We start from the raw sequence: 54,887 nt of genomic DNA, 5'->3' as shown, positions 1-54,887 counted from the left end.
AAAGCAAGGTCGGGCGGCAATGCCAGACGGTATTGGCGCAGTAACGTGAACACGCGCGAGAATATCTCGGACAGATCAACCTGTTTCAAGACAGCGCCACGAAATTGACCGATCAAAGACTCAAGATCCCTTTGCAACCCATCCACCTCAACGGTCCGGTCGCCTGACCAGTTTATCAGCACATCCGCGACCGCGCGCGGATTTTCTCCCGCGATGGCTAGGACCAGGGTGACCAGCTCCGAGCGACGGTTTGGAGTCAGCGTTCCGGTGGCGCCGAAGTCGATGAAGGCGATCTTTCGGCTTGGAAGAACGAATACGTTCCCGGGATGAGGATCTGCGTGAAATCGGCCGTGAAAGATGATCATGCGCAATATGGCGTCCGCGTAGGTGCCTGCAATTGCGGCCGCGTCTGTTACCTCGTTTACTGCAATAAGGACGCCGCGCACCGAGACTCCTTCAAGCCGCTCCTGGACGTTGACGCGGCGGCCGACATAATCCCAAAAGAACTTCGGTGTCCTCACGCCTAGCGTGTCAAGAAATGACCCAATCCCCTCACATGCTGCCGCTTCGGCGCTCAGATCCATTTCTTGAGACAGGCTCTCGGCGAAGAAGCGCAGCAGTTCGTCAATCTTAAGCCGCCGCAGTTCCGGCGAGCGCCGTTCGGCCAGACGCGCAAGTCGTCGTAGCAATCTCAGGTCGGCGTCGACGCGGGTCGCTATTCCCGGGCGGCGCACCTTGACGACAACTTCGGTCCCATCGAAAAGGGCTGCACCGTGCACCTGGGCAATCGACGCCGCGGCGATTGGTTTCGGATCGAAACGCGCGAAAACATCAGCAACGGGCGCCCCGAGAGACGAGACGAGTTCGGGTTCGATCTCGTGGAATGGTACCGCAGGAACTTGATCCTGTAATGTCGATAGCGCACTCACCCAGTCCGGCCCCAGAAGATCGCCACGTGTGGCGAGAAGCTGGCCCAGCTTTATTGCGACCGGACCTAGATCGCGAAGAAGTGCGACTACTCTTGTGGGTGCGTCGGGCTCGACCGGCCATGTCGGCGGACCGCTCGCCAAGCCGACGCGTGAGGCGAGGCCACCGAGTCCGTGACGTGCGAAGATTCGCGCGAGCTCTCCAAATCTTTCCCGCTCACTCAACGGAATGTCATCTGCGACCTCGGTCATTGCATACTCTCGGTTCCGAGTGCGGGAGGTAGACAGCCAATAATAAAAAGCTCGATGCCCCGTCTCACTCGGGCGCGGGCATTTTCGTCATAGGCTGGAGGGGCGAGGCCGAGCGCCGCGCGGCGCATCGGTGCGACGACCACGAGGGTCACGAACTGTTCAGCGGCGAAAACGGGATCCGGTAGATCGAGTTCACCCTTGGCGGCAGCAGCCCCGAGAATGCTCGCCACCCACTGAGCGGCGCGCTGAAAGCCGAACTCGTGAATGTTGGCGGCAAGCGCAGGAAAGCGCACGGCCTGCGCGATCACGACACGCTCCATTGAAGCGATGCGTGGCGTAAGCAGCCACTCGAGAAGCACATCGGCGATCGACTGCAGCCTGTCCACGACAGCAAGATCCGCATCGACGGCCGGCTCCAGTGCCCGAAGTTGCGTGTCAATCTCGTCGAGGATCACAGCTTCGAACATACGCGCTTTGCTGCCGAACCTGGCGTAAAGGGTCCGCTTCGAGATCTTTGCACGCTCGGCGATCATGTCAGCGCTCGCGCCGTCAAAGCCATGTTCGAAGAACATTTCACGAGCGCTTTGCAGGATATGGGAGGTCAGTCGGATCGCTGCCTCTGTCGTTGGCCTGCCAGTCCTACCGCCCCGCTTGCCGCTTCCTCGCCCCTTCATTTCAATCTCGCCTCCGCGATGCCTGATAGTCGCTGAAGCTGAAATCTGCGACCGGTTGCCAAGATGCACCACCATGTCCTGCTCATGCGCTCACGGCCACCGCCTTGTTCAATTTTGGGAGGGACCTGAATACAATCGGGGGCGGTCCCGAGGATGAGCGTCCCTCGTACCACGAAACGCTGGCGCTAGCGCGATGGTGGTGGCGACTGTTGTGCTGAATTATAATCGGGCAACTTTGGCGCCCCGAACAGCTGGAGTCCTTCGCGATCAACGCGTTCGACCTGGTCGCCGAGGCGCTGTGTAGTGGATCGCGCCGAGCGAACGGACTCTGTAACCACACGACTTCGGCCTTCGAGGGCGCGAACGGCCGGGCGCAGAGACTCCACGTCGCCACGAAACTCTTCCGCCGCGCGCCGAGCGCTGCGCAGCTTGTCATCGATTCCAAGGCTGGCATCGCGACGCGCTTCCAGCTTGGCGCGGATGCGGGCGGCGCGCTCGCCGACACCCGCGATCGAGTTGCCTACCCCGAGCATTCCGTCTCCCGCGCCGGCTATCCCGTCAGCCAGTCGAGCCGCCTTGGTAGGCCAAACCGCCGTCTTGGCGCTCAGTTCGGCCAGTCGCTCGCGGGTCCGCTGCTGCCCCTTCTCATCAAGATCGGCCGAAATGTTATGGACCGAGCGGCTGATCTTTTCGATCAGCGCGACCGGGTCACCGCCTGAACCAAGAAGCCCGCCCTTCTTTTCAGGAATGACCGGAAGGGGCTCACTATTGGTTGCCGCGATTGGCGACGCCCCCCTCTGTCCGCCGTCCAGGATGATGGTTGCGTCCCCGCCAATGAAGGACCTTGAAATCTGCGCCTTGACGCCTTCTACGATCGGTATCTCAGGGTTGAGACGGACGGTAACAAGCACGGTCGAAGGGTCTTGGCCGTCGAATCGTACGGCTGTTACCAGGCCCGCGGAAACGCCAGCATAGGTGACGGGCGACCCGTTTTTGACGCCTGTCACGCTGTTCTTGAAGCGGATCAGATACTCTCGACCATCAGGATTCCTGGCCGCGAGAAGCCAGAACGCAAACGCGAACAGAGCGACGGCAATGGCACCGATCACCGAGAACACCAGCAGGCGGTTCGAGCGAGTCTCCATAGCCTTGACCAACCACTAAGTGCGGCACATGGATATGTAAACCTAACGGTTCCGTTTTCTTTTTTACGCTCTTGACTGGACGGGGACTGGTTGGAACGCTCATTTGTGAATGCTGGAGGTGAGATCACCGTGCCGGAGGACGCCAATGCCACGGGCATCATCATTCCGTGGAGCGCAGAGCTGGGTTTCCGTCTCCTTTCGGTGGGCGATGGCCTGTGTTCTCTGCGACTGCCTTGGCGTCCCGATCTGAGCGGGTCCAACGGCGGGATTGCGAGCGGAGCGATCGCCAGCCTTATAGATCACGCATGCGGCGCCGCCGTGATGTCCCGGCTGGAGCGGGTGTCGATATCCACTCTCAACCTCAAGATCGATCATATTCGTCTACCAACGGCCCGCTCGCCAGTGACGGCGTGGGCACACTGTTATCGAGTGTCCGAGATCATGACATTCGTGCGTGCGGAGGTTTGGGACACCGATCCGGCCGAGGTGTTCGCCGCGGCTCAGGGCGTTTTCTCGATCAATCGAGGGGTTGCGGCGTGAGCGCCGATATGCGGACAGCCGTGATTGTGGCCACGTCGGGCTTCAGCTCGAAACTCGGCAAAATGATCGACGTAACCGAAGAGGGCACGCTCTGGACGCTGTCGCCTACGTCCGACCTCATCGGCAACCCGGTGGTGCGGGCACTTCACGGCGGCGCAGTCACAGCGTTTCTTGAGCTCGCCTGCGGCGTCGTTCTGGCGCGCCAGTTGGACCATGACAGTATTCCGCGCCTCATCAGCATGAATGTGCAGTTCCTGGCGTCGATGCGGCTGGCACCGGTGATCGCGCGTCCACAGGTGCGGCGGATCGGCAGGCGAGTGGCGGTGGCGCAGATCGAGGCATGGCAGGATAGCCCTGACACGGTCGTATGTGCGGCACAGTGCGAGTTTCTCTGTGAATTCGCCTGAAGCGGGCTCGTCTCGATGCCCGCGTGTACGGTCTAGAAGGTGTACGTCAGCCCGGCTGCGGCCGAGAACTGATCGGCGTCGCCGACGTCCATGACGATCGGGCTGCGCTTATACCTACCGAGCATCCGGCCGTAGAGTATGCCGGCTCCTATGCCGAGCCCACGACGGAGATCCCCGCTCAGGCTCTGAACCGCGAACGCCGTCAGATTGTAGCGCTTCCACCCTGAGTCGTTGATCGAATACGCCCGCAGCCCGCTCGCGAGCGCGCCCGCGGGCGTCACGCCGAAATAGGTGCGCCCATAGCCTTTTCCGACATAGTCAGCCGACGCTCCGATCGAGACGAGCGTTCGGGGCGAGAGCGGCGTCGTATAGTTGACCTGGGGGGTGATGACGTAGCTGTCGTGGACGTCGGAGACGTCGTGAACGTAAGCGACCCGCACCGTCAGCGTATCGTAATCGCTCGTAACGACTCCGGTACGGCTCACACCGATGTAGCCACCGGCTTCCCATGCAGTGTCGATCTTCCCGAGCGCACGGACCTGCAGGTTATCGACTTTGTTGGTGCGGTCGAGCCGCGCCGCGCCGATCAGACCGAGCTCGAAATTCGTCCGCGGTCCATCCCCGCTAGGCACGAGGTTGACGTAGAGCTGGGTCCCGCGTGTGAATACGTCGTGCCCGGCGATCTTGCCGACGATCACGGCTCCGGGAGTTACGCTGTTCTGGTCGGAACCCTCGTAGTCCGGCAAGGTTGCGGCACCGACACCGATCGTGATGCGGGAGCGATCGTCTTCGACACGCTCGTCGGCCTGTGCATGGGCATTCGATGCCGAGAGAGCGCACCCGCCTAGCGCGGCCAGGCCGATCAGCCGAATTACCGTGCCTTTTTCGCCAACCACTCGCCTACTTTCCAAACCAAGTTCGTGGTTGGAAATCAGCCCGACTACATCCTATGATACGGAACGGTTTACATATCGCAAGGGCGAAGAGTGGCAGATCGCAGGGATTTGGAAGCAGACGCACCTGAGCATGACGATGAAGGAGCCGGGCGCGGCGATCGGCCAAAGAGCGATGACGGAGATCCGGCGAGCAAACCCGGTCTTCTCAAGCGATATCCGGTCATCCGTTACGTCCTGATCGTAGCGCTCGTGGCCGGCATTGTCGCAGGCGCCGCTTGGTATCTGAATTATCGTGAACGCGGGCAGTATCATCAATCGACGAACAATGCCTATGTGCGGGCCGATTTCGTGACGGTTTCTCCCAAGCTGGGCGGGTATGTCGAGCGGGTTTTCGTGCGTGACAATCAGCCCGTGAGACGCGGGCAACTCCTGGCCGTACTGGATCCGCGGGACTATCGTGCAAGTGTTGCACAGGCGCAGGCGCAGGTCGCTTCGGCCGTCGCCGGCATTCGGACGGCACGCAGCACGCTCGACGAGCAGCGCGCGGCCATCGCGCAGTCGGCGGCGCAAGTTTCCGCCGCCGAAGTCGCCGCCGAGGCCGCAGCCGCGGAGGTCCGGCGCTACGAGCCGCTCGCTCGGTCCGGGGCGGAATCGGGCGAGCGGCTGGCGGCCCTGGTGCTCGAGCGCGATCGCGCGGTCGCCAACCTGCGCGCCCAACGGGCCACCTATCTGGCGGCAAGGCGCGGGCTGGACACGCAGAATGCCCGCATCGGTCAGGCTCTGGCTCAAAGGGAAACCGCGCAAGCGCAACTCGACCGCGCTTCAACCGACCTTGGCGCTGTCGAGCTTCGCAGCAGCATTGACGGCGTGGTTGCCGACAAGGCGGTGCGGGTGGGTCAGTTTGTCCAGCCCGCGACCCGGCTCATGTCGATTGTGCCGGCGGACCAGCTCTATATCGAGGCGAACTTCAAGGAGACCCAGGTCGCCCTCATGCGCGTCGGCCAGCCGGCGACCATCAAGGTCGATGCGCTGGACGGAGCCGAGCTGCGCGGCCGGATCGAGAGCTTCGCGCCCGGCACCGGCGCGCAATTCTCGGTGCTGCCTCCCGAGAACGCGACCGGCAACTTCACGAAAATCGTCCAGCGTGTGCCGGTGAGAATCAGCATCGAGGCAGGACCCGAGGCGCGCAAGGTGCTGCGGCCTGGTCTCTCGGTAGAGGTCGCGATCGACACCATCGGTGCGAAGGGCAGCCGCAAGCGGATTGAGGAGGAGAGCGAGCGGCTGCGGCGCGGCGAGGCGCAGGCCCAGCGGTGATGACCCGTCAACGCGCGAGCGCACGGGACTGGCTTGCGGTCGCCGCGGGCACGATCGGGTCCTTCATGGCGCTGCTCGACATCTCGATCGTCAACGCGGCGCTCCCGACGATCCAGGGTGAGATCGGCGCCAGCGGGACGGAGGGGACCTGGGTGGCGACGTCATACCTGGTCGCCGAGATCGTCATGATTCCGCTCAGCCCCTTTCTGGTGCGCCTGTTGGGGCTCCGAAATTTCCTGCTCGCCGCCGCCGTTTCGTTCACCGGCTTCTCGGTGATCTGCGGCCTCTCGACGACCCTGCCCATGATGATCGCCGGTCGCGTCGGTCAGGGTTTCACCGGCGGCGCGCTCATACCTACGGCCATGACGATCATCGCCACGCGGCTGCCGCCCTCACAGCAGCCGATCGGGACCGCGGCCTTCGGCGGGACAGCCATCCTCGGACCCGTGCTCGGCCCGATCATCGGCGGCTGGCTGACCGACAATTACAGCTGGCACTATGCGTTCTTCCTGAACGTTCCCGTGTGCGCCGGCCTGGCTGTGCTGCTGCTCGTCGGCCTCGATCATGAGCGCCTGCGCCTCGATCAACTGCGGAACGCCGATTGGCTGGGCATTGCGGGGCTTGCGATCGGGCTCGGCTCGCTCACCGTCATGCTGGAGGAGGGGCAGCGGGAGATGTGGTTCGAATCGGCGATGATCATCAAGCTCGCCATCGCCACGGTTTTCGGGTTCACCCTCATTGTCATCGGCCAAGTGAGAGCGTCGCAGCCGGTCCTGAAGCTGTCGCTGATCTTCAGTCGTGCCTTTGGCAGCGTGTTCGTGCTGAGCCTTGTAATCGGCGTCGTTCTCTACGGAGTGACCTTCCTTATCCCGCAGTTCCTGGCGGTGATGGCCGACTACAGCGCTCTGCAGTCCGGGCAGGTCGTGTTCGTGTCCGGTGTCCCCGCGCTGCTGATGATGCCGTTTCTCCCGCTCGCCTTCAAATATCTCGATGTCCGCGTGGCCGTCATCATCGGCATGGTCGCCATCGGAATCAGTTGCGCGATGGATTGGAGCATGACGGCGGACACCGCCGGCGGCGACCTCGTCGGATCGCAGCTGGTCAGGGGGTTCGGCCAGATCTTCGCGATGATGTTCCTCAACCAAGCGGCGATCAGCGCCGTCGCGCCCGAGGACGCGGGCGATGCGTCCGCCCTCTTCAATGCGGGCCGCAACCTGGGCGGGTCCATCGGTCTCGCGATGATGGCAACCCTTCAGGATCGCCAAACCTTCCTGCATTTCAATCGGCTCGCCGAATCAGCGTCCGCGAACGCGGCGGCGACGCAGGAATGGTTCGGTCGCGCGATGGCGGGGGCGGCCGGCGAAGCCGGGGCGTATCGTCAGCTGGCGGGCCAGATGCTCCAGCAGGCGACCGTGATGGCCTATAACGACCTCTATGTCGTCCTCGCGATTGCGATCGCCATCACGACGCCGCTGGCGCTGTTCCTCCGCCCCATCCCCTCCGGCACCCAGATGGCCATGCATTGATGATCCGCTTCCTGATCCCTGTCCCGTTCCTGCTTGCCGGCTGCACGGTCGGACCCGACTATGCGGGACCACGTCCCGTCGCGAGTGCCGAAAGAGCGGGTGCGGCGTTCCGCCGCGCCGACCCTGCCCAGACTGTTGCCGAGCCCCCGCTGGCGCGGTGGTGGGAGGCGATGGCTGACCCGCGCCTCAATGCGCTCGTCGAGCGTGGGCTCGCCGCCAGTCCCGATGTTGCGATCGCAGAGGCGAGAGTGCGCAAGGCCCGCGCCGCCGCGCGTGAGCAACGGGCCAACCGGTTGCCCACGGTATCCGCCACTGGGACCGCCATCATTGCGGATCTCCCCGCCGGATCTCTCGCCCTCTCCTCACAGGGAGAGCAGGACGACCGGATCAAGGCCGAGTTCTATAACGCGGGCCTCGACGCCTCCTGGGAGATCGACCTGTTCGGCGGGCGCCGCCGCGCCGCGGAAGCCGCCTCCGCGCAGGCCGACGCGGCGCGTGCCAACATGGCGGACGCGCAGGTCCGCCTCTCCGCCGAGATCGCCGACAATTACGTGACGTTGCGGGAACTCCAGCAGCGGCTGGTGCTGGCGCGCCGATCCTCCGCGCTGCTGGCGCAGTCGCTTGCTCTTCTTGAGCAGCGCGAGCGGCGCGGTGCGTCGTCGAGCGACGACGTCGTCCGCCTGCGCACCGAACTCAACCGGACGCAAGGCGGCCTGTTACCGCTGGAAGGCCAGATCGCGGTGACGCTCGACCAGCTTGCGCTGCTCACGGGCGACGAGCCCGGTGCACATGATGCCACCCTCTCCTCCCCCGGGGCCATCCCCTCCGTCCCCGCGAGCGTCGCGATCGGCGATCCTGAGGCGATGCTGCGGCGCCGGCCCGACGTCCGGGCCGCCGAACGGCGACTGGCCGCTGGCACCGCGCAGATCGGCGTCGACGTGGCGCGCCAGTTCCCCTCGGTCAGCATCATGGGAATCATCGGACTTGGCGGCCCGAATATCGGCGACGTCCTGGATACCGACAATGTGTCGAGCCTGTTGTTGCCGCGGATCAACTGGAGCTTTCTCGACTTCGGCCGCAATCGCGCCCGGGTGGAGCAGTCCCGCGCCGGACGGGACGAGGCGGAGGCCCAGTATCGCAAGTCCGTTCTTGCCGCCCTGTCCGATGCCGAGACGAGCCTGTCGCGCTTCGGCACTCTGCGCGCGACCCTCCTGTCGAGCTACCGGAGCGCCGAGGGCGCCCGGCAGTCTTCTCGCTTCGCAGCCCAGCGGTTCGAGCGCGGAGCCGCACCGCTGACGTCGTCCATAGACGCAGAACGCGCGGCGCTGACGGCGGACATCTCCGCGGTGGAAGCGCAGGGACAGTTCGTTCGGGCGTTTGTGGGCCTTCATAAGGCGCTCGGGCTCGGCTGGGAGGGGCCCGAAGACCGCTAGCCCATGCCAGCCGTCAGTGTCCGCAGAAGGAGACGACTAGCGTCGCTGCCAACGATAATGCCTTGCGCGCGATTAAATCGCCAGCAATAGGAATCGCAAATCTGGCAGGAGAACCTATGGGCCATCTCTACACTACCAAGGTCACGGCTATCGGAGGACGCAGCGGGACCGTTCGCAGCGAAGACGGTATCCTCGATCTGCAACTGGCGATGCCAAAGGAACTTGGCGGCAAAGGCGGTGCCACCAACCCCGAACAGCTCTTCGCGGCCGGCTATGCCGCGTGCTTCGAGAATGCGGTCATTCATGTGACCCGTGTGCAGGCCGACAGGGTTCGCGACGAGGACGTCGAGGTGACCGGCGAAGTGGGGCTGCTCCCCGACGACCGGGGTGGCTTCAGGCTCGCCGTAACGCTTGGCATTGCGATCACGGGCGTCGATCAGGCGGCAGCCGAGAAGATCGTTCAGGCTGCTCATGCCGTCTGTCCCTATTCGAACGCGGTGAAAGGCAATATCGACGTTCAACTCGACGTGACCACGCGGTGAGCGACGCGCGGCTGACCTTGGGGTTGGAGGAAGATCCGCTCCTGCTCGACCGCCAAATCTGCTTCCCGCTCTATGCAGCGACCAATCTGTTGGGCCGCCTCTATGGCCCGGTGTTGAGGAAGTTGAATCTCACCTATCCACAATATCTCGTCATGCTGGTGTTGTGGGAACAGCAGCCGCAGACGATAGGGGCTCTGGGTGCACGACTCTATCTCGACAGCGGCACGCTGACCCCGCTGCTTAAGCGGATGGAGGGTGCGGGTTTGCTTTCCCGCGCCCGCGACCCGAACGATGAGCGGCGCGTTTTGGTCACGCTGACGGAACGGGGCGAGACGCTTCGGAGCCAAGCCTTGCACGTTCCTGAGACTATGGCGAACGGCTACAACGCTGAGGGCGTCGATGCGCTGCGCGAGAGCGTGCGCGATCTGGTTTCCATCCTGGCGCAGCATAGCACGCGTTCCCGAGGGTCAAAGGCCGCTTGAAAAACTCCTCGTTCCTTGTTGGAGAAGTCAGATGCTACGTTCCTTCCTTATCGGTCTGGTGGCGGGTCAGCGCGGCATGACCCCGCTGGCCGTGATTGCCACGGCCACCCGCCGGCAGGAGATCGCGCCCCACCTTCCGCTCCAGGAATTGATGCTGAACCCGATCATCGCCGCCGGCACTGCTGTCATGGCGGCAGCCGAGATGGCGGGCGACAAGATGAAGACAGCGCCCGATCGTACGGTGCCCATCGGTCTGGCCGTTCGCAGTGTCACCGCAGCCTACGCGGGTGCTGCGCTGGCGCCGCGCGACAAGCGCGTGTTGGGTGCTGTTATTGCAGTTGGCGCAGCGCTGGCGTCCTCCCACGCCGGCCTTGCGGCGCGCAGGTGGTCCATGCGGCGTTTTGGCCAGACCGGCACCGGCTTTGTCGAGGATGCGATCGTCTTCGGCAGCGGCTTAGCCGTTAGCAATCCTTCCCTGGTCTCGCATCAGGCTTGATCGTTCCTACTGGGCTTAGCGTCAGATCGAGAAGACCAAGGGCCTCGCCCAATACTTCATTGCTGGGATTCATCCCCTTCTCCCTCCGCGCCGATCCCATTCTGCGCCGACGCCGGAATATGTCGGTAGAGTGTAGGTATCGACACGCCGATCGCCGGCGCGACTTCACGCGCCGCATCACCGTCTTTAGCCCAAGACTTGCTGCCGATCGAGCGCAAGAACCGGGTCTGAGGCCGGCCTCACCAGCCACGGCACCGAACTGAAAATCGCCGAGCATTACACCGACACCAGCGGGGCGACCGATCATGTCTTCGCCCTGTGCGCCATGCTGGGATTTCGTTTCTGCCCGCGCTTGCGCGACTTTCCCGACAGACGGCTCGCGCCGATCGCGCCGGTCACGGCCTATCCGTCCATCACCCCGCTGTTGGGCAAGCGTATCCGCACCGACATCATCGGCGAGCAATGGGATGACGTGCTGCGCCTCGTAGGATCGATCAAGGCCGGCCACGTCGCCCCATCGATCATGCTCCCGAAGCTCGCCGCCTATGAGCGGCAGAACCAGCTCGACGTCGCGCTACAGGAAATCGGCAAGATCGAGCGGACGCTGTTCATGCTCGACTGGCTCGAAAACCCCGATCTGCGTCGGCGATGCCATCCCGGCCTCAACAACAGCGAACAACGCCATGCCCTGACGCAGGCGATCTACACCTTCCGCCAGGGCCGTATCATCGACCGCAGCCATGAGGCGCAACAATATCGGGCATCCGGCCTCAACCTGGTCATCGCCGCGATCGTCATTGGAACACGATCTACATGGACGCCGCCGCTTCCGCTGGCCGCAAGGTCCTCAATCTGCCGCCCGATAGCCGCGTCGCCTGAACGTTCGCTGATTGTTCGCCCTAAGCGTTGTTTAGCGTACCATCCACGCTATGCCCTCTAAAATGGAGGTATCCAACTTTATCATCCCTTTATCGGCCGAGCGGTAGTCAGTTTGCAACCGCGTGCAACGGCCAGTCCGCGAAGAAAGCCGCGCCTGACAAGTCCCGCGTCCAGCGCGGCATTGTAGCGGCGTTCTGCCGGTGCCGCCCCGCTCACCTCCCGAACTAGCCCGCGAAACGGGATGAGCGCGTTCACGACCGTCTTACCGCCGGCTTCGGCGAGCTTGCCAGCGCGATTTTCCTTCGTGCCATGTCCCGGCACATAGTCTGGGCCAAGGACCTCGCCGAGTTCGGCCATGGAAGCGCTGATCTGGGAGCATGTACGCGCCCCAGTAGTCGCATATGGGTCTTGAGCAGCGCGTTCTAAAACGGGAGGTATTTCGCGTTTTTTGGCGCCCACGTCGCGCACTGGCTGGGTCGCGATGTCGCCCGCCTTGTTCAAGGTGTTAGCAACGGGCCTCTTGTCCTCCTCCGTGGATGGGGTCGTTGGACGCACTTCTTGAGCCTGAGCGGTTGCTGGAAGAACTAAAATGGCCATAAGCGCCAGTTTGGGAATACGTGATAGCATGCGCACGTAACGCAATAGGCGTTTGAACGTTGCAATCAAATTACCATGGCAGTTTGAAATCTCCGTACCAATAATCATAGCTTGGCACTTCCATTCAAGTTTTCGGGGCAAAACGCCCGAGAAAAACTCGGGCACAATTTACGTCACTACGGACTGCTTGATTGAGTACGGACCCTCGTCCATTCGACGAGCTGGACGAGATATTGATCCGTGGCCACGCTGAACGCCGAGACGATCGCACTCACCCGGTTGTCCTGCGCCGGAGCATCGGCCTCGAAGCGGCGGGTCGCCACCACCGTCCGGTCGCTCATGCGGAACAGGCGCGCCTCGCCCTCCACGCGCACGACCGGCGGGTCCTTTTTACCCGCTGCGGGTGCGTAAACGGCCTCGAACCGATCGACCGATAGCTGAAGAGCATAATCGACGCCGGCTGCCTGGCGCGGTGTCGTCAGCAGAATTTCGGATGCCTGCGCGGCGAACACGGTTCTTGCCAGTCCAGCCAGCATGTCCGGCGCCGGAGTGACCCACCGGGCATCCTTGAGGTACAAGGTTTCAGCCCCGCGGCTGACAAGAATCCGATCGCTTCGTGCCTCGGCTGCGAAGTCGATCGGCAGGAAAATGACACCCCTGCGGGTAGCGGGGGCGGATGCTTGCTGTACAGGCGGATCAAGAGCGGTTTCCAGCCGAAAAAGATTGTCGGGCTTCCCGCCGCCGAGCAGTGAGCCCACACAACCGCCGAGCAGCAAGGCGAGGCCCAAGGGAGCGATTTTCCCGATCCGGTTCACCGTGGTAACTCCAGTTCCTTGCCAGAGCCCTTTGTCAGCGTGGCGCGCGGATCGCGCCGCACGTCGCGTATCAGGCCATCCAGTGATTTCGCTGTTTCCTGGAGCTCTAGCATTGTTGCGTTGATGTTAGGCAAGGTTGTCGTCCCGATAGCGCTGCTCTGCGTGTCCAGCTTTGCGATGACTCCGCGCGCGTCGCGGATCCCGAGCTTTAGTTCAGCGGCAGCATCGGAAATGTCGGAGAAGGCCTGGCGCCCGTCGCCGTTGGCGATGGTGCGCACGGATCGCGCCGCGTCCTGGATGTCCGTCGCGGCAAGGTCTAGCTTGGCCAGTGCCGAACTTGCACGATCAAACATTGCGCGGTTCTCGACGAGCGCGTCTGAGGTTTCCCGGACGTTCTGAAATGTTTTCTCGGCATTGGCGATTGTTCGGTCGGACAGTACACGGTTGACGCGGTCAAGCGCATCCGCAGCCTTCTGGATCAGTTGTCCGCCCCCCTGCAGGAGTGACGAGAGCGCATTGCCCTTGCTACGGATGACGGGGCGCTCCTCCTTCGAGACCTTATTCAACAAAGGACGACTGGGTGTGCCGGCGCTGATCTGGACTATGCTTACGCCGGAAATGCCCTCGCTTTCGAGAGTGGCGATCGAATCATCGCGCACCGGCGTTCCAGCCTTGATCTGAATATCGGTGATGACCCGATTGGGGTCGCGTGGGTCCAGATCGATCCGTTCGATCTGGCCTACCTTGATTCCGTTGAACTGGACTTCCCCGCCCTCGCTCAGGCCTCGGACGGGTCCGCGAAAGAGGATCCGATAATCATCGACCTTCCGGTTGATTTGCAGACTGCCGAGCCAGATCACGAAGGCGGCAGCCGCAATGAAGACGATTGTCGAAATTACACCAACCAAGGCGTAGTGGGCGTGACGCTCCATCAGTTATAAGTCCTTTGCGCGGCGCGCCCGCGCGGCCCCTGGAAAAAGTCTCTTACCCATGGATGTTCCGACCGTTCGAGATCTTCCACAGGCGCGACGGCAATGACCTTCCTTTCGGCGAGGACGGCGACCCGGTCGCAGATTGCATGGAGCGTATCGAGATCATGGGTGATCAGGAAAACGGTGAGGCCAAGTGCGTCACGCAGGGTCCGGATCAACTCGTCGAACTCATTTGCGGCAATCGGATCGAGACCGGAAGTCGGCTCATCCAGAAAGAGCAGCGCTGGATCGAGCGCGATCGCTCGCGCGATTCCGGCCCGTTTTCTCATTCCGCCCGACAGCTCCGCCGGCTTCTTCGCACCGGCGTCTTCGGGTAGTCCTGCCAATTTGATCTTGAGCGCAGCCAGCTTTCCAACAAGTTCCATCGGCAGGTCTGAGTGCTCGAGGAACGGCGCCTCGACATTCTCCTGCACGGTCAGAGCCGAGAACAGCGCTCCGTTCTGGAAAAGGACCCCGATCCGCCGCTCGACTTCGTCGCGCTCGCCCCCCTCCTGAATGTCATGGCCGAACAGTTCGACTTTACCAGCATCGGGCGTCTTTAGTCCGAGTATCGTATTTAGCAGAACCGACTTGCCTGATCCCGATCCGCCGACGAGCCCGAGGATTTCCCCCGCCTTCACGTCGAGATTCAAATCGTCGTGAATAAGCGTGTCGCCGAACTCCGTTCGCAGACCGGTGACGCGGATCGGCGGCGCTGCGCTTCCACGATCGGGCGCATCGCCGGTCACAGATCAAGCTCCATGAAGATCACGGCGAAGATCGCGTCAAACATGATGATCAGGAAAATCGACTGGACGACGGCGGAGGTGACACCCCTGCCGAGACTTTCCGTATCGCCGCTGACCGCAAGTCCCTTGCCGCATCCCGCGGCGGCGATCACCAAGGCGAAAAAGGGCGCCTTGACGAGCCCGATCCAGAAATGCGTCAAGCTCACGGTGTCGACTGTGCGTTCGAGAAAGAAGACCGGGCTGATGTCCATCGTAGCCCAGCTGACCAGCAGTCCGCCCAGGATGCCGCCGATGTCGCCACAGAAGGTCAGGATCGGAACCATCAGAAGCGCGGCAAGGACCCTCGGCACAACGAGGGCGTCGAATTCGTCAACGCCCATAACCTTCATCGCATCGACTTCCTGGTTCATGCGCATTGCGCCGATCTCCGCCGCGAAAGCAGAAGCGGACCGGCCGGCAAACAGGATTGCGGCGATGACCGCCCCGAACTCTCGCAAGATGGCTACGCCGACCAGCTCCACGGTGAAGGCGGAAACGCCAAACGTCGAAAGCAGGTTGGCGCCGACAAGCGCCACGATCGCACCGATGAAGAAGCACATCATCATCACGATCGGAATTGCATTGATGCCCGCCTGCTCCATCACGCTGAAAAGCGGTGTCAGGCGCAAGCGCTTCGGGTTCCTGAGGTGCCGGCCTAGCGCGACAACCAGGCGCCCTTGGAAATCCATCACCGCCCAGATTTGGCCTATGAATCTTTCAACCTGCCTGCCGATACGAGCAAAGAACGTGTTAATGGCGGAGGCTGCGGGCTCGGTAACCTGGCGGGCTTCGGACGGTGCGCCCACCAGATCCGCGAGCCGGCGAAGATCCTGACGATCACTGGCCTCCAGCGGCGCTGTTGAGCCGAGCGCTTCGACGAGTGCCAAGGCACCCGCACTGTCCACGTGACCGAGGCTCTGAACGTCCAGCGCTTTGGGCCGGGAACCTTCGGTGAGCGACCGCATGATTTCCGTTGGCAGGTTGCCCAGTCCGAATGCGGTCCAGTCGCCGCCAATCGCAAGGCAGAGCCCTTCGCCAGACTGGCGCAGCTCGTAACGTGCGGACTCGACGCCGACTTCAAAGGGGGGGTTGTGGCCCGGCACGCTCATCAAAAACCGATATCTCCCCTAAACGCTAATCATCGAGGAACAAGCCCAGAATGAGCAACTTATGGAACTAATCATGTCGTCATGTCCTTGTCGCCTAAAATCTTTAAAGATCCCCCGCCCTCCCCCATGTCAACAAACAGAGTTATCCGATCTTTACGCCCCGCCAGTCCCGTTTCTTCTTTCTCGGTCTGGCAGACCGATCGGCCGCTGGTGCGGCCTCGTCCCGGCCGTCTCTGTCCGCCAACAGCGGCGTCGATCGCTCCTCGATGAGCGCGCGCAGCCGAGTGCGGCCCCGCGCTATGCGACTTTTGACCGTTCCTGTGGTAACGCCGAGCCGCATCGCGGCCTCTTCGATCGACGCGCCCTGGCTCGCCAGCAGCACCGCCTCGCGCTGATGGGGCGGCAGTTCGCCGAGCGCCCAATCCGCATCCCGCAGCCAGATGGCGAGGCTCTGGGTCTCGTCCACCTTCAGCATCCGGTCGCGCGCCTCCTCGGGAAGGTCCGCCTGAAAGCGGGCGCGACGACGACCGGTGAGGAAGTTGTTCTTCATCACGGTTCGAGCCCAGGCAATCAGGCTCGTCCCGGCCGCGAAGCTGGCCCGCGCGCTCCAGCAGCGTAGCAGGGTATCCTGCAAGAGGTCGTCGGCGTCCGCACCGCCCGCGGTCAGCCGCCGGGCATAAGCGCTGAGCGCGGCCGTCTGCTCGATCAGTGCCGCTCCGAAATGATCGTCGGGCATGGCGACTGGGGAAGCATGGACGGGCACCTCGGGCGGCATCTTGTTCTCCGGACAGGCTTTTCCTGCCCTCAGGTGATATAGGGTACGCAAGGCGGGAATGTTGCCGGCTAGAATGCTTCGAGCCCGGTTCGTCCCGTCCCGGGCGATCGGAGCTGTGCCCGCTATAGAGTAAGATTGATACGGCCGAAGATCGGCAAAGATCTCTTTTAGGCATCGTCGCCTTTCTTCTCCGCGCCGATTGCATCCTGCGCAGACGCCGGAAAATGCCGGTAGAGCGTAGGGACCGATACGCCGATTGCCGGCGCGACTTCGCGCACCGTCATCCCCGACGCGAACAGCCTTCGAGCTGCTTCAATACGCTTGGAGGTCATCACTGTCTTTCTCCCACCGACCCTCCCCTCGCGCCTTGCGGCTATCAGTGCGGCTGTAGTGCGCTCGCGAATGAGATCACGCTCCATTTCAGCTAATGCAGCGAGAATGCGGAACACGAACTTGCCAGCCGTTCCTGACGTGTCGATACCGTCGGTTATCGAGCGCAGACCAATGTCGCGCATCTCCAGCTCGATTGAGAGATCGATTAATCCCTTGGATGTTCGACCTAGCCGATCCAGTTTCCAGATTACCAGTATGTCGCCGGAGCGCGCATGCGAGAGGGCTTCAGCTAGGCCGGCACGATTGGCATTGGACCCACTAGCCTTGTCGGTGAATGTACGCTCGCAACCCACCGCGCGGAGCGCGTCGAGCTGAGGTGTTAGATCCTGTTCGGGCGTCGAGACGCGGGCGTAGCCAATCAGCATGGGTTATTCTCAAAACTTACCGTCCGCACCTATCACGAGCCAGCTCAATCGAGAAAGTGTTTTGATACGTGCTGCACGCCTGCTATGCTTTCTCACATGGTCCCGCTTCATAATCGATCGTTTGTGAGAAGGCCGCGGGGGCTGTCCCGTCCGTCGGTTTCCGAAAGCACGAATGGCGATGCCAACGCCGTCGTCCGGTTATCGAAAGCACGAACTTTGACCGTAAAATCGGCCATCACAGGGGAGCGCCACCGGGCAGCAGCCCTAATCTTCGTGCTTTCGACAACCGGCCGGAACCCGATGGGGCTGCGGACCACATGAGCTTGCCTATCCAACAGGGCGACCTGTTTTCGCTCGATAGCCCGCTGTTGAAGGAGGTTCGCGGCGAACGGTCGCTGATGGCGTTCCCGTTCTTTGCGTTGGGCAAGGGTAAGTGGACCAAGCCGCTCGCCTACAAGACCGACGCGGTTTCGATCGAGATCGTCGCCACCGCGAAGGGCGTTGCGACGATCTACGACAAAGAGGTGTTGCTTTACATCGCGAGCCTCATGGTGGCGAAGCTGGAGGCCGGCGTGGACGTCTCCCAGGACTTCTATTTTACCGCTCACGACCTATTCCACGTCACCGGCGTCAACGGCTCGGCCCGCTCCTATACGCGCCTGTCGGACGCGCTGGAACGGCTACAGGGCACGAAGACCGGCGCTTCCGAACGAGGTGTTGCCGGAAGACGACCGTCAGCCTCGAACTGCTTCCGCAAATCCCGTCGCCAGGCCTAGACTTGCGACGGATCCAACCCGTGACGGCGCGCGACGGCGCTGACACCTTCACCTACGTAACACTCGGCGACAATCGAGGCCTTTACCTCAGGCGGCCAGTCCCGTCGCTTGCCCGCGCCCGTGAATACCTCAAACCGCTGCGCGCCCTTGCTCACAGGATCATCACTCGTGATCATCATAGTAGCAGCGCACCCCAGTCCGTCAGGGCGCGGAGACTCGGCGCTGCTTCCTACGACCGCAAGGTGGGGTCAGGGCTCCGCTTACGGACAAGCCAAACTCGAGCGGGCCACAATTGCCACGGTGACGAGCTGGGTGCGCCACCGAGATTTACCAGCATGATCGGAAGCTTGTTGACTATGAACACCATGCGGCCGGCAAAGTTGATATAGCGCCGCCTTAAAACTACGCTGTCTAGAGTCGTTCCTACTCGGCAGGAACCGCTATCGCATCCTTCATCCGCCGGAATGCCCGGTGCGATTCGATATTTTCCGGTGCCAGCCCAAATGCAGTCTGCCGCGGAATGTCCTGCGCGTTGATCTCATCGTAGCGCAGGTAATAGGCCTTGTGCATCCGGTAGAAGGGTATCTCCGGATAAAGGTGATGGATCAGGTGATAGTTCTGATAGACCAGCAGGGGGGTCAGCAGCCATTCGAGCCCGAACCGCATGGTCGTCGCCATATAGGGCCTGCATCGCAAGTGGGCCGATGCCACCGAGTTCCGCTTCGGCAAGGAGCCTGCCGCGTTGGCGGCATAACCCTGAAAGAAGGATCTGAGGCATACGCAGAACAAATTTTTGCCCGAGAGGGCGAAATCCGGATCGTCCACGGGGACGATGGGCGAGGTGATCTCGTTGAGAGCCCCCAACCTGCAGCGCCAATCCCCGCAAGGTCGTGAAACAGATTGAGACGCCTTGCTCTCCTGACCCCATCATGCGGCGGCCACAGCGCCGACCGCGAAGAGAAGCGCGTGACCCGTGCGATGAACCGGAAAAGCCGACAGGAGTTGACTTCAACAGCCCCAATCAGAGAGGACTCTCAGAAGTGCTTCCGGAAGGCGATCGAGGCCGCGATCTGGCTATGCGTCGCTTCGATCGGCGCGGCCGTGTTGGGAGGCCCGTCATTGGACACGCTCTTGGGAAAGGCATAGGTCAAAGCGAAATCGAGGGCACTGTTCTTGCCGAGCGCCCAGGAACCGCCGCCCGTGATGTCGGTGGTCGGTGTGGACGGGATGATCGCCAACACCCCGTGGCCCGGGGTGGGCTCGTCCGCATAGTGAAAGCCGCCCCGCACCGCGAAGCGCGGGGTCAGTCGATATTGCACACCCACGCCGACCACATTGGTGTCCCGGTAGTTGGTCGGAAAGGACAGATTGATGTCGGCGCCCGAAGCGTCGTCCTTGAAACCCACCGAGACATTCTTCATCGCGCTTCCCCAGAACACGCGCCGATAGTCGACCGCCACGGAGAGCCTGTCCGAGAACTCATGGAACACGCCCGCCGTGAATTGCGCGGGGCCCTGGAAATCGCGCACCCGCACCTTCCCGCTGAGCGGGATGTTGCCGGCCACCGCACTCACCGCGGTAAGCGTCGAGTGGCCGGTGAGATCGCTGACCGAGGTCTTAAAACTATAGACGATGCCCAACCGCGTTCTGCGCGATACCTGATAGGTCGCGCCGAGCTTGCCGCCGATGCCCCAACCCTCGGCCGCTCCGCCGACGATGCTGTGGTTGGTGAAGTTCAAATAGCCACCCGAGAGCTGGGGAATGCCGAGCAGGGTCGGCACCAGCGACCCGGACAGGCGCTGTTGGGCGGCGAGCGTCCCGATCTGTGATGTGTCGAGGAGCAGCCCCACGTTCATCGAGGTCCAGACCACGTCCAGCGAGCCGCCGACCGCAAGCCTGTCCGTCACCTGGTAGGCGGCTGAAACCGGAATCCGCAGCGTCAGCATGCGAGAGAAGTTTCGCAGGCCCGTGTCGGTGGTATTGGTGACGGTGCGCGACAGAAAGCTGTCCGCGGCATATTGGGTTCCAACGCCGGCTGCCGCGAAGGAGCCGATGCCCAGCGTGTATCGCCCCTTCCGGCAGACGAAGGCGACCTCCGGCGCATAATAGGGCCCGTTATTGGTGCCCTCGCTGTTGGAATGCGCGACCTCGCCCGTTGCGGTATTCCGGATCTTGAGATTGCTGGTGATGATGTCGCCACCGATCTGGCCGTCGCATCCGTCCGGCATCAGCGCGAGCGTTGCGGGATTGATCATCATGCCGGCCGGGCCGATGTCGTAGGCCGCGCCGGTTCCGCCCATCGCGATCGACGTCGGGCCATAGCCGATGAAATTGAAGCCTTCTGTGGCATGAGCGCTGCCGGACCAGAACAGCGCCATGCAGAAACCCGATGCCAATACTAACTTGCTTTTCATTCCCCGTCTCCCTTCTTGCGCGTCGCCTATGCTGACGATCGCGGCCTATTGATCCCTGCTGTCTGTGAACTTGTCGTAGTGAATGTCGTCGACCGAAATGCCATGGTGGGTCAGCCCGGTAATGGCCGCATCGACCACCTTGTCGTAGACGCTGTCCTGGACGAACAGCCGGATGGCCGCGAAGCAGATTTGGCCCGAATTGAAGAACATCGCCAGTACGGCGCCCAGCCCCACTTGATCGAGATCGGCATCGTCAAACACGATTCTCGGCGACTTGCCGCCAAGCTCGAGCGTGACCCGCTTCATGTCGCCCAGCGAATATTCGACGATCTTCTTGCCGACAGCGGTCGATCCGGTGAAGGTGATCTTGTCGACACCCCGGGTGGCTGGCGAGCGCCTCGCCCGCTTCATGGCCATAGCCGTTGACGATGTTAAGGTCGCCCGCGGGCAGGCCCGCCTCGAGGCACAGCTCGGCCAGGCGCATCGTGCTGAGCGGGGTCAGCTCGGAAGGCTTGACGACCACGGTGCATCCGGGGCCAGCGCCGAAGCAATCTTCCAGGAACCGAGCGCCAGTGGATAGTTCCCAAGGCGTAATGGCCCACCACGCTGACCGGCCCACACCTCGTGTAGGCATTCCACCGGACAACTGCAGGTCTGGCCCCCACTGCATCCATAATCTTGACGTTCTGGTCCGCGCTCTCATCCAGCAGACGATCGGAAAACTGCGCACGATAGCTACTGCCATATTGCCCCTGAAACCACGAGGTTGCTCCCTGTACGCGTCGAGTGCTGCAGGCGCGACAAGGCGCGCATGGGCGCCGATCATCGGCACTTTGCTATCCATTGAGAATTCCAACCATGGCTGGCGCTTTCAGCAATGTTCAGCAGCCGATATCAAATCGGATATACCAGATACCGGGGCAGAACGGACGTATCGAGCTCGGCCCGTCTGGACAGCAGCTTCAACGCACCGGCTTTTTCCAAACGGATGGTATCAAGATATTGACCCGCAGCCAGGACTTGGGTGATGCCGCTATCGGTGGGCGTCATGAAGAGCGAGAAATTCGATCGCATCGAGATAGTAGAGGCATCGGCGCGTTGATACGCGACGCGCTGGACGAAGTGACGGGTGCGATAGTCCTGGAACGTACCGACCCAGATATCGTTCACGAAAGTGACGCGATCCTCGAGCCGGGATCGGCAATCGTCGTACATGAACCCCAGGGCGAGACCATTTTCCGAATTTTCGGCGGCACGGCAGATATAGGAGGCCTCGTCTTCCTCGGAATAGTTAGCGAGCCAGCCCATCATGTCCTTGCTATCGAGCGCGCTTGCATCGGCCATCAAAAGGGCGTCGAGCGCGGATTCGAGCGTGGTGTCGGTTTGCATCATGCCTCGGCCCTCTCAAAACCCATCACCGATCGGTAATATTCCCAACGGGGAAGATTGCCGCTCTCGTCGTTCTGGAGGAACTCCGACTCCAGCTTCGACTGGTCGTGCACGCCCTTCTGGAAAATCGCATTGCCGGGCGTATGGTTGCCAATATGGATGCGATGGAAGATCGATGCGTCCTCCATGCTGATCAGGCCGCAGGGTCCCAGCAGGTTGGAGCTTTGCCGCAGACGATGGAGGACCATGTCCTCATCGTCGTCCTGGTGCGCGAAATAGGCGTAGTGGACCTCGACCGTCTCTTCATCGACCGGGGTTGCGAAGCGCAAATTGATGACATCGAGATGCTTAGTCGAAACGAAGGTCGGGAAGAGCGAAACGATGCGCGAGCCGACCGCAGGGTCCTGCCCCTTGAAGGCGATCAGCGAAGCATCCTTGAGCACTGTGGGGCCGCTGACCACCGACAGCGCCGATTCGAAACAGATGTGGCCATGTTTCGTCGCGGTGAACTGACGTCCCTTGCCGCCTTGCCAATTGAGCATCTTGAATGCCTGGTGGAGCAATGGCGCATGGTAGCCGTCGTTGTCGGTATATGACTTCCAGTTGCTGTCGTAGCGCACCTTCTGATAGCCCAGCAGCTTGAGCCTGCCGTCCCCGCCGAGAAGTTCGCGCAAGGTGTTCTGCGACGCGCCGAGGAACTCCGTCAACGTTTCGGTTTCAGCCGAAAGGGTCACGAAAATCAGGCCATAGAAACTGTCGAACCGGGGCTGCGCCAGGGGATAGTCGGACTTGTCGAAGCCGGGCAGAAAATCGCGATGGTTGGGGCAACCGACCAGATCGCCCTTCGCATCGAACAGCCAGCGGTGATAGGGGCATTCGAATTCGGTCTTGTTCCCCATCACCGCGGTTTCGAGCTGGTTGCCGCGATGCGAACAGGCGTTGTAAAACACCCGCACGACGCCTTCCCTGTCGCGGGCGATCAGCAGCGGAACGCCGGCCAAGCGGAAGGTCTTGAAATCGCCTGGATTGGGCAACTCGCTTTCATGCGCGACCGGGTGCCATTCCTGCCCGAAAAAGATGCGCTTCATCTCTTCGGCGTAAATATCCTTGCGGGTGAACGCCGCCTTCGGAACCTCGTTGAAGTTCTTGGGCCAGGTCAAGCCAATTTCGCTCATCGCAATCCTCCTAGGCAGCAGCCCCCAATGCTTCGGCTTCGAGCGCTTTGCCCAGTTCGGCCCACATCTGACCGGACTTGCGCGCTCCCGCCAGATAGGGCTCCGGACAGAGATGGTAGGGCGGACGTACAGGCCCGGCCTTCATCCAGCCACCGGCGTCCATCCGCGCCTTTTCAAGCGCAATATTGTAGGTCGAGAATTCCTTGAAGCTGCCGTTCGGGAACAAGGGGGCTGCGGTCGGGCCGAGGCGGCCCATGAACGCCTTGGCCGCACTCCAGTCGCCGCTTGCGCGGGCCTGGGCGACCAGGTCGCGCAGGGTGGTCGTCACCAGCGGGTGGCAGACCGCTCCGCTCGACCAGAAAGCGTCGACCGAATCATCCATCCGCGCCGCGCCATAATAGTCGAAGTCGATCGGCAGCAGCTTGATCCGGCCCCGGATCGCGGCCAGATCGGGCAAGAGGTTGGCGACGCCGATATATTTGGCGGTCACGACCTGCGGAATTTCAGCCACTTGAGCCCAGAACGGACGCGGGAAATCGAATTTGAAGGCTTCCGGGTTCGCGTAGATCGCGATGTTCATTTCCGGCACGGCTTCGGCAACGTCCTTGTAAAACTGGACAGCGACGTCGAGGCTAGGCGCGCACCACATCGGCACGCCAAGCATCGTGCCGTCGGCACCGAGCGCGAGCGCTTCCCGCGTCAGCGCCACCGTATCGCGGGTGTTGATGCAGGTCGTGCCGACGAAAACCGGAACCCGACCGGCCGCCGCGTCGATCAGCGCACGCATGAAATCCAGCTTTTCGTCATGGGTCATGGTCGCGGCTTCGCCCAGCGTTCCCATGCTCAGGATGCCGTCGATCCCGGCATCGATCAGCCCGTTGACCACGCGAGCAGTTTCATCGAGATCGACGGTCTTGGTCGCACGCCAGTCCGACGCGTTATCCTTGGACGGGGTCGGAATGATTGCCCAAGCGCCCTTGACATCGGCGGCGCTCAACAACGGTTTGGCCATGACTCATACTCTCCCAATGGAAATTGCCCGCCTCGAGCGGGACGTTCGCTATTGTGTAATGCTTTTCCTTATGTCACTTCAAGTCCTAATATCGGGCTCTTGCCGCTAATGGCAGGAATTGCCGAAGATCGAATAGGTCTCGTTCGCTGGGGCGGACGACGGGGAGAATGTGGACGTGACTTTGCTGAATCGATTCCATGACAAGGTGGCCGTGGTCACGGGTGGAGCGCAAGGTATTGGCTTGGCGACCGCAAGGCGCCTGGCCGTGGAAGGCGCCAGCGTGGTCATCGCCGACCGCGCAGCGGAGGCGGCCGAGGCTTCGGCCGCACAGCTCCAGGCGGAAGGCAGCAATGCCCTGGCAGTCGCGGTGGACCTGGAACACTGCGAAGGCGCTGTTGAACTGTATCAGACGGTCATTGACCGATTCGGGCGAATCGACGTCGCCGTTCACAACGTCGGCGGCACGATCTGGGCCAAGCCCTACTGGGACTACACCCCGCAGGAAATCACCGCGGAAATCAACCGGTCTCTGTGGCCGACACTGTGGTGCTGCCACGCGGTTCTGCCCCACATGCGGACTGCAGGGCGGGGTGCGATCGTCAACATCGGCTCGGTTGCGACACGCGGCGTCAACCGGGTCCCCTATGCCGCCGCAAAGGGCGGGGTCGCCGCGCTGACCGCAGCCCTCTCACTTGAGCTCGAAGCCAGCGGCATCCGCGTCAACTGCGTCGCGCCGGGCGGAGTCAACGTGACCAGGGTCACCCCCCGCAATCCGGCTGCGCCCACCGAAGCGGATCGCCTGGGCTTCAGCCAGGTGTTCGAACAGACGCTGCGCGATACGCCGATGGCCCGCTTTGGCGAGCCCGATGAACTGGCCGCGGCGATCTGCTTTTTCGCCTCCGACGATGCGTCCTACGTCACAGGCCAGACACTTTTCGTCGCCGGGGGCGGCATCGGCTGACCGCGCCGCGGGCTAATCAGCCCGCCTGCTTGAGCAGATCCCGCAAGGACATACCGGCGTCGGCCAGGCTCGCAGCGCTGGCGCGGGCCCGGCGTTCAACGAGCCGTTTTCCCACCCCCATATCGGGCGCGCGGTTGACTGTCAGCACACCTTCGATCGCCTCGCCGGCCAGGAAGAAGGCGACGAAGGCGTTGCTGTCCATCTCGCCGCGGATCGCCACCTCGGCTTCCACCGGAATCTGCCCGCAGAACTGGATGTTGAGATCGAACTGGTCGCTCCAGTACCACATCGGCTTGCAGTAGGAGACCTCCTGCCCCAGCATCGCCAGAGCAGCCGCCTGCGCCTGGTCCGCCGCGTTTTGGTAGGTTTCCTGCCGGAACCGACCGCCGAAAAACCCGTCCTGCTCGGCCACGTCGCCCGCCGCGAAAACCGCCAGGTTGCTGGTCTGGCAGCGACGGTCGACGATGATCCCGTTGTTGACCTCGATCCCGGCATCGCGGGCCAGCGAGGTGGCCGGCACGATTCCCACCCCCACGATCACGGCATCGCACGGGATCACGGTGCCATCGTCTGCCTCGACCGCGCTGACACGGTTGTCGGAAAACCTGAAGCCGGTCACGCCGCAGTTGAAATGGGTCGCGACTCCCCGCTTGCGATGTTCCTCGCCCAGCCATTGCCCAAAGCGCCGGCCGAGCGCTCGCTCCATCGGCACCGGCATCGGCTCGACGACGGTGACCTTGCAGCCGAGTTTCACCGCACTGGCGGCGACTTCGGCGCCGATCACGCCCATGCCGACAATCACGATGCTGGCCCCTTCGCGCAGGTCGAGGGCCATGCGGGTCGCATCGTCGCGCGTACGCAGATAATGGACGTTGGCGCAATTGGACCCGGCAAGGTTGAGCTTGCGGGCATGGCCGCCAGTGGCGAGCAGAATCCGGTCCGCCTGAACCAATTCGCCGCCCGACAGGCGAACCCCGCCGCCCGCAAGGTCGATCGCTTCGGCGCGGGTGCCCAGCCGCATGTCGATACGGTTGTCATCGTACCAGGCCTCGTCCTGGAGGAAGAAATTGTCCGGGACGTTGGCCGGGTCCCACAGCACTTCCTTGGACAGCGGCGGACGTTCATAGGGACGCCAGGGTTCTTCGCCGATCAAGGTGATTCGCCCGTCGAACCCCGCCTGCCGCAGGGCTTCGACTGCGCGCCCACCGGCCAGATTCGCACCAACAATCGCAATCGAGCGCACTTGGTTCTCTCCCCACTTTCTGTTTGCCACGTCCGGGCTGCTCGCCGCATCCCCAAATCAGCGGTTTTCATTGCACATTATACAACTCGTTGCAAGTGATGGACGCCAAGGCTCTCGCTACCGTCCGATCTTTTCCAGGCGCGATGCAAGCTGCCGCCGGGTCAGGCCTAGGTCTCGAGCTGCCTGCGCGACATTGCCCCGCGCAGCTTCCAGCGCGGCTTCGACGATCCTGCTCTCAACGGCTTTCAGCCCTTCCCCTTTCTGCCGCAACAGTCCGACCAAGTGACTGATTGACTGATCCTGTTCTTTACCGACCTCGGCGCCTGACACCCGTCCATCGTTGGTCAAGGCCAGGCCGGCCCTGATGCGCATGCGATCCGAGCCGAGGAAGAGGTGCCGAAGGTCGATCGCCTCGCGATCGTTCACCAGCAAAACCGCGCGTTCGACCATTCGTTCGAGTTCCCTGACATTGCCTGGATATTCGTGCATCAGCAGGGCATTGATCGATCTGGCAGTGAAGCCGGCGACCTCACGCCGATGGCGCCGTGCGTACTTCGCGCGGAAATGTTCCATCAAGCCGGGAATGTCCTCGCGGCGGTGACGCAAGGGAGGAACCTGGATCGGCAAGGTAGCGAGCCGGAAGAATAGATCGGCGCGGAAATGGCCTGCTTCCATTGCCGTTTCCAGGTCGATGTTGGACGCCGCGAGCAACCTCACATCGACCCTCGTGGTCCTGGTATCGCCGGCTCTCTCGAATTCGCCCTCCTGAATGACCCGCAGAACCTTGCTCTGGGCCAGCGGGGACAGCATCGAGATTTCATCAAGGAACAGTGTGCCGCCATGCGCCAGCTCGAACCGTCCCGGGCGGCTTGCCACCGCGCCCGTGTAGGCACCCTTTGCCACGCCAAACAGTTCCGCCTCGATCAGCCCTTCGGGTATGGCGGCACAGTTGAGCGCCACGAACGGCGCGTCCTTTCGGAGACTGGCGCGATGCGCCATCTTGGCGAACACTTCCTTGCCGACGCCGGTCTCGCCCAGGAACAGTAGGCTGGCATCGGTCCCAGCGGCGCGTTCAATCATGTTCCGGACGGCGTGATACCCGGCTGAAACGCCGGGGACGAATTCGTGCCGATCGGCCTGCGAGTTCGCCAACATCTGCGGCGGCACCGATTTCTCGACGTCGTCGAGTTCAGGCCATTCCGCTTCCGGCTTGGCGTGCAGCAGACAGGCGCCGTCTCCCATCCCCTGGCATTCGATCTCCCGCATGACGATCGGCTGGCCCGCGAAGGAACTGGCAAAGCCGCTCGCAAAGCCGGTTTGCAACCAGCAGACCGAATCGGCGCTGACGCCATCCGTTGCCAGATGGACCGCGGCCTCGATCGAATCGTGGACGACAAAGCTGCCGTGGAAATGGCCGCTCGCCGAATCGCTGTCCAAGGTCTCAATCTCGGTCCAGCCAAACCCGGTCAGCGCATGGGCCTGGGGCCCAACCGCAAAGGCTTCGAGAAACCCGCGATCGGGGCGCAGTTCCTTCGCCTCGACCGCGCACCTCGCGCCTTCCGCAAAGCCCATGTCCCAGAACAGGCGTCGCGCCCGCGCCAGTCCGAGTTGCACCACCAGCTGGCTGCGCAGCGTGGTCAGCGCCGATTGGCTCAAAAGCACGCATCGTTCGCTGTCGCGCCAGATGCGGCCCTGCTCGGGCGAAAAGCGCAAGCGTTTGGTAAGGTCGGCGTAGCCGGGAAGCTGTTTCATCGCCATCCTTTTTACCAAAATGTCAATCCTGCACCACGATTTTCTGAACAATTGACGCAAATGACAATCCCTGAAAGCAATCGAGCGTGAGCCGATCCCCCTTATCGAGCATGTTTGCGCCATTTTTCACCTTGGCATGATCTTTGCTTTATCCATGGCTACGTGGAACCGCCCGCTCCAAGCCGGGAGGTCCAACGGAGGAGAGGAGAAGGCCAATATGGATGTTGCAGATCTGGTCGATACGAGCACAGGCCGCCAATCACGCTCGATCTATTCCAGCGAGCCCATCTACCGCCAGGAGCTTGAGCGCGTCTTTGGCCGATGCTGGCTGTTCCTTGCCCACACCAGCCAGATTCCGCAGCCCAACGACTTCTTCCGCACCTACATGGGCGAAGACGACGTCATCGTCATCCGGCAGAAGGACGGCTCGGTAAAGGCCTTCCTCAACACCTGCACTCACCGCGGCAACCGCATCTGCCGCGCCGATCGCGGCAATGCCCGGTCCTTCACCTGCAACTACCACGGCTGGTCGTTCGCCCCAGATGGCGCGCTGGCAGGCGTGCCGCTCGAAAACGAGGCCTATTTCGGCGAACTCGACCGCAGCAAGTTCGGGCTCGTGCCGGTGGCGCAGGTCGCCGAATACAAGGGATTGATCTTCGGCAATTTCGATCCCGCCGCGCCGTCGCTCGAAGACTATCTCGGCGACGCCAAATTCTATCTCGACGTCTGGCTCGATGCTCTGCCCGGCGGCACCTCGCTGGTTGGCGAAACCCAGAAGATGGTCTTGAACACCAACTGGAAGCTGCCGGTCGAAAATGTCTGCGGCGATGGCTATCACCTGGGCTGGGCCCATGCCGGGGCGATGATGGCGGTGCAGTCGATGGACCTGTCCGGCCTCAGCGTCGGCAATTCCAGCGCCAACCTCGAAGGCGGGCTGTCGGTAGCCGGGCTCAACGGCCACATGGCGCTGACGTTTCTCGACGGCGTGTCCGGCTATGCTTTCTACCCCGATCCGAAGCCGATGCTCGACTATCTGGAGGCCAACCGGCCGACCGCGATCGAGCGGCTCGGCAAGACCCGCGGCGAACAGCTGTGGGGCTCTCAGATCAACATCACGATCTTTCCCAACCTCCAGTTCCTGCCCGGCCTCAACTGGTTCAGGGTCTACCATCCCAAGGGACCGGGCCAGATCGAGCAATGGACCTGGGCCATGGTCGAAAACGACATGCCCGAAGAGATCAAGGCGACAATCCTCGACAACCAGTGCCTGACCTTCGGGCTGGCCGGCCTGTTCGACAACGACGATGGCGACAACCTTGCCGCCTGCACCGAACAGTCGCGCGGCTGGCGCACTTCGCAGATGGATGTCTACACCAACATGGCGCTGGGCCGCTCCGGCGCGCGCGAAGGCTTTCCGGGCGACATTGCCGCCGGCCTGGTCAGCGAACACAATCAGCGCTACTTCTACCGCCGCTGGCAAGAACACATGCAGGCCTCGAGCTGGAGCGACGTTCCCGCCTACAATCTCAATTCGCTGGCATCGCGGGAGGCCGTCGATGCTTGACGTACGCCCCCAACCCGCCCTGCATGACACGGTAACCGCCCTTACCCAGCGCCTCTTCCATGAGGCGCGGCTGCTCGACGACGAGCGCTTCGAGGAGTGGCTGGAGTTGCTGTGCGAGGACGTGTCCTACCATATGGCGCTCAAGAGCCGTCGCTTCCGGGCCGATCGTTCCGCCCCGATCGCGGTCGGCGCGGGGAATGTCTTCAACGACAATCTCGCCCGGCTGAAGCTGCGGATCGATCGCCTGCGCTCCGGCTTTGTCTGGGCTGAGGATCCGCCGAACTTCGTGCGCCGGGTGGTCTCGAACGTCGAGGTTTTGGACGCGGACGAGCCGAACGAAGCGGTGGTTCATTCGGTGGTGGTGATCCACCGGAACCGGATCGACGGGCAGACCCGGTTGCTCACCGCCGGACGCACGGATCGCTGGCGCAAGGGGGGCGAAAGCTGGCTTCTCGCTGCGCGCGAAATCGCGCTCGACCATTCGGTGCTGCCCGACAGCAACGTCAACGTATTTTTCTAGATCAATACAACGGGAGACGATGACCATGCGTTTGGAACGGATCGGCCGTGAGCCGGAATTTTCGCGTTACATGGACCTCAAGGAAGGCTGGCTCGACCGCCGCATCTTCAGCGACGCGGAAATCTACGAGGAGGAACTGTACCGCATCTTCGCGCGATCCTGGCTGTTTGTCGCCCATGAAAGCCAGCTGCCCAAGGCCGGCGATTTCCTGACCACGCACATGGGCGAGGACGCGGTGATCGTCACCCGTCAGCCCGATGGCTCGATCAAGGTCTACCTCAATTCCTGCCCGCATCGCGGCAACAAGGTCTGCTTCGCGGATGCCGGCAACACCCGCCGGTTCGTCTGCAATTATCACGGCTGGGCCTTCAACACCGCCGGAGAACTGCAGGGCATGCACGAGGAATACTGCTACGACGAAGGCGACATCGACCGCAAGAAGAACGGACTGCGGCAGGTCGCCCGGGTCGGCAGCTACAAGGGGCTGGTGTTCGCCACCTTTGCCGAGGACGGCCCCAGCCTCGACGCCTGGCTCGGCGATTTCCGCTGGTACCTCGACATGCTGCTCGACAACGAGGAAGGCGGCACCGAACTGATTGGCGGCTGCATCAAGTCGGTGATCAGCGCAAACTGGAAGTTCGGGGTCGAGAACTTCATCGGCGATGCCTACCACGCGGGCTGGACCCACGATTCGGGCTGCCGGTCGATGAACAACGGCCAGCCCTTCCCGCCGATCGACATGGATAATTCCTACCATGCCAGCGTCAATGGCCACGGCTGGGAATTCGGCACCGAGGGCGTGGGCGACCTGTTCCTGCTCGGCCGCCCCAAGGTGATGGAATATTACGAGAAGATCCGCCCGAAGATGGCCGATCGGCTGGGCACGATGCGCTCGCAGATCTTCGGCTCGGTGGCCTCCGCCTCGATTTTCCCGAACGTCTCGTTCCTGCCGGGCATTTCAACCTTCCGGCAATGGCAGCCCAAGGGTCCGATGCAGTTCGAGCTCAAAACCTGGGTGATCGTCAACAAGGCGATGCCCGACGACATCAAGGACGAAGTGACCAAGGGCGTGATGCAGACTTTCGGCCCCGGCGGTACATTCGAGATGGACGATGGCGAAAACTGGGAGAACTGCACCACGGTCAACCGCGGCGTCGTCACCCGGCACGAGAAGCTGCACTACCGCTGCGGCATTGGGCGCCAGATCGATCACGATACCCTGCCCGGAATCGTCTATCGCGGCCAGTACAACGACGCCAACCAGCGCGGCTTCTACCAGCGGTGGCTGGACATGATGGAGGCCACCGATCTCGGCGCGATGCCGCCGCGGCCCGAACCCCGCCTGACCGGGGTGGCCGAAACGCGCGACCTTCCCGGCCTGTTCGCGCTTTGAGAGGATATTTGACAATGAACCAGACCACCACTCTCGAACGCCCCCGCACTGGCGCAACCGCTTCGCTGGAATTGACCCATGCGCTGACCCAGACGCTTTATCGCGAAGCGCGCTGCCTGGACGATGAAGACTATGTCGGCTGGGTAGCAATGCTCGCTGACGACCTGCATTATCACATGCCGGGGATCGAGACCCGCTATCGCCGCGATACGACCGATCAGGTCACCGACCTGACACGGATGGCCTATTACAACGACAGCCTCGACGAGATCAAAAAACGCCTCACGCGCCTGGAAACGGGCACGGCATGGTCGGAAGATCCGGCCACGCGCTACGCCCACATCGTCACCAATGTCGAAGTGGAACACACCGACAAGGCGGATGAGTTCAGGGTGTTCTCGAACTTCTACGCCTATCGCAACCGCAACGAACGTGACGAGGATTCGCTGATCGGCAGCCGGATCGACATCTGGCGCGAGACTGGCGGTGCCTATCAGCTGGTCAAGCGCCGGATCATCCTCAAGCACAACGTGATGCTCAGCAAGAAGCTGAACATCTACCTCTAGTAATTCCCGGCGCGACATCGGGTGAACCCGTCTGTCGCGCCGTTCAATCAAAAGACAATCGGACGCTCCCCGCATCCGCGGGCAGGTGCCCAAAATCGGAGAGAAGCCATGGATGCTCTGCGCTATTTTCTGGTCCCCGCCATGACCCTCACCGGCGTTGCGGGTTTCATCCTCGGCGGCCCGTTCGTCTGGCTTGGGCGGCCCGTTCGTCTGGCTTGGCATCGCCACCTTCGCGGTGCTGATGCTACTGGATATCGTCCTGCCGAGCGATCACAAGGCGCGCTCGCGCGGGATTGCACTGGTTGCCGATATCGCACGATTTACTTGCAATTCCCTTTGATGGTTGCACTCTATCTGGCGTTCGCGAATTCGGTGGCGACCGGAACCAACCCGATCTGGGGAACCGATGGTTCGGCATGGCAATTGATCGGTTCGATCGCCAGCCTGGCCTGGCTGTCGGCTGTCCCGACCCTGCCAGTGGCGCACGAGCTGATGCATCGCCGCCATTGGTTCCCACGGGCCGTGGCCAAGGGCCTGAGCGCCTTTTACGGCGATCCCAACCGTGATGTTGCTCATATTGTCACCCACCACGTCCATCTTGACACCGCGAAGGACAGCGACACCCCGCTACGCGGACAAACGATATACAGCTTCGTGTTCCAGGCGACCTGGGGTTCGTACAAGGACACTTGGGAAAAGCAGGGCGAAATCCTGTCGCGTCTCGGACATTCGCCGTGGAGCTGGCGCAATGTCATGTGGCTCCAGCTGGTGCTGGTCGGCGCGATCATCCTGGGGGTTGCCGCGGCGGCAGGGCCGATCGCCGGATTCGCTACTGTTGGCGCAATGTTCTTTGCCAAGATGTTCGTCGAAGGCTTCAATTATTTCCAGCACTATGGCCTGCTGCGCGTGGAAGGCGATCCCATCGCGAAACACCACGCCTGGAACCATCTTGGCATGATCGTGCGTCCGATAGGCGTGGAAATTACCAACCACATCAACCACCATCTCGACGGCCACATTCCCTTCTACGAACTTCAGCCCGAGCCGAAGGCGCCGCAGATGCCTTCGCTGTTCCTTTGCTTCCTGTGCGGCCTTGTCCCGCCCGTCTGGCACCGGTTCATCGCGCAGCCGAGGTTGAAGGACTGGGATCTACATTTCGCTTCGCCAAGCGAGCGCAAACTAGCGATGGCGGCGAACACACAGACTGGTTGGCCCGCTTGGGCCACCACCGACTGACGGTTCCACCCGCATGGGGGTTTTCCTCTCCGATTGCCCCCATGTAACCTTGGCGGGTCCCTTTAACGGGGATCCCGCTTCTTTTTCACAATTTCTTCATGTCCATGCAAGGCGACCCATGCAATGTTCTCAATTCTCAAGAAGCAGCGATCAAGCAAGGTCAGTATTGCCGGAGAACCGGCAATCCTGGAGATCCCACGAGGCAAAACGCTGCTTGAAGCGATGCTGGCAGAGGGGCTGGCCATGCCGCACGACTGCAAGGTCGGTTCATGCGGCACTTGCCGGTTCAAACTGATGGACGGCAAGATCGGGGAACTGAGTCCTTCGGCCCTGGTTCTCGAACGCGATGCGCTTTCACAAGGGTACCGCCTGGCATGCCAGGCGATGCCGCGCTCGGACCTGGTCATCGCACTTGATGCCCCTTTATCCCGCCAGCAGGCTGTGGAAAGTTTCACTGCGACCATCGTTGCCACGTCCCGGCTTTGCCCGGACATCATCAATCTTGTCGTCAAAATCGATCGCCCGATGCAGTTCTCGCCGGGCCAATATGCCGACCTCACGGGACCGGGCATGGCCGAACCGCGCAGCTATTCCTTCGCATTCGCCCCCGAACGAGGAGAGGCACAGCGGCTCGAATTCCATGTCCGGCACGTCCCCGGCGGCCTCTTCACCGATTGGCTGTTCGGTGAAGATCGCATTGGCCAGACGCTTGATCTCTCAGGTCCCTTTGGTCAATTTCGCCTCAATGACAGCTCAGCGCCGATGCTGTGCCTGGCAGGCGGCAGCGGCCTTGCCCCGATCATGGCGATCTTGCAGCAAGCCCAGTCCATGGGTGCGAACCGTCCGGTAACCCTGCTCTACGGGGCCCGGACCCGCCAACACCTCTATTGTCTGGACGAGATCGAAGCGCTTAGCGCGGCCTGGGATGCGCCCTTCGAATTTGTTCCGGTACTTTCGGAAGAGGATGCGGGCAGCGACTGGACCGGGGGCCGAGGGTTGGTCACCGAGCCGATCGCACGGCTTCCCGGCCTGACCCGCACCGAGGCTTATTTGTGCGGACCTCCAGCCATGATCGACGCCGCCGAAGCCCAGCTTATACAACACGGCGTGTTGCCGGAAATGATCGCCGCGGATCGCTTTCTCGACAAGAGCACGATGCGCTGAACCCCGGACTTCGGATGCGGTTCGAAGATTGAACGGATCCGTTCCTGGCCTCGGTCCGATACGCCGGAACCGGACCGAGGCCGGCCCGGGCGCGCAGTGCTCAGTTGTCGACCAGAACCATCTTTCGCACCATGTCCTGAACATCCACTTTTGCCTTGTTGTCCAGCAGCACAGCAACCCGGTTGAGGGTCGCGATCACCGAGGTGTACTGGCCATGCGCGTAATAGGCATCGATCGGGTAGACGACTGTCTTGTCGACCGGCGCCCGCTGGTAGCTGAGCTGGCCGATGCCATAGATCGCAAGCCCGCCTGCTTCGGCATGCCCCATCATGCGTTCGGCCCGATCCCGAGTGATATCGCCGCCGAATTCGACCAGTTCCGGCGGAGCAATCGTTGGTCCCACATGGGTTGGCTTCCACCGCGCGGCGCCGATCACACCCGCCACGTTCAGCAGTTCCTTGAACTCGAATTTTTCGGCCATGGTTCTCGATCCTCCACATTCGGATACAGGGTGTCGTTCCTGCGGTGTTTGCCGTCTGGCCGAACCAGCGGATCAGGCGTCGGGGCGCTTGCCGATGCCGACGCCGCCGTCGCTGAGCAGAACCGTTCCGGTCATGTATGCGGAATCGCGACGCGAAGCCAAAAGCGCGTAGAGACCTGCATGATCGTCCGGCTCGGCGATCCGCGCCAGTGGCGTCATGCCCGCGATCATTCCGTCCAGGCCAGGCATCTCCTCCATCTTGGTTTCGGAAAACCCGCCAGTCTTGGTGCCGCTGAGCGGAGTTCGGGTGCCGCCCGGCGCGACGCCATTGACCCTGATATCGGGTGTCAGTTCCCAGGCCAGCTGCCGGATCAGGCCAAGCACCGCGTGCTTCGATGCGACATACAGTGTCCCGCCGCCGCCAGTGTAGTAGCTCGACGTCGAGGCAGTAAAGACGATGCTGCCTTTGGTTTTCCTCAGTTCGGGAATCGCGGCGCGCGCACCGAAGAAATACCCCTTCAGGTTGACGTCAAAGATTTCGTCGAATGTCTTTTCCAGAAGCTCGGGATCCTGCTGCTCAAGGGGCACCATGAAATCCCAGATCCCGACATTGCCGACAAAGACATCCAGCTTGCCGAATGCCCCGACTGTCTCGGCGACGGCCCGGGCATTGTCTGCAAAGGAACGGACGTCGCCCGCGACCACGGCGACCTTGTCACCGTGGCGCGAACGCACCAGCTGGGCCTGCTCGTCGTCTCGGACGAGCACACCAACCCTGGCCCCTTCTTCAATATAGCGGGCGACCACCGCCGCACCAATTCCGGTTGCGCCGCCAGTCAGCAGCGCAACCTGTCCTTCAAGCCTTGCAGACAATGCCACTCTCCTCTTCAAGCCGGTTGTGCGGGGTTGCTCGGCCTTACTGGTCGAACATCCCCACGCGACCTTCCTGCAGATTGATGACTACCGACTTCGTCTGCGTATAGTGGTGCAGCACCTCATGGCTGAATTCACGGCCGAAACCGCTCTGCTTGTATCCGCCCAGCGGCATGTTGGGCTTGAGATTGTAGTAACGGTTGACCCACACGGTTCCGGTTTCGAGCTTGCGGGCAATCCGGTGCGCGCGGGAGATGTCCCTGGTCCAGACGCCACCGGCCAGGCCATAGGTCGTATCATTCGCCAGCGCCATCATATCGTCTTCGTCGTTCCAGGTCAGCACGCTGGTGACCGGGCCGAAGATTTCCTCGCGGGCGATACGCATCGAGTTGCTGACGTTGGTGAAGACCGTTGGCTTGATGAAATGCCCGTCGGCGAGGCTTTCGTTGCGACTGCCTCCGGTGAGGACCGTGGCACCTTCCTCGGTAGCCAGCTGAAGATAGCTCTGGACCTTGTCCATCTGCATCTGCGAAGCCTGCGCACCAAGCTGGGTGGCAAAGTCCAGAGGATCGCCCTGGCGGATGCCTTCGAGGGCCACCTTGAACTTGGCGAGGAACTCGTCCTGGATCGATTGGTGCAGGAACAGCCGCGAACCGGCCAGGCAGACCTCACCCTTGTTCAGCACCGTCGACATCGTGGCGCTCTCCACTGCCGCATCGATATCGGCATCCGCGCAAACGATGTGCGCCGACTTGCCGCCCAATTCCAGAGTCTGGGGAATGATGTTCGAGGAAGCATACTGGATGATCCGGCGAGCCGTCGCCACCGAACCGGTGAACGCGACCTTGCGGACATCCTCGTGGGTCACCAGCGCTTCACCGACGTCGGCGCCGTAACCGGTCACGACGTTGATTACGCCCGGGGGCAGAAGGTCGGCCATTTCGACGAAGAATTCGATAACCGAAAGGCAGACGGTTTCCGCGGGCTTGAGCACCACCGTGTTGCCTGAAGCCAGGGCTGGCGCGATCTTGCAGGCCATCATCAGGATCGGGACGTTCCATGGAATGATCTGCGCGCAAACGCCCAGCGGCTCGCGGTGGACGATGCCGATCGCATCGGGATAGTCCAGCGTCTGGCCGTGTAGGCCATAGGCTGCGCCGGCGAACACTTCGAATTGGCTTATAGCCTGCGGCATGTCAAAGTACATCGATTCGCGGATCGGCTTGCCGTTGTTCAGAGTTTCGAGCGTTGCGTAATGTTGGTGGCGCGCCTTGAGCCGACGGGCGACCTCGATCAGGATTTCCTGGCGCTCGGCGGGCGAGCTTTCCGACCACTTCGGGAAGGCGGCCTTGGCCGCCGCGACCGCGCGCTGAATGTCCTTGGCGTTGCCCGCCTGGATCTTGGTGAGCACCGCCCCGGTCGCCGGATTGATCAGGTCGATCGTCTTGCCGCTGTCACCCGAAACCCATTCACCGCCAATGAAGTGGCCGTATTCCGGCTTGATGCCGTATTCGTTTTCCGCGCTTTTCAGTTGAGTAGCCATCTTAAAACTCCTTCCAACCTTATTCCACTGCAATGACCAGATCTTCGGCCGGGAACAGACGGCAAGCCAAGGCATAACCTGCCTGGCGATCGCTATCCGACACCTTCGCCGCACTCATCTTGCCGGTCCGGTAATCGCCTTCGACTACCCTCACCCGGCAAATTCCGCATCCGCCGCCCCGGCAACCAACCCCGATATCGCCGGCACCACAACGTTCCATTGCGAGGAGGACCCGCTCGTCCCCGCCGCAGGTGAACTCGCCGCCGCCAACCACGCGGATTTGATAGAGGCCGGTCACGGTCCTAGCCTTGTCCAGCCGCCTTCGCGGCCGCTTTGGCAGCGAAGGTCTCTCCACCCACCGCGAAATGGCCCGGCGGCATCTCGCGCAGGATGATGCGAACCGATTCGCGCGGCGCACCGATCGCTTCGATGGCGGCAGCGGTCAAAGCCTGGATCAACCGCTCCTTGTCGTCGGGAGTCCTCCCTTCGAGCAAGTTGACCTCGATGATCGGCATTCAGGCCTCCACCTGGAACATGACCGAACCCAGCCCCTGGACGGTCGTGCGCACCGTTTGACCAGGTGCCAGATTGGGCGCGGCGGTGATCCCGCCCGCCATCACGATGTCCCCGACCGAAATCTCCTCACCAGCTTCGGCAACAAGCCTGGCTGCCGCGACCAGCGAGCGTAGTGGGTGGCCGAGAATCGCGGCGGTCGAGCCGATTTGCTTCACTTCCCCGTCGATTTCGAGGTACACGCCGAGGTTCGAGAAATCCATTGCTGGATCGTTCCAGGAGCCGATCACCAGCCCGGACGACGAGGTGTTGTCGGCGATGACATCGGACAACGCGAACTTGAAGTTCTCATAGCGGCTGTCGATGATTTCCATGGCCGGGGCAATCGCCTCGACCGCCGCCAGCGCGGCCGCCGCCGTCACCTTACCGGCCAGCGGCGCCTTCATCAAAAAGGCGACTTCCGGCTCGACCCGCGGATGGACAAAACGCGCCCGCGACATGGCCGTGCCCTCCTCGATCAGCATGGCATCGGTCAATCGCCCCCAGGCGACCTCGTCGACCCCGACCTGCAGCATCTTGGCGCGGCTCGTCAGCCCCATCTTGACCCCGATGCGGCGTTCGCCCCGCGCCAGCCGCCGATCGACCGACAGCTGCTGGACCCGGTAGGCATCCGCGACGCTCAGGTCGGGATCGGTATGGGTGAGCTGCGGTGTGGCACGCGCGTGCAAAGCGGCGCTGTCGAGGATTTCGGCGTATCGCTCAAGTTTGTCCATTGCCTTGGGCCTATGCTGCACGTGCGGAAACAAGATCGAGCGCGACATCGACGATCATGTCTTCCTGCCCCCCGACCATCCGGCGCTTGCCCAGTTCGATCAGGATTTCGCGCGTATCCAGCCCATACTGTTCGGCGGCCTTTTCCGCGTGACGCAGGAAGCTCGAATAGACCCCGGCATAGCCCAGGCTCAGCGTTTCGCGATCCACGCGCACCGGGCGGTCCTGCAACGGACGGATGATGTCCTCTGCCGCGTCCATCAGGGCCATCACGTCGCAGCCATGGTTCCACCCCTTGCGGTCGGCAGCGGCGACGAACACCTCGAGCGGGGCGTTGCCAGCCCCTGCCCCCATTCCGGCTAGGCTCGCGTCGATCCGCACCGCGCCTTCCTGGGCAGCGACGATGGAATTGGCGACACCGAGCGAAAGGTTGTGGTGGGCGTGGATCCCGCGTTGGGTTTCCGGCTTGAGGACGCGGTCATAGGCCCGCAGGCGATCGCGCACCCCGTCCATGTCGAGCGCGCCGCCGCTGTCGGTCACATAGACGCAATGCGCCCCATAGCTTTCCATCAGCAGGGCCTGCTGCGCCAGCGCCTCGGCATCGATCATGTGGCTCATCATCAGGAAACCCGAGACATCCATGCCGAGGTCGCGGGCAATGCCGATGTGCTGCTTGGCGACGTCGGCCTCGGTGCAATGGGTCGCCACCCGCACCGAGCGCACGCCGAGCGCATAGGCGCGGCGGAGTTCCTCGACCGTGCCGATACCCGGCACCAGCAATGTGGTCAGCACGGCGTTCTTGATCACATCGGCGGCGGCCTCGATCCACTCCCAGTCGGTATGCGCACCGAACCCGTAGTTGAACGACGTGCCGTTGAGGCCATCGCCGTGCGACACCTCGATCGCATCGACGCCGGCATCGTCCAGCGCCTTGGCAATGGTGCGGACACTTTCGGTGCCGTACATGTGAAGAATGGCATGCATGCCGTCACGCAGGGTGACGTCCTGGATGTAGAGCTTTCCGGTTTCGGGATTGAAGGTCATGCTGCCACCTTTTCAAGGCGTTGTTGGGCCAGACGCTCACCCGCTGCCTTGGCGGCGGCGGTCATGATGTCGAGGTTGCCGGAATATTTCGGAAGATAGTCGCCAGCGCCCTCGACCTCGAGGAACACGCTGGTCTTCAGGCCGACGAATTCGCCGTATCCGGGGATCTTCAGCGGCCGGTTCGAGCCGAACCGTTCGAACTGCACTTCCTGCTTGAGGCGATAGCCGGGCACATAGGCTTGCACGGTTTCGACCATTTCCTTGACCGAGGCGCGGATGGCGTCCTCGTCCACCTGATCGGTCAGCGTGAAGATCGTGTCACGCATGATCATCGGCGGTTCGGCGGGATTGAGGATGATGATCGCCCGGCCGCGGCCGGCACCGCCCACTATCTCGATCGCCTGCGCGGTGGTCCGGGTGAATTCGTCGATGTTCGCGCGGGTGCCGGGCCCGGCAGAACGCGAGGACACCGACGCGACGATTTCGGCGTAGTGGACCGGGGTCACCCGCGAAACCGCGGCGACAATGGGAATGGTCGCCTGGCCGCCGCAGGTGACCATGTTGACATTGCGGATTTCGCTGTCGAGCACTCCGCCGACCGGCGGAACAAAAAACGGCCCGATCGCGGCAGGGGTCAGGTCTACAACCAGCTTGCCGTCGGCTTGCAGGGCCGCATCGTGTTCCTTGTGGGCGTAGGCCGAAGTCGCATCGAACGCGATGCCAATCTCGGGGTAGGCCGGCAGCTTGCGCAGCCCTTCAATACCCTCATGGGTTGTCGCCACGCCGCGTTCGCGGGCCATGGCGAGGCCTTCCGAGGCCGGGTCGATCCCGACCACCGCCGCCAGTTCAAGGGTATCGGACCCCTTGAGCAGCTTGATCATCAAATCGGTACCAATATTTCCGGAGCCGATGATGGCGCATTTCATCTTGGTCATTCTTCGATCTCTCCGTTCATCTGCGTCAGCCGGCCTCGGCAGCGAAAGCCGCCCGCACCGTTCCGACGCCATTGATTCTCGCTTCCACGACATCGCCGCGCGCGATCCCGGCCATGGGCCCGAGCGCGCCGGACAGGATCACGTCGCCTTCAAGCAGCGGGCGTCCGACCCGGGCCATGACCCGCGCCAGCCACAGCGATGCGGTGATCGGGCTGCCGAGGCAGGCAATCCCCGCCCCTACGGAGATCGGCTCGCCCTTTGCCTCCATCACCATGCCGCATTCGCGCAGGTCGAGCGCTTCGAGCTTGCGCGGCACCGCCCCCAGCACGAACAACCCGCTCGAGGCGTTGTCGGCGACGGTGTCCCAGATGCGGATGTCCCAGTTGGCAACACGGCTATCGACGATCTCGATCGCGGGTACGACATATTCGACCGCGCGGATCATCTCGGCCGTGGTGAGATCGGGATAGAGCAGGTCCCGGCCGACCACGATCGCGATTTCGGCCTCGACCTTGGGCTGGATGACCTGATCGAGCGAGATCGGAATTCCCTCGGGCACGTCCATATCGGAAAACAGCATGCCGTAATCGGGCTGATCGACGCCAAGCTGGCGCTGCACCGCCAGCGAGGTCAGGCCGATCTTGCGGCCGACCAGGCGCCGTCCGCTGTCAAGGGCGTGCCGGGTGTTGATTTCCTGCACGGCGTAGGCGGCATCCACCCCGCCGGCCGAAATGACATCGCGAATCGGCGCCACCGGCTTGCCGCTGGCAGCCGCGCCCCTCAATTGCTCGGCCGCCTGCTGGATGGCCGTGGGATCGATAGTGGTTTCAGTCGTCATGGTCTCAGAGCTTCACGCAGATGTTTTCGGTTTCGGTGTAGAATTCGAGACTGTGCACGCCGCCTTCGCGGCCGATCCCGGAATGTCCCGAACCGCCGAATGCGGTGCGCAAATCCCGCAGGAACCAGCAATTGACCCAGCAGACGCCAACCTGCATCGAGGCGGCCACGCGGTGCGCCCGCGAGAGGTTTTCGGTCCAGATCGTCGCGCACAGCCCATAGTCGGTATCGTTGGCTAGGCCGATCACCTCGTCTTCGCTATCGAAGGGAATGACCCCGCAGCACGGCCCGAAGATTTCTTCGCGCATCACCGAACTGTCGTGCGCCAGGCCTGTCCACAACGTCGGCTCGACATAGAAGCCGCCCGTTTCGTCCCCCGAAAGCGCGGGAACCCCGCCCCCGGTGACGACAGTGGCGCCTTCGGCCACCGCGCGCGCATAGTATCCCAGCACCTTTTCCTGATGCTCCGCACTGATCAGCGGGCCAAGGTAGGCGGGATCGCCGGTTGCACCTGGTTTGAACGCCTTGGCCGCCACCGTCATCCGCTTCACGAATTCGTCGAAAACCGGCCGTTCGACATAGACCCGCTCGGTCCCGAGGCAGACCTGCCCGGTGTTGAGAAATACCGAACGCGACAATCCTTCGACCACCTTGTCGAGATCGGCGTCGGCAAACACCACGGCTGGATTCTTGCCGCCCAGCTCGAACGAAATGTCGCGCACCCCGACCGCGGCCTTCTGCATGATCGCCTGGCCGGTGCCGGTTTCGCCGGTAAAGGTGATTGCATCGATGTCGGGGTTCGAGGTCAGAAATTCACCGGCCGAACCCGCCCCGAAACCGTGCACCACGTTGTAGACCCCTTCGGGCATCCCGACCGCGTTCATGACCTCACCCAGCAGCGCCGCGGTCCGCGGCGTCTCTTCGGATGGCTTGACCACAACCGTGTTGCCGCAAGCCAGGGCAGGTCCAACCTTCCAGGTCATCAGCAGCAGGGGAAAGTTCCACGGGCAGATCACCGCGATCACACCCTTGGGCTTGCGCACCACGTAGTTGAGCGCCTGCCCGCCATCGGGCGTTGCCGTTGCAAAGGATTCGGTCGGGGTAGTGGAGATGACGTCGGCAAACATCCGGAAGTTCGCGGCACCGCGCGGAATGTCGATATGCGAGGCGACATGGCGCGGCTTGCCGGTATCCGCCACTTCGGCTGCGAGGAAATCGTCCGCGCGGCGCTCGATCTCGGTGGCGACCGCGGAGATGAGCTTGACCCGTTCCGCCGTGGTCATCTTGCCCCAGGGGCCGTTGAGCGCCGCCTTGGCCGCGGCAACCGCATCGGCCACATCGGCCTCGCTCGCCTCGTGGACAGTACCGATCCGAAGGCCGGTCGCAGGAGCGAAATTGTCGAAGGTCTTGCCGGTGCTTCCACGGCGATAATCGCCCCCGATGAAATTCAGGATGGTGTCGGTAACAGCCGGGATATTCTCATGTGCCATGGGCTCTTCAATTCTCCGTAGCGTCTTGTTTCAGTGCCGCGATGGCCGGACACTCAATATTGCGTCGCCCCGATCGAGATGAGGGCTGCGTTTGCGCACTGCGTATCCTGTTCTTCGGTTCCGCCCGACACTCCGATCGCGCCGACGATTTCGCCGGCGATCGCGATCGGCAGTCCGCCGCCGAACATAGCGATTCCGGGCTTCGCGGCGATACCTCCGCTTAGCGCGGGATTGCCTGCGACCATCTTGTAGACGTCCGGCGACGGAACCTTGAAGCTGGCAGCGGTATAGGCCTTGTCCTGCGCGATCTGAGAGGAGGGAAACGGGGCCCCGGTGGCGCGCAACAGGGCGACCAGTTCCCCGGTGGCGCCAACCACTGCGGCGACGAGGGGACAGCCCGCCTCGCCGCCTTTCGCCACCGCGACCTGCACCGCCTTGGCGGCAAGATCGTGTCCCACCGACCGGATTGTCGCCACTCCGTTCATGCTCAGGTGTTCACCGTCATGAAGCGGTCGTTGAGCGCCTTCTCGTAATAGAAGATCGCCTTGCCGGCATTCTCGGCCTGCCACATCCGGCGCGGATTGTCGGGATAGTAGGTGTAGCCGCCGCTGAACGTCTCGTTCCGGTTGCCCGAGGGGTCGAAGAAGTAGATCGTCTGCCCGCGTGTGATCCCATGGCGGGTCGGGCCGATATCCAGCGAAATGTCGTAGCGGCTGATGATATCCGCTGCATGGCCAACATCGTGCCAGGAATCGAGAAAAAACGAGGTGTGGTGAATCCGACCGTCCTCTGGATAGCCGAGGAACGCCACGTCATGGGCCTTGTTGCTGCATGACAGGAAAATGCCCATGCGTACACCCGAAGTCTCGTCCACCAATTCCTCGGCCACCGAAAAATCGAGAGCCTCGACAAAAATCTTTGCGCTCGCCGAAATATCGACACCATTGAGGGCGCAGTGATCGAACCTGGTCGCGCGCATACCGCGCGGTTCGGCGATCCAGACGTCCGGATTGCGCACGGCCGGACCGCTCTCGGACAGCTCCATCTCGGCATAGAGATCGAACACGTGGGAGGTTGGCGTATTGAAGCGGATCTTGCGGCCAACACCAGGATCCTCTCCGGCCGCAATCACGTCGACATGAACCCCGATGTCGAGCAGCCGTTCGGCAAAGTGGTCGAGATCGGCATCCCTGGCGACCTTGAAGGCCATCCGGTCGAGCCCGGCAGAATCGGCTTCGCGCAAAATGATGCTGTGGCGATCGAACTCGTCGAAGGCCTGGAAGAAAGCCCTGCCTCCCTCGACGCTCACCAGGTTGAGGCCGATACGGTCACGATAGTGCTGGATCGCTTCATCCAGATCGAGGACGCGCAACTGGACATAGCCAGGGCGAAGTACACCGGTCAGTGCCATTTCAGTTCTCCTTGTCCCTTCAGGCCTTGAGGCCGTTCTCGAAAAATTCGGCCACCATGCGGTTGAAGCTCGTCATCCGTTCGATCTGAACCCAGTGGCCGCATTCCGCGAACACGTGCAGGTCGGCGCGCGGCAACAGGCTGGCCAGGCGAACGGTCGATTCCAGCGGAATCACCTGGTCGAACAGGCCATGCAGGATGAGCGTTTCGTGCTTTAGCGCCGCCACGTCTTCCTCGCGGCTTGCCAGCATCGCGATGTTGCGCTGCCGGTCAGCCCCGCCGAACGTCGCGTGATACGGCTCATGCGCTTCGGGACGCGCACTCGCTTCATAGCGCGACTGGACCAGGTCTTCGGTCAGCCGGCTGTGATCCCAGGCGAGGTACTTGAGCGAGGTGCGCATTTCCTCTAGCGAAGGCTGATAGCCCCAGACCAGGTCGAGCGCAGGCGTGATCGGGAAATCGAGCCCGGCCGGACCCATCAGCACCGCCCTTTCGACTCGATCGGGATGCGCGATCATGAACGCCAGGGTTATGCCGCCGCCGAAGGAATTGCCGACCATCGAGACCTTGTCGATCCCGAGGCCATCCAGCAGGGATGCGACCTGATCGACCCACACCCGCTTATCTTCGATCCGCCCCTTCGAATCCGAATAGCCAAACCCGAACATGTCGGGCGCGATGACGCGGAAGCGCTTCGCTAGCTCGGGCATGTTGAGCCGCCAATTGGCCCATGCAGTCACCCCGGGTCCCGATCCGTGAATCAGCAGGACCGGTGCGCCATCGCCCACATCGTGGTAGTTCGTGACGCTGCCATCAACCGTGATGGACTTGCCAATCTCCGGGCGTGCGATGTCGTTGGCTACGGCAGTCATGGCTCTCCCAATCGATTTTCAACTGTTTTTTTGACGCTAGCATTGCCTGTGTTCGCGCCAGGTCATGCACACAGCTTTCGCGTCCATCCAATTTCTCGTTACTATTGCACTAAATAGAACGCATTTGCAAATGGAGAATGATTCAGCTCCATCGCATAATGCCGGAAGTCGGACTGTCCGGCTCACGCCAAGCCTTCGGCCTTGAGCGCGGCACCCACGGCGGCACGCTGCGCGATCTTGCCGGCATAGGCGCCGAGCGAGGGGTAGGCGGCCATGTCGATACCGACATAGGCTGGCCAACCCAGCATCACGAACAGATAGATGTCGGCAACACTGAAAGCATTGCCGGCATAGTGGTCCCGCCCGGCCAATTCCTTGTCGAGCGCGGCGAGGTGGTTCTTGACCGATTCCGCGGCCGCCGCCTTCGCTTCGTCGGAAGTGCCGGGGGCGAACAGCGGAACGAATGCCTTGTGGAATTCGGAACCGAGGAAGCTGAGACGGCTCAGCAGTCGGTAACGATCGAGGCTGCCTTCGGCCGGCGCCAGGCCAGACGCGGGGTTCTGGTCGGCAATGTACAGCAGGATGGCGGGGTTCTCGGTCAGGGTCTCGCCGCTGTCCAGGGTGAGGGCCGGGACCTTGCCGGACGGATTGACGGTGAGGAAATCCTCGCCCGCCTCGGTCTTGCGCAGGGCCAGATCGACCTTGACGGCTTCGAAATCGGCTCCGGTTTCGCGCAGGGCAATGTGCGGGGCGAGGGAACATGCGCCGGGGCTGATGAACAGTTTCATGGTATTTCTCCTCTAGATTTCTTTTCGACGCCAGACGATGGTCGGCCGTCAGATTGGGGTCGCCAGCAGCGTCGCGATCCTGTGTGTGTCATAGACGCACATTCGGCTCACCAGCTTGGCTACGCCGTCATTGATTAGCAGGCGGTCGGCATATTTCCCGGCGTTGTAGATGCGAGTCTCACCGTCGTTGCGCGTCTGCAGCAAGGCATAACTTGCTTCGGCCGACACGGTATCCCCGTCGATCCCGGTCAAGACCGCTCGCGAAATCAGGTGACGGCTGAAATGCTCCGGAAAGACGTTGGCTCGGCGCAGCGCTACCACCCGATCGACCAGCATGCCCTTGCTGTCGCAATACATCACCGCGGCCGGCAGCCCGTTATCGACATTTTCGCGGGCGATCACCTGATAGAGACAATCGTCCACGAAGAACTCGGGCCACTCCTCAAGCCGGCCGTCATCCAGACACAGTCCGTAAGCGGCGTTCAGGGAATCCACGAGGCCTTGCAAAACAGGATCGACCATGCTCATGCCGATGCCTCCGCACTGACGGCAAGTGCATCGCCCATCAGGTTCAGATAGCCTTTCCAGAATCCGCGCACTGCGTTTTCGTCCATGCCCATCGGCGCGTAATAGCCGCGCACGTCGTCGCCCCCCATTTCGATGAAACTGTGCTTGCCTTTGGCCCCGACCGTGCCCTGCTGGCAAAGCTCGACCGCTTCACCGTCCTCCATCGAAATCAGTCCGGAAGGACCGACGAGGTTCAGGTTGCGCAGGCGGTGACGCGTGGTTTCCTCATCGTCGTCGGCATAGCCGAAATAGGTCCAGACCAATTCGGTCTTGTCGACGCCGTGAGTCACGATCTGGCGTGTCGCCAGGGTGTTCTGGATCTGCTGCAGCACGACCGACGGAAACAGCGACTGGATGTGCAAGCCGACATCGTCCTCGATCTCGGGCCGGAACTGCAACAGGCTTTCGTCCTGCAATTTGGCAGCGCCTTGCATTTCGCGATTGGCTTCATCGCCGAACGAGCCGTAATCGATGTCGCCCTTGGGCTTGGAGACGGTAAAGACGTTGTGAAAACCCTGCTCGGCCAATTCTCCGGCGCTGTCCTGGCTTTGCCGGTAAATGCCGAAGGTCGGATAGAACAGGTGGAGCAAGGCGCCGTGGTAGCTGTCACGGCTGTTTTCGGAGTAGAGCTTCCAGTTGCCCGCCATATATTGCCGGGAATAACCGAGCACCCTGATCGGGCGGTGAAAAACGCGGTCGATGTACTTGCGCATCACCGGGCCGAGAAAATCTTCAAGCGGCTCGATCTCGGCTGAAAAGGTGCCGAACACCATGCCTTTGTAACTCTCCACCCGGAGCTTTTCGAGCGAGTGATTGGCTGGATCGAAATCCTTGTCGTACCCCCCTACTCCCTTGAGGCCGCGCCGGAACGGCACGCCAACCAGTGTGCCTTCCGAATCGTAGGCCCATTGATGGTAGACGCAGACAAACGCGCCGTCGGCCTGGTTGCCGCGCAGCGAGCGACACACCGTTGCGCCCTTGTGCGCGCACCGGTTGACCCAGGCATGGATCTTGCCTTCCTGCCCGCGCACGAGCACCACCGGCGTTTCACCGACATGGGTCGCGCGAAAATCTCCGGCGTTGGGAATCTCGGCCTCAAGCCCAAGGTAGCACCAGGTGCGACCCTTGAAGACACTGCGCTGCTCGGAGGCGAAAATCTGCGTATCGTGGTAAACCTTGTAGTCCACCGCCGTTGGGAGCGAGGGCGCCCCCACTGGTGCCATGGCATTCATTGTGCGTCTCCCGAAAAACCCTGGCCCGATGCAAGCTGGCCGCAGGTGCGCATCGCGCTGAGCATCATCGCCGCGTCCGCCTGTCCGGTGCCGACGATGTCATAGGCGGTGCCGTGCGCAACCGACATGTGCAGATAGGGCGGCCCCATCATGATCACACAGTTGCCCGAAAAGCCCCAGGTCTTGACCGCAATGTGCCCCTGATCGTGGAACATCGCGAGGACCATGTCGTAACGCCCCTCGATGCACTGCCGGAACACCGAATCGGGCGCAATCGGGCCTTCCACGGCAATGCCCGCTGCCCGCGCCCGCTCGACCCCGGGAGCAATCGCAAGCCGGTCTTCGTCGCCCGTGGCGTGCGGGTTGAGCCCCGCCACGGCGATCCGCGGACGGGCGATACCCCACGACCGCATGGCATCGTTGACCTGCCCGATCGCCTTGGCCACGAGATCGGCGGTTATCACGTCGATCACCTGGCGCAGCGACATGTGATCGGTGAGATGCGCGACCCGCAAGGGTCCGGTCAGCAAAACCAGATAGCTTTCGCCAGGGGTCGGACTGATGACCTTGTCAAGTTTTCCGGCCATCTTGAGCGAACCGGTGCTGATCGGTCCCATGATCGTCGCGGCAAAGGACCCGTCCCGGGCCAGCGCATCGAGTTCGTCCAGCCATTGCGCCGAGGCATGACCGGCCACTTCGGTATCCTCGCCCAGCGGCAAAACGCCGTCCGGCAAGGCGCCGGTGTCGATCACGTCGATCACCCGGACATCGTCGCTCGGCCGTTCGAACGAACGCATCCGGCGCACCCGGGCCTTGACCCCGGTCATGTCGAGCGCACGCTCCACCGCCGCTGCCGAGCCAAGCAGCACCGGAATCGACACCTCGTGTACCGAACCGTCCGCGAGGGCCTTGACCGTCACTTCGGGTCCGATTCCCGCAGGATCGCCGATCATGGTCCCGACAACGGGACGCCCTGCTGTTGCTGCCATGGGTGGGTCAGATGCTGTAGACATCGAGCATGGTCTGCGCGAGGTCGTTGATGATCACGGTCTTCTTGCGCTTGATCACATAACTCCTGCCGGCAGGCTCGAGATCATAGAAGGCCGATCCGCTGTAGACGGTTACCGCCCCATCGAGCACGGATGTCACCGTCCACGATGTGCGCGCCCGCACCAGGCCATCGCCTTCTTCCGTCGATAGCAGCGTGAACACGTGCGAAGTGCGCGGCCCGGGCGTGCTTGCCGAGGACCGCCCGGTGCGAATGCGGAAAACCCGATCCTCCAGGCCGCCGCGATTGTGATAATAGATCAGCGAGATTTCGCGCTGCGGATCGGCGGTCAGGCGCTCGCGGTCATCCCACGCCGGCGCCCAGTATTCCGCGTCTTCGGCATAGAGCGACAGCCATGTGTCCCAGTCCTTGTCGTCGAGCGCTACTGCCTCGCGGCCAAGAAAACGGTGAACGGCAAGCCATTGCGTATCGGCAGCCGTCATCGCGCCAACTCCAGGTCGCCCTTGGCAATAAGTTCTGCAGTCTCCTGGTCGATTGCGGTGTTCATCCGGCTGATCCATTCGTCGTGGATTGCGACATAAAGTCCCTCGTCGGCCACCGCCGGGCTGCTCATCACCGCATCCACGGCGAGACCCGCGCCGAATTGACCGGCGTCTTTCTCCCACCGGGTCGCACCGCGCGACATGTCGTTCATCCGGCCTTCGCCGGCACCAAACCCGGCCTGACAGTTGTTGAATTCGGTCAGATCGTCCGGCGTCGCCATGCCGCTGGCATTGAAGAAGTCCTCGTATTGCCGGATCCTCAGGGCCCGTGCCGAGGCGCCTTCACCCACCGGAGCGATGCAATAGGTCGTGACTTCGGTCTCGTCGACGGAGATCGGCTGGATGATCCTGATCTGGGTGCTGGTCTGATCCATCAGGAAGACGTTGGGGAACAGCTGAAGATTCCGGATGCGTTTGTTCATCCACAGCGCCTTCTCCTCGCCATGGGTTTCCTCGATCCAGTCGAGGGCCTCGAAATTCGGCCGATCCCGGAAATTGGCGTAGTCGGCCCAGAGCACTGAATGCCCGTTATGGAAGGAAAAAGATCCGCCGTCCTGCCGGTTGAAATTTGAAAAGTCGATCGCCTTGGTGTCGTTCTTGGAGGCCCCCTCGACCCGACGCATCACCGTCATGAAGTAATTGGCGTGGACCGTTCCGACGTGATACCCGTCCAGACCGTTTTCCACCTGCATCTTCCAGTTGCCGCGATAGCGGTACCGCGTAGCGCCCGGCAGCACCTCCATTTCGCCTTGCTGAGACTGGTCGACCAACAGATCGATGAACGCCTTCGAGCCGGCCAGATATTCCTCGAGTGGCAAGACATCGGGAGACAGGCTGCCGAAGATGAAGCCGCGGTAAATTTCCAGACGGGCGATCCTGGGAAGTCCGAAATCGGCGCGGTCGAAGCCAGGCGCATAACCCCCCGCCCCTTCTTCGGTGACGTCGAGAAGGTCCCCTGCAGACGAGTAGGTCCAGCCGTGGAAGGGGCACATGAAATTCTTCTTGTTGCCGGCCTTTTCGCGGCAGACCTTGGCGCCGCGGTGGGCGCAGGCGTTGACCAATCCGCAGACAGTGCCCGTCCTGTCCCGAGTGATGATGACGGGCGTCCGTCCGATCTTGGTCGTCAGGAAATCGTGAGGCTTGGCGACCTGACTTTCATGCGCGAGAAAAATCCAGTTGCGCTCGAAAATATACTTCATCTCGATATCGAACAGCTCGGCATCGGTGAAGGCGGCGCGGTCGATCTGGAAGATTCCCCTAGCCTGGTCTTTCACGAGCCACGACTTCAGTCGCCGTTTGATCGCTTGCAAATCGGCAATCCGACCGACGCGCTTTTCTGCGGCTTCCATAACGCTCCACTCCCAAGATGCGAAAGCCGGATCGGTCGGCTGTCGCTGGATGACCGGGCACCTTGGCGGTGCTCCCAAACGCTGCCCCGCGCCGCCGCCCATCACGGGCGAATCGCTGGTTTGACGTTCTGCTGCGCATTCCTACACCAACAAATTTCCCGGTGCAACGTATTGCACCATGGAGAATTATCGACTAAATAGGTCGAGTCGGTCGGGTAAGCCCGACTACAACACAATTCGGTGATGACGGTCCCGCGCGACGCGGGCCGCGTCTTGGGAGAGAAGGCAAATGGTAGCAGTCACGGAACTCGGTTACCTCGGGTTGACCGTAACAAATCTCGATGCATGGCGCAGTTATGCTGCCGAAGTGGCCGGCATGGAGATTGTCGACGAGGGCGAAGGCGACCGCCTCTACCTGCGCATGGACCAGTGGCATCATCGCATCGTGTTGCATGCCTCCGACTCCGACGATCTTGCCTATCTGGGCTGGCGCGTTGCCGATCCGGTGGAATTCGACGCCATGGTGGCAAAGCTGACCGCCGCCGGAATCTCCTTGACGGTGGCAAGCGAGGCCGAAGCTCGGGAGCGGCGCGTGCTCGGTCTTGCCAAGCTGGCTGATCCGGGTGGGAACCCCACCGAAATTTTTTACGGGCCGCAAGTCGACACCCACAAGCCTTTCCATCCTGGGCGCCCCATGTACGGAAAGTTCGTGACCGGATCGGAAGGAATCGGGCATTGCATCCTGCGTCAGGACGATGTTCCCGCGGCGGCGGCGTTCTACGGACTGCTGGGGCTGCGCGGGTCGGTCGAGTATCACCTGCAGCTGCCCAACGGGATGGTGGCGCAGCCGTACTTCATGCACTGCAACGAGCGGCAGCATTCGGTCGCTTTCGGGCTTGGCCCGATGGAAAAGCGCATCAACCACCTGATGTTCGAATATACCGACCTCGACGATCTCGGCCTCGCGCACGACATTGTGCGGGCGCGCAAGATCGACGTCGCGCTCCAGCTCGGCAAGCATGCAAACGACCAGGCGCTGACCTTCTACTGCGCCAACCCGTCGGGCTGGCTGTGGGAGTTCGGCTGGGGTGCCCGCAAGGCCCCAAGCCAGCAGGAATACTACACCCGCGATATATTCGGTCACGGCAACGAAGCCGCGGGCTACGGAATGGATATTCCCCTCGGCTGATCATCCATTTGATCGCCGGTCCATAACCTAGATTGGAATTGCCAGACGCCATGTCGAACAAATTGCGCCTTTGCCAAGTAGCCTCCGTCAAGGACGGTGAACCGGTCGCGGTCTACCAGGAAAAAATGCCTGCGCTTGCAGTCTACAACGTCGATGGCGAAGTGTTCGTCACCGACAATCTTTGCACCCATGGCAATGCCATGCTGACCGATGGCTACCAGGACGGCACAATTATCGAGTGCCCGTTTCACGGTGGTTCGTTCGACATCGCCACCGGAGCTGCCAAGGCCTTTCCCTGCCAGATCCCCATCAAGACATACCCCGTCACGATCGAAGACGGCTGGGTGTGCATCGATCAACCGAAAGAGAGCGCCTGAATGCTCCTCGACACCCCTTCCCGCTATGAGCTGCAGCAGCTCACTTCCGAGCTCAACGCGCTCTACGCCGAACTCATTGACGATGATCGCTTGGAAGAGTGGCCCGAACTCTTTGTTTCGGACTGCGTTTATACCGTGATCTCGCGCGAGAACTTCGAGCGAAACATGGATTCAGCGGCGATCTATTGCGACAGCCGCGGAATGCTTGTGGATCGCATTGTTTCACTGCGCAAAGCCAATATCTTCCCGGTGCATGCCTACCGTCATATTCTCGGTCCGACCCGGATGGTTTCCACAACGGGAGCACTTGCAAAGACGCAAACCAATTATGCGGTCCTTATGACCCGTACTGACGGACACACAACAATCTACAATTCGGGCAAGTATATAGACGAGATCGACTTGTCGGGCGAGCGCCCCTTGTTTCGTTCGAAGATCGCCGTTTTCGATACCAACCTCATCGACACGATGATGGTTCGCCCGATTTAGTTCGCGACCAGGATTTTGATCATGACCGACACAGCTCTGCCAGACGAAAATACCTCGAGAACCGCAAACGGAACTGGTCGCCGGGTTCCCTACCGGGTTTTCACCGATCCGGAGTATCACGCGCGCGAGCAGGAAAAGATCTTCCAGGGCGAGGCCTGGTCCTTCGTCGCGCTCGAGGCAGAAGTGCCCGAGGCTGGCGATTTCAAATCAACCTTCATCGGAGAAACCCCGGTCATCGTCACCAGGGCCGCTGATGGCGCCGTTCATGTCGTGGTCAATCGCTGCGCTCATCGCGGGGCACTGGTATGCCGCGAACTGCGCGGCAATCGCCCCAATCTCGAATGTGTTTACCACCAATGGGCCTATGACCTCGCCGGCAATCTGATCGGGGTGCCGTTCCGCCGCGGTCTCAAGGGCCAGGGCGGAATGCCCGGCGATTTCGACATGAAACAGCATGGCCTCAAGCAGTTGCGCGTCGGGATCGTCGGCGGGCTTGTCTTCGCCAGCTTTTCTCAAAGCGTGGTGCCACTGAACGATTTCCTCGGCCCGCTGGTTGTCGAGCATATCAAACGGATCATGCACAAGCCGATCAAGGTTCTGGGCGATCAGCGGCAATATGTTCACGGCAACTGGAAGCTCTATGCCGAGAATACCCGCGATCCCTATCACGCCAGCCTTCTGCACCTGTTCCACAATACGTTCGGGCTCTACCGATCGACCCAGACCGGCAAGTCACTGATGGACAGCGAGAAGCGGCATTCGCTCCTTTATTCCATCGCCGCCAGCAACGACGATGCCGCCGACAAACAGGCCTATGGCGATTCCAGGACTTTCGATACCGAGTTCAAGCTTCAGGACATGTCGCTGCTCAAGGGCCGCCAGGAATTCGATGACGGCATTACCCTGGTTATCCTCGCGGTTTTCCCGAACCTGGTCCTCCAGCAGATTCAGAACACGCTCGCCGTGCGGCAAATCGTGCCAAAGGGACAGGAAGCGTTCGAGCTGGTCTGGACCCACTTCGGTTACGCCGACGACGATGCAGAAATGCAGGCAATCCGGCGCAAGCAGACCAACCTGATCGGTCCGGCCGGCCTGATCTCGATGGAAGACGGCGAAGCGGTGGAAATCGTCCAGAACGCCATTGTCGGCGAACAGCAGGCCACCTCGTTCATCGCGATGGGCGGTGGCCGCGCCGAGGATGCCGACCACCTTGTCACCGAAGGCGCCATTGTCGGCTTCTGGGACAGTTACGAGAAGCTCGTCGGCTTCGGGACCGCACGATGAGCCGCAAGATCGACTTCTATTTCGACTTCATCAGTCCCTTCAGTTACCTCGCGCAGCTGAAGCTCCCGGAAATAGCCCGCAAGGCCGGTTGCGAACTCCAATATTGGCCGATCGATATCCCCGAGGCGAAGATTGCGGCGGGGAACTACGGCCCGTCCAATCGCGAGGTGGTTCCGAAAATCAAGGTGATGATGGCGGACCTCAACCGGTGGGCCCACAAATATGACGCTCCCTTGCGTTTTCCGGCCAGCTTTGCCTGCAAGGACTGGAACTGCGCCACGCTCTACGCGCGCGAGCAGGGCAAAGCGGAAGCATACGTCGCTGCCGCTTACAATCTGATCTGGGGGCAGGGAATCGACCCAAGCGACCGCGAAGAACTGCGCGCCTGTGCAACAGAAGCTGGACTCGATCCAGAGGCGTTGACAGCCTTCGTGGACTCTTCACTTGGCCAGAATGAATATCGCAAGGCTCGCAGCCTAGCCTATCAGCGGGGAGTCTTCGGCGCGCCGTTAATGTTTGTCGACGATCAAATATTCTGGGGCAATGATCGTCTCGACTTTCTGCAGGAGTATCTATCTCAACAGAAGTAATTCTTAGAATAAGAAAATGCGGCGAGGGGAGAGGGAATGAAAGAACTTCAGATTAACTTGTTCGTAACTGCGGCTGCCGTCCTTGTGCAATCGCTTGTTCCTAGTGGTTTCCGCCTGACATAAGAGTCCGGTTCGGGATTCCCTTTGTTGCGTTCGCATGCGAGTCTGGCGCATGCGCACAGGAATATCGTTCACCGTTTCGCCGACCGATC

The 54,887-nt window shown here is 61.9% G+C and carries 60 protein-coding genes and 3 pseudogenes (1 of these 63 running past the window's edge); 22 read left to right on the top strand and 41 right to left on the bottom strand.

What is annotated here, in order from left to right:
• From A0U87_RS03860 to A0U87_RS03850, 3 genes are all read right to left on the bottom strand, one after another.
• Nucleotides 1-1,178 carry the 5' portion of an AarF/UbiB family protein gene (locus tag A0U87_RS03860; RefSeq protein WP_080726997.1) on the bottom strand. Its footprint begins 403 nt before the window's first position, so the window shows 1,178 of its 1,581 coding nt (coding positions 1-1,178); its start codon is at nt 1,176-1,178; its stop codon lies off the left edge, out of view.
• Nucleotides 1,175-1,927, bottom strand: coding sequence for a TetR/AcrR family transcriptional regulator (locus A0U87_RS03855; protein WP_230588530.1), 753 nt, complete (start codon nt 1,925-1,927; stop codon nt 1,175-1,177). Before A0U87_RS03855 ends, A0U87_RS03860 begins: the two co-directional genes overlap by 4 nt.
• 110 nt (nt 1,928-2,037) lie before the next feature.
• Nucleotides 2,038-2,997 (bottom strand): MlaD family protein, encoded by a 960-nt coding sequence (locus A0U87_RS03850; RefSeq protein ID WP_137405229.1) that lies wholly within the window; start codon nt 2,995-2,997, stop codon nt 2,038-2,040.
• Nucleotides 2,998-3,087: 90 nt separating this feature from the next.
• Here A0U87_RS03850 and A0U87_RS03845 point away from each other — a divergent pair, with 90 nt between their 5' ends.
• Together A0U87_RS03845 and A0U87_RS03840 are read left to right on the top strand one after the other, a co-directional pair.
• Complete coding sequence (locus A0U87_RS03845) at nt 3,088-3,537, top strand: PaaI family thioesterase (protein ID WP_133496535.1); 450 nt, start codon at nt 3,088-3,090, stop codon at nt 3,535-3,537.
• Nucleotides 3,534-3,944 (top strand): PaaI family thioesterase, encoded by a 411-nt coding sequence (locus A0U87_RS03840; protein ID WP_052076595.1) that lies wholly within the window; start codon nt 3,534-3,536, stop codon nt 3,942-3,944. The genes A0U87_RS03845 and A0U87_RS03840 overlap by 4 nt, the downstream gene beginning before the upstream one ends.
• A gap of 32 nt (nt 3,945-3,976) precedes the next feature.
• Here A0U87_RS03840 and A0U87_RS03835 read toward each other — a convergent pair whose 3' ends face one another.
• Nucleotides 3,977-4,840 (bottom strand): MipA/OmpV family protein, encoded by an 864-nt coding sequence (locus tag A0U87_RS03835; protein ID WP_052076596.1) that lies wholly within the window; start codon nt 4,838-4,840, stop codon nt 3,977-3,979.
• A gap of 90 nt (nt 4,841-4,930) precedes the next feature.
• Here A0U87_RS03835 and A0U87_RS03830 point away from each other — a divergent pair, with 90 nt between their 5' ends.
• From A0U87_RS03830 to A0U87_RS03800, 7 genes and pseudogenes are all read left to right on the top strand, one after another.
• Nucleotides 4,931-6,154, top strand: a complete 1,224-nt coding sequence (locus A0U87_RS03830) for an HlyD family secretion protein (protein WP_037508611.1) — start codon at nt 4,931-4,933, stop codon at nt 6,152-6,154.
• Nucleotides 6,154-7,680 (top strand): DHA2 family efflux MFS transporter permease subunit, encoded by a 1,527-nt coding sequence (locus A0U87_RS03825; RefSeq protein WP_037508613.1) that lies wholly within the window; start codon nt 6,154-6,156, stop codon nt 7,678-7,680. Before A0U87_RS03830 ends, A0U87_RS03825 begins: the two co-directional genes overlap by 1 nt.
• Nucleotides 7,680-9,113, top strand: coding sequence for an efflux transporter outer membrane subunit (locus A0U87_RS03820; protein ID WP_037508616.1), 1,434 nt, complete (start codon nt 7,680-7,682; stop codon nt 9,111-9,113). The genes A0U87_RS03825 and A0U87_RS03820 overlap by 1 nt, the downstream gene beginning before the upstream one ends.
• Nucleotides 9,114-9,229: 116 nt before the next feature.
• Complete coding sequence (locus A0U87_RS03815) at nt 9,230-9,655, top strand: organic hydroperoxide resistance protein (protein WP_037508618.1); 426 nt, start codon at nt 9,230-9,232, stop codon at nt 9,653-9,655.
• 23 nt (nt 9,656-9,678) lie between these two features.
• Nucleotides 9,679-10,137 carry a MarR family transcriptional regulator gene (locus A0U87_RS03810; protein ID WP_346763656.1) on the top strand — a complete coding sequence of 153 codons (459 nt, stop codon included), beginning with the start codon at nt 9,679-9,681 and terminating at the stop codon, nt 10,135-10,137.
• A 31-nt stretch (nt 10,138-10,168) separates the two neighbouring features.
• Nucleotides 10,169-10,633: a DUF4126 family protein gene (locus A0U87_RS03805; RefSeq protein ID WP_037508620.1), complete on the top strand. Its 465-nt coding sequence runs from the start codon at nt 10,169-10,171 to the stop codon at nt 10,631-10,633.
• A 235-nt stretch (nt 10,634-10,868) separates the two neighbouring features.
• Nucleotides 10,869-11,512, top strand: a pseudogene (locus A0U87_RS03800) (Tn3 family transposase); the annotation flags it as partial.
• An 81-nt stretch (nt 11,513-11,593) separates the two neighbouring features.
• Here A0U87_RS03800 and A0U87_RS03795 read toward each other — a convergent pair.
• The 7 genes from A0U87_RS03795 to A0U87_RS03765 all read right to left on the bottom strand — a co-directional run bounded on the left by A0U87_RS03795 (nt 11,594) and on the right by A0U87_RS03765 (nt 17,325).
• Complete coding sequence (locus A0U87_RS03795; RefSeq protein WP_170978354.1) at nt 11,594-12,139, bottom strand: hypothetical protein; 546 nt, start codon at nt 12,137-12,139, stop codon at nt 11,594-11,596.
• Between the two features lie 146 nt (nt 12,140-12,285).
• Nucleotides 12,286-12,924: an ABC-type transport auxiliary lipoprotein family protein gene (locus A0U87_RS03790; protein ID WP_037508623.1), complete on the bottom strand. Its 639-nt coding sequence runs from the start codon at nt 12,922-12,924 to the stop codon at nt 12,286-12,288.
• Complete coding sequence (locus A0U87_RS03785) at nt 12,921-13,856, bottom strand: MlaD family protein (RefSeq protein ID WP_137405228.1); 936 nt, start codon at nt 13,854-13,856, stop codon at nt 12,921-12,923. The genes A0U87_RS03790 and A0U87_RS03785 overlap by 4 nt, the downstream gene beginning before the upstream one ends.
• On the bottom strand, nt 13,856-14,644 hold the full coding sequence (locus A0U87_RS03780; RefSeq protein ID WP_037508633.1) for an ATP-binding cassette domain-containing protein: 789 nt from the start codon (nt 14,642-14,644) through the stop codon (nt 13,856-13,858). The genes A0U87_RS03785 and A0U87_RS03780 overlap by 1 nt, the downstream gene beginning before the upstream one ends.
• Entirely contained in the window at nt 14,641-15,792 is a 1,152-nt protein-coding gene (locus tag A0U87_RS03775; protein WP_080727003.1) for an ABC transporter permease, read from the bottom strand. The genes A0U87_RS03780 and A0U87_RS03775 overlap by 4 nt, the downstream gene beginning before the upstream one ends.
• A gap of 142 nt (nt 15,793-15,934) precedes the next feature.
• Complete coding sequence (locus A0U87_RS03770; protein WP_037508634.1) at nt 15,935-16,567, bottom strand: sigma-70 family RNA polymerase sigma factor; 633 nt, start codon at nt 16,565-16,567, stop codon at nt 15,935-15,937.
• Nucleotides 16,568-16,734: 167 nt separating this feature from the next.
• The gene (locus tag A0U87_RS03765) at nt 16,735-17,325 is read right to left on the bottom strand and encodes a recombinase family protein (RefSeq protein ID WP_037508635.1); all 591 of its coding nucleotides are present in this window, start codon (nt 17,323-17,325) and stop codon (nt 16,735-16,737) included.
• Between the two features lie 317 nt (nt 17,326-17,642).
• On the opposite strand from A0U87_RS03765, the pseudogene A0U87_RS03760 reads away from it, so the two are divergent.
• Nucleotides 17,643-18,020, top strand: a pseudogene (locus A0U87_RS03760) (replication initiator protein A); the annotation flags it as partial.
• Between the two features lie 77 nt (nt 18,021-18,097).
• Here the strand turns inward: A0U87_RS03760 and A0U87_RS03755 are convergent.
• The 8 genes and pseudogenes from A0U87_RS03755 to A0U87_RS03720 all read right to left on the bottom strand — a co-directional run bounded on the left by A0U87_RS03755 (nt 18,098) and on the right by A0U87_RS03720 (nt 24,091).
• Nucleotides 18,098-18,277: a transposase gene (locus tag A0U87_RS03755; protein ID WP_230588535.1), complete on the bottom strand. Its 180-nt coding sequence runs from the start codon at nt 18,275-18,277 to the stop codon at nt 18,098-18,100.
• 247 nt (nt 18,278-18,524) lie between these two features.
• The gene (locus A0U87_RS26595; RefSeq protein ID WP_037508636.1) at nt 18,525-18,965 is read right to left on the bottom strand and encodes a fatty acid desaturase; all 441 of its coding nucleotides are present in this window, start codon (nt 18,963-18,965) and stop codon (nt 18,525-18,527) included.
• Nucleotides 18,966-19,135: 170 nt separating this feature from the next.
• Nucleotides 19,136-20,515 (bottom strand): outer membrane protein transport protein, encoded by a 1,380-nt coding sequence (locus A0U87_RS03745; protein ID WP_037508638.1) that lies wholly within the window; start codon nt 20,513-20,515, stop codon nt 19,136-19,138.
• Nucleotides 20,516-20,560: 45 nt separating this feature from the next.
• Nucleotides 20,561-20,926, bottom strand: coding sequence for an aldehyde dehydrogenase family protein (locus tag A0U87_RS26975; RefSeq protein ID WP_037508640.1), 366 nt, complete (start codon nt 20,924-20,926; stop codon nt 20,561-20,563).
• Between the two features lie 31 nt (nt 20,927-20,957).
• Nucleotides 20,958-21,149: pseudogene (locus A0U87_RS26970) on the bottom strand (aldehyde dehydrogenase family protein); the annotation flags it as partial.
• A gap of 260 nt (nt 21,150-21,409) precedes the next feature.
• Complete coding sequence (locus A0U87_RS03730; RefSeq protein WP_037508646.1) at nt 21,410-21,907, bottom strand: aromatic-ring-hydroxylating dioxygenase subunit beta; 498 nt, start codon at nt 21,905-21,907, stop codon at nt 21,410-21,412.
• Nucleotides 21,904-23,079, bottom strand: a complete 1,176-nt coding sequence (locus tag A0U87_RS03725) for an aromatic ring-hydroxylating dioxygenase subunit alpha (RefSeq protein WP_037508651.1) — start codon at nt 23,077-23,079, stop codon at nt 21,904-21,906. The genes A0U87_RS03730 and A0U87_RS03725 overlap by 4 nt, the downstream gene beginning before the upstream one ends.
• A gap of 10 nt (nt 23,080-23,089) precedes the next feature.
• Nucleotides 23,090-24,091 (bottom strand): dihydrodipicolinate synthase family protein, encoded by a 1,002-nt coding sequence (locus A0U87_RS03720; RefSeq protein ID WP_025548219.1) that lies wholly within the window; start codon nt 24,089-24,091, stop codon nt 23,090-23,092.
• A gap of 175 nt (nt 24,092-24,266) precedes the next feature.
• On the opposite strand from A0U87_RS03720, the gene A0U87_RS03715 reads away from it, so the two are divergent.
• Nucleotides 24,267-25,052, top strand: coding sequence for a 1,6-dihydroxycyclohexa-2,4-diene-1-carboxylate dehydrogenase (locus A0U87_RS03715; RefSeq protein ID WP_170978350.1), 786 nt, complete (start codon nt 24,267-24,269; stop codon nt 25,050-25,052).
• Between the two features lie 16 nt (nt 25,053-25,068).
• On the opposite strand, the gene A0U87_RS03710 is transcribed toward A0U87_RS03715, so the two are convergent.
• Both A0U87_RS03710 and A0U87_RS03705 read right to left on the bottom strand, forming a co-directional pair.
• Entirely contained in the window at nt 25,069-26,295 is a 1,227-nt protein-coding gene (locus tag A0U87_RS03710) for an FAD-dependent oxidoreductase (RefSeq protein WP_037508656.1), read from the bottom strand.
• Between the two features lie 117 nt (nt 26,296-26,412).
• Nucleotides 26,413-28,047, bottom strand: coding sequence for a sigma-54-dependent Fis family transcriptional regulator (locus A0U87_RS03705; RefSeq protein ID WP_037508782.1), 1,635 nt, complete (start codon nt 28,045-28,047; stop codon nt 26,413-26,415).
• Nucleotides 28,048-28,264: 217 nt separating this feature from the next.
• On the opposite strand from A0U87_RS03705, the gene A0U87_RS03700 reads away from it, so the two are divergent.
• From A0U87_RS03700 to A0U87_RS03675, 6 genes are all read left to right on the top strand, one after another.
• The gene (locus tag A0U87_RS03700) at nt 28,265-29,611 is read left to right on the top strand and encodes an aromatic ring-hydroxylating dioxygenase subunit alpha (protein WP_037508659.1); all 1,347 of its coding nucleotides are present in this window, start codon (nt 28,265-28,267) and stop codon (nt 29,609-29,611) included.
• Nucleotides 29,604-30,131, top strand: a complete 528-nt coding sequence (locus A0U87_RS03695; protein WP_025548211.1) for an aromatic-ring-hydroxylating dioxygenase subunit beta — start codon at nt 29,604-29,606, stop codon at nt 30,129-30,131. The genes A0U87_RS03700 and A0U87_RS03695 overlap by 8 nt, the downstream gene beginning before the upstream one ends.
• Nucleotides 30,132-30,156: 25 nt before the next feature.
• A complete protein-coding gene (locus A0U87_RS03690; protein WP_037508785.1) occupies nt 30,157-31,524 on the top strand; it encodes an aromatic ring-hydroxylating dioxygenase subunit alpha in 1,368 nt (455 codons plus the stop codon).
• 14 nt (nt 31,525-31,538) lie between these two features.
• Nucleotides 31,539-32,090, top strand: coding sequence for a 3-phenylpropionate/cinnamic acid dioxygenase subunit beta (locus tag A0U87_RS03685; protein ID WP_137405227.1), 552 nt, complete (start codon nt 31,539-31,541; stop codon nt 32,088-32,090).
• A 108-nt stretch (nt 32,091-32,198) separates the two neighbouring features.
• Nucleotides 32,199-33,326: an alkane 1-monooxygenase gene (locus A0U87_RS03680; protein WP_276609684.1), complete on the top strand. Its 1,128-nt coding sequence runs from the start codon at nt 32,199-32,201 to the stop codon at nt 33,324-33,326.
• Between the two features lie 123 nt (nt 33,327-33,449).
• Nucleotides 33,450-34,490 (top strand): 2Fe-2S iron-sulfur cluster binding domain-containing protein, encoded by a 1,041-nt coding sequence (locus A0U87_RS03675; RefSeq protein ID WP_037508665.1) that lies wholly within the window; start codon nt 33,450-33,452, stop codon nt 34,488-34,490.
• 100 nt (nt 34,491-34,590) lie between these two features.
• Here the strand turns inward: A0U87_RS03675 and A0U87_RS03670 are convergent, their stop codons facing one another.
• The 19 genes from A0U87_RS03670 to A0U87_RS03580 form a co-directional block, all read right to left on the bottom strand.
• A complete protein-coding gene (locus A0U87_RS03670; RefSeq protein WP_025548202.1) occupies nt 34,591-34,971 on the bottom strand; it encodes a hypothetical protein in 381 nt (126 codons plus the stop codon).
• A gap of 72 nt (nt 34,972-35,043) precedes the next feature.
• A complete protein-coding gene (gene hcaB, locus A0U87_RS03665; protein WP_229742712.1) occupies nt 35,044-35,850 on the bottom strand; it encodes a 3-(cis-5,6-dihydroxycyclohexa-1,3-dien-1-yl)propanoate dehydrogenase in 807 nt (268 codons plus the stop codon).
• A 37-nt stretch (nt 35,851-35,887) separates the two neighbouring features.
• Nucleotides 35,888-37,387: an aldehyde dehydrogenase family protein gene (locus tag A0U87_RS03660; RefSeq protein ID WP_025548198.1), complete on the bottom strand. Its 1,500-nt coding sequence runs from the start codon at nt 37,385-37,387 to the stop codon at nt 35,888-35,890.
• 19 nt (nt 37,388-37,406) lie between these two features.
• Nucleotides 37,407-37,685 carry a 2Fe-2S iron-sulfur cluster-binding protein gene (locus A0U87_RS03655; protein ID WP_025548196.1) on the bottom strand — a complete coding sequence of 93 codons (279 nt, stop codon included), beginning with the start codon at nt 37,683-37,685 and terminating at the stop codon, nt 37,407-37,409.
• A gap of 4 nt (nt 37,686-37,689) precedes the next feature.
• Nucleotides 37,690-37,902 (bottom strand): 2-hydroxymuconate tautomerase, encoded by a 213-nt coding sequence (locus A0U87_RS03650; protein WP_037508667.1) that lies wholly within the window; start codon nt 37,900-37,902, stop codon nt 37,690-37,692.
• Nucleotides 37,903-38,673, bottom strand: coding sequence for a fumarylacetoacetate hydrolase family protein (locus A0U87_RS03645; RefSeq protein WP_037508671.1), 771 nt, complete (start codon nt 38,671-38,673; stop codon nt 37,903-37,905). It abuts the gene before it with no gap.
• Between the two features lie 10 nt (nt 38,674-38,683).
• On the bottom strand, nt 38,684-39,715 hold the full coding sequence (dmpG, locus tag A0U87_RS03640; RefSeq protein ID WP_037508674.1) for a 4-hydroxy-2-oxovalerate aldolase: 1,032 nt from the start codon (nt 39,713-39,715) through the stop codon (nt 38,684-38,686).
• Nucleotides 39,712-40,650 (bottom strand): acetaldehyde dehydrogenase (acetylating), encoded by a 939-nt coding sequence (locus A0U87_RS03635; RefSeq protein WP_037508677.1) that lies wholly within the window; start codon nt 40,648-40,650, stop codon nt 39,712-39,714. Before A0U87_RS03635 ends, dmpG begins: the two co-directional genes overlap by 4 nt.
• Nucleotides 40,651-40,675: 25 nt before the next feature.
• Complete coding sequence (locus A0U87_RS03630) at nt 40,676-41,488, bottom strand: fumarylacetoacetate hydrolase family protein (RefSeq protein ID WP_037508679.1); 813 nt, start codon at nt 41,486-41,488, stop codon at nt 40,676-40,678.
• 4 nt (nt 41,489-41,492) lie between these two features.
• Complete coding sequence (locus tag A0U87_RS03625) at nt 41,493-42,977, bottom strand: 2-hydroxymuconic semialdehyde dehydrogenase (RefSeq protein ID WP_037508681.1); 1,485 nt, start codon at nt 42,975-42,977, stop codon at nt 41,493-41,495.
• Between the two features lie 53 nt (nt 42,978-43,030).
• Nucleotides 43,031-43,462: a heme-binding protein gene (locus tag A0U87_RS03620; protein WP_037508687.1), complete on the bottom strand. Its 432-nt coding sequence runs from the start codon at nt 43,460-43,462 to the stop codon at nt 43,031-43,033.
• A gap of 2 nt (nt 43,463-43,464) precedes the next feature.
• Complete coding sequence (locus tag A0U87_RS03615; RefSeq protein ID WP_037508695.1) at nt 43,465-44,388, bottom strand: catechol 2,3-dioxygenase; 924 nt, start codon at nt 44,386-44,388, stop codon at nt 43,465-43,467.
• A 19-nt stretch (nt 44,389-44,407) separates the two neighbouring features.
• On the bottom strand, nt 44,408-45,259 hold the full coding sequence (locus A0U87_RS03610; protein ID WP_025548183.1) for an alpha/beta hydrolase: 852 nt from the start codon (nt 45,257-45,259) through the stop codon (nt 44,408-44,410).
• A 182-nt stretch (nt 45,260-45,441) separates the two neighbouring features.
• Nucleotides 45,442-46,047: a glutathione transferase GstA gene (gene gstA / locus A0U87_RS03605; RefSeq protein ID WP_037508698.1), complete on the bottom strand. Its 606-nt coding sequence runs from the start codon at nt 46,045-46,047 to the stop codon at nt 45,442-45,444.
• Nucleotides 46,048-46,095: 48 nt separating this feature from the next.
• Nucleotides 46,096-46,575 (bottom strand): aromatic-ring-hydroxylating dioxygenase subunit beta, encoded by a 480-nt coding sequence (locus A0U87_RS03600; protein ID WP_037508701.1) that lies wholly within the window; start codon nt 46,573-46,575, stop codon nt 46,096-46,098.
• On the bottom strand, nt 46,572-47,846 hold the full coding sequence (locus A0U87_RS03595; RefSeq protein WP_137405226.1) for a Rieske 2Fe-2S domain-containing protein: 1,275 nt from the start codon (nt 47,844-47,846) through the stop codon (nt 46,572-46,574). The genes A0U87_RS03600 and A0U87_RS03595 overlap by 4 nt, the downstream gene beginning before the upstream one ends.
• Nucleotides 47,843-48,799 (bottom strand): 4-hydroxythreonine-4-phosphate dehydrogenase PdxA, encoded by a 957-nt coding sequence (locus tag A0U87_RS03590; RefSeq protein ID WP_230588532.1) that lies wholly within the window; start codon nt 48,797-48,799, stop codon nt 47,843-47,845. The genes A0U87_RS03595 and A0U87_RS03590 overlap by 4 nt, the downstream gene beginning before the upstream one ends.
• Nucleotides 48,800-48,842: 43 nt before the next feature.
• Complete coding sequence (locus tag A0U87_RS03585; RefSeq protein WP_025548174.1) at nt 48,843-49,337, bottom strand: aromatic-ring-hydroxylating dioxygenase subunit beta; 495 nt, start codon at nt 49,335-49,337, stop codon at nt 48,843-48,845.
• Nucleotides 49,334-50,746, bottom strand: coding sequence for an SRPBCC family protein (locus A0U87_RS03580; protein WP_137405225.1), 1,413 nt, complete (start codon nt 50,744-50,746; stop codon nt 49,334-49,336). Before A0U87_RS03580 ends, A0U87_RS03585 begins: the two co-directional genes overlap by 4 nt.
• 289 nt (nt 50,747-51,035) lie before the next feature.
• Here A0U87_RS03580 and bphC point away from each other — a divergent pair, with 289 nt between their 5' ends.
• From bphC to A0U87_RS03555, 5 genes are read left to right on the top strand one after another with little or no spacing between them, the layout of a single operon-like run.
• Complete coding sequence (gene bphC / locus A0U87_RS03575; RefSeq protein WP_037508711.1) at nt 51,036-51,935, top strand: biphenyl-2,3-diol 1,2-dioxygenase; 900 nt, start codon at nt 51,036-51,038, stop codon at nt 51,933-51,935.
• A gap of 50 nt (nt 51,936-51,985) precedes the next feature.
• The gene (locus A0U87_RS03570; RefSeq protein ID WP_025548169.1) at nt 51,986-52,312 is read left to right on the top strand and encodes a non-heme iron oxygenase ferredoxin subunit; all 327 of its coding nucleotides are present in this window, start codon (nt 51,986-51,988) and stop codon (nt 52,310-52,312) included.
• Entirely contained in the window at nt 52,313-52,801 is a 489-nt protein-coding gene (locus tag A0U87_RS03565) for an aromatic-ring-hydroxylating dioxygenase subunit beta (protein WP_025548168.1), read from the top strand. It begins immediately after the preceding gene.
• 21 nt (nt 52,802-52,822) lie between these two features.
• Entirely contained in the window at nt 52,823-54,085 is a 1,263-nt protein-coding gene (locus A0U87_RS03560) for a Rieske 2Fe-2S domain-containing protein (protein ID WP_052076599.1), read from the top strand.
• Nucleotides 54,082-54,675, top strand: coding sequence for a 2-hydroxychromene-2-carboxylate isomerase (locus A0U87_RS03555; RefSeq protein ID WP_037508713.1), 594 nt, complete (start codon nt 54,082-54,084; stop codon nt 54,673-54,675). The genes A0U87_RS03560 and A0U87_RS03555 overlap by 4 nt, the downstream gene beginning before the upstream one ends.
• A 3-nt stretch (nt 54,676-54,678) precedes the next feature.
• Here the strand turns inward: A0U87_RS03555 and A0U87_RS26410 are convergent.
• A partial coding sequence (locus A0U87_RS26410) for a hypothetical protein (RefSeq protein ID WP_206366579.1) occupies nt 54,679-54,887 on the bottom strand: 209 nt, incomplete at its 5' end.

The sequence above is a fragment of the Sphingobium sp. MP9-4 genome, assembly GCF_005281675.1.
Lineage (GTDB): Bacteria > Pseudomonadota > Alphaproteobacteria > Sphingomonadales > Sphingomonadaceae > Sphingobium > Sphingobium yanoikuyae.
Note: the sequence above shows the minus strand (reverse complement) of the source record. Positions and strands in the feature narration are given on the sequence as shown.

What these genes read in the sequence shown, in the direction of transcription:
- A0U87_RS03700 (WP_037508659.1), top strand. Translation starts at nt 28,265, where the DNA reads ATGGATGTTGCAGATCTGGTCGATACGAGCACAGGCCGCCAATCACGC.
- A0U87_RS03580 (WP_137405225.1), bottom strand. Translation starts at nt 50,746, where the DNA reads ATGGAAGCCGCAGAAAAGCGCGTCGGTCGGATTGCCGATTTGCAAGCG.
- A0U87_RS03805 (WP_037508620.1), top strand. Translation starts at nt 10,169, where the DNA reads ATGCTACGTTCCTTCCTTATCGGTCTGGTGGCGGGTCAGCGCGGCATG.
- A0U87_RS03610 (WP_025548183.1), bottom strand. Translation starts at nt 45,259, where the DNA reads ATGACTGCCGTAGCCAACGACATCGCACGCCCGGAGATTGGCAAGTCC.
- A0U87_RS03660 (WP_025548198.1), bottom strand. Translation starts at nt 37,387, where the DNA reads ATGGCTACTCAACTGAAAAGCGCGGAAAACGAATACGGCATCAAGCCG.
- A0U87_RS03670 (WP_025548202.1), bottom strand. Translation starts at nt 34,971, where the DNA reads ATGGCCGAAAAATTCGAGTTCAAGGAACTGCTGAACGTGGCGGGTGTG.
- A0U87_RS03570 (WP_025548169.1), top strand. Translation starts at nt 51,986, where the DNA reads ATGTCGAACAAATTGCGCCTTTGCCAAGTAGCCTCCGTCAAGGACGGT.
- A0U87_RS03600 (WP_037508701.1), bottom strand. Translation starts at nt 46,575, where the DNA reads ATGAGCATGGTCGATCCTGTTTTGCAAGGCCTCGTGGATTCCCTGAAC.
- A0U87_RS03680 (WP_276609684.1), top strand. Translation starts at nt 32,199, where the DNA reads ATGGATGCTCTGCGCTATTTTCTGGTCCCCGCCATGACCCTCACCGGC.
- A0U87_RS03595 (WP_137405226.1), bottom strand. Translation starts at nt 47,846, where the DNA reads ATGAATGCCATGGCACCAGTGGGGGCGCCCTCGCTCCCAACGGCGGTG.
- A0U87_RS03555 (WP_037508713.1), top strand. Translation starts at nt 54,082, where the DNA reads ATGAGCCGCAAGATCGACTTCTATTTCGACTTCATCAGTCCCTTCAGT.
- A0U87_RS03565 (WP_025548168.1), top strand. Translation starts at nt 52,313, where the DNA reads ATGCTCCTCGACACCCCTTCCCGCTATGAGCTGCAGCAGCTCACTTCC.
- A0U87_RS03560 (WP_052076599.1), top strand. Translation starts at nt 52,823, where the DNA reads ATGACCGACACAGCTCTGCCAGACGAAAATACCTCGAGAACCGCAAAC.
- A0U87_RS03685 (WP_137405227.1), top strand. Translation starts at nt 31,539, where the DNA reads ATGAACCAGACCACCACTCTCGAACGCCCCCGCACTGGCGCAACCGCT.
- A0U87_RS03730 (WP_037508646.1), bottom strand. Translation starts at nt 21,907, where the DNA reads ATGATGCAAACCGACACCACGCTCGAATCCGCGCTCGACGCCCTTTTG.
- A0U87_RS03720 (WP_025548219.1), bottom strand. Translation starts at nt 24,091, where the DNA reads ATGGCCAAACCGTTGTTGAGCGCCGCCGATGTCAAGGGCGCTTGGGCA.
- dmpG (WP_037508674.1), bottom strand. Translation starts at nt 39,715, where the DNA reads ATGACCTTCAATCCCGAAACCGGAAAGCTCTACATCCAGGACGTCACC.
- A0U87_RS03630 (WP_037508679.1), bottom strand. Translation starts at nt 41,488, where the DNA reads ATGACGACTGAAACCACTATCGATCCCACGGCCATCCAGCAGGCGGCC.
- A0U87_RS03795 (WP_170978354.1), bottom strand. Translation starts at nt 12,139, where the DNA reads ATGCTATCACGTATTCCCAAACTGGCGCTTATGGCCATTTTAGTTCTT.
- A0U87_RS26975 (WP_037508640.1), bottom strand. Translation starts at nt 20,926, where the DNA reads ATGAAGCGGGCGAGGCGCTCGCCAGCCACCCGGGGTGTCGACAAGATC.
- A0U87_RS03590 (WP_230588532.1), bottom strand. Translation starts at nt 48,799, where the DNA reads ATGATCGGCGATCCTGCGGGAATCGGACCCGAAGTGACGGTCAAGGCC.
- A0U87_RS03645 (WP_037508671.1), bottom strand. Translation starts at nt 38,673, where the DNA reads ATGGACAAACTTGAGCGATACGCCGAAATCCTCGACAGCGCCGCTTTG.
- A0U87_RS03615 (WP_037508695.1), bottom strand. Translation starts at nt 44,388, where the DNA reads ATGGCACTGACCGGTGTACTTCGCCCTGGCTATGTCCAGTTGCGCGTC.
- A0U87_RS03705 (WP_037508782.1), bottom strand. Translation starts at nt 28,047, where the DNA reads ATGAAACAGCTTCCCGGCTACGCCGACCTTACCAAACGCTTGCGCTTT.
- A0U87_RS03725 (WP_037508651.1), bottom strand. Translation starts at nt 23,079, where the DNA reads ATGAGCGAAATTGGCTTGACCTGGCCCAAGAACTTCAACGAGGTTCCG.
- A0U87_RS03635 (WP_037508677.1), bottom strand. Translation starts at nt 40,650, where the DNA reads ATGACCAAGATGAAATGCGCCATCATCGGCTCCGGAAATATTGGTACC.
- A0U87_RS03755 (WP_230588535.1), bottom strand. Translation starts at nt 18,277, where the DNA reads ATGATCACGAGTGATGATCCTGTGAGCAAGGGCGCGCAGCGGTTTGAG.
- A0U87_RS03675 (WP_037508665.1), top strand. Translation starts at nt 33,450, where the DNA reads ATGTTCTCAATTCTCAAGAAGCAGCGATCAAGCAAGGTCAGTATTGCC.
- gstA (WP_037508698.1), bottom strand. Translation starts at nt 46,047, where the DNA reads ATGAAACTGTTCATCAGCCCCGGCGCATGTTCCCTCGCCCCGCACATT.
- A0U87_RS03765 (WP_037508635.1), bottom strand. Translation starts at nt 17,325, where the DNA reads ATGCTGATTGGCTACGCCCGCGTCTCGACGCCCGAACAGGATCTAACA.
- A0U87_RS03825 (WP_037508613.1), top strand. Translation starts at nt 6,154, where the DNA reads ATGACCCGTCAACGCGCGAGCGCACGGGACTGGCTTGCGGTCGCCGCG.
- A0U87_RS03770 (WP_037508634.1), bottom strand. Translation starts at nt 16,567, where the DNA reads ATGCCGCCCGAGGTGCCCGTCCATGCTTCCCCAGTCGCCATGCCCGAC.
- A0U87_RS03775 (WP_080727003.1), bottom strand. Translation starts at nt 15,792, where the DNA reads ATGAGCGTGCCGGGCCACAACCCCCCCTTTGAAGTCGGCGTCGAGTCC.
- A0U87_RS03690 (WP_037508785.1), top strand. Translation starts at nt 30,157, where the DNA reads ATGCGTTTGGAACGGATCGGCCGTGAGCCGGAATTTTCGCGTTACATG.
- A0U87_RS03785 (WP_137405228.1), bottom strand. Translation starts at nt 13,856, where the DNA reads ATGGAGCGTCACGCCCACTACGCCTTGGTTGGTGTAATTTCGACAATC.
- A0U87_RS03850 (WP_137405229.1), bottom strand. Translation starts at nt 2,997, where the DNA reads ATGGAGACTCGCTCGAACCGCCTGCTGGTGTTCTCGGTGATCGGTGCC.
- bphC (WP_037508711.1), top strand. Translation starts at nt 51,036, where the DNA reads ATGGTAGCAGTCACGGAACTCGGTTACCTCGGGTTGACCGTAACAAAT.
- A0U87_RS03820 (WP_037508616.1), top strand. Translation starts at nt 7,680, where the DNA reads ATGATCCGCTTCCTGATCCCTGTCCCGTTCCTGCTTGCCGGCTGCACG.
- A0U87_RS03620 (WP_037508687.1), bottom strand. Translation starts at nt 43,462, where the DNA reads ATGAACGGAGTGGCGACAATCCGGTCGGTGGGACACGATCTTGCCGCC.
- A0U87_RS03855 (WP_230588530.1), bottom strand. Translation starts at nt 1,927, where the DNA reads ATGGTGGTGCATCTTGGCAACCGGTCGCAGATTTCAGCTTCAGCGACT.
- A0U87_RS03745 (WP_037508638.1), bottom strand. Translation starts at nt 20,515, where the DNA reads ATGAAAAGCAAGTTAGTATTGGCATCGGGTTTCTGCATGGCGCTGTTC.
- A0U87_RS03695 (WP_025548211.1), top strand. Translation starts at nt 29,604, where the DNA reads ATGCTTGACGTACGCCCCCAACCCGCCCTGCATGACACGGTAACCGCC.
- A0U87_RS03585 (WP_025548174.1), bottom strand. Translation starts at nt 49,337, where the DNA reads ATGACGGCTGCCGATACGCAATGGCTTGCCGTTCACCGTTTTCTTGGC.
- A0U87_RS03625 (WP_037508681.1), bottom strand. Translation starts at nt 42,977, where the DNA reads ATGGCACATGAGAATATCCCGGCTGTTACCGACACCATCCTGAATTTC.
- A0U87_RS03815 (WP_037508618.1), top strand. Translation starts at nt 9,230, where the DNA reads ATGGGCCATCTCTACACTACCAAGGTCACGGCTATCGGAGGACGCAGC.
- A0U87_RS03650 (WP_037508667.1), bottom strand. Translation starts at nt 37,902, where the DNA reads ATGCCGATCATCGAGGTCAACTTGCTCGAAGGGAGGACTCCCGACGAC.